53 protein-coding genes and 1 pseudogene (1 of these 54 running past the window's edge) are annotated in these 55115 nt (G+C 68.6%); 28 read left to right on the top strand and 26 right to left on the bottom strand.

The features are described from left to right. Positions 1-154 precede the first annotated feature (154 nt). Positions 155-912, top strand: a protein-coding gene (locus tag ACIQCS_RS09635; RefSeq protein ID WP_345849810.1) for an IS5 family transposase whose coding sequence is annotated in 2 segments (ribosomal slippage) — positions 155-488 and positions 488-912 — 759 coding nt in all. Because the reading frame shifts where the segments join, the coding sequence is not laid out codon by codon here. Between the two features lie 92 nt (positions 913-1004). Further along, positions 1005-1762 (top strand): annotated as a pseudogene (locus tag ACIQCS_RS09640) (IS5 family transposase). A 31-nt stretch (positions 1763-1793) separates the two neighbouring features. Here the strand turns inward: ACIQCS_RS09640 and ACIQCS_RS09645 are convergent. The 5 genes from ACIQCS_RS09645 to recF all read right to left on the bottom strand — a co-directional run bounded on the left by ACIQCS_RS09645 (position 1794) and on the right by recF (position 6696). Beyond that, positions 1794-2000, bottom strand: coding sequence for a hypothetical protein (locus ACIQCS_RS09645; protein ID WP_345849811.1), 207 nt, complete (start codon positions 1998-2000; stop codon positions 1794-1796). Between the two features lie 24 nt (positions 2001-2024). Further along, the gene (locus ACIQCS_RS09650) at positions 2025-2186 is read right to left on the bottom strand and encodes a MerR family transcriptional regulator (RefSeq protein ID WP_401530863.1); all 162 of its coding nucleotides are present in this window, start codon (positions 2184-2186) and stop codon (positions 2025-2027) included. A 244-nt stretch (positions 2187-2430) separates the two neighbouring features. Then, positions 2431-4962: a DNA topoisomerase (ATP-hydrolyzing) subunit B gene (gene gyrB / locus ACIQCS_RS09655; protein WP_401530696.1), complete on the bottom strand. Its 2532-nt coding sequence runs from the start codon at positions 4960-4962 to the stop codon at positions 2431-2433. 70 nt (positions 4963-5032) lie between these two features. Beyond that, complete coding sequence (locus ACIQCS_RS09660) at positions 5033-5554, bottom strand: energy transducer TonB (protein ID WP_345849813.1); 522 nt, start codon at positions 5552-5554, stop codon at positions 5033-5035. A gap of 62 nt (positions 5555-5616) precedes the next feature. After that, positions 5617-6696, bottom strand: coding sequence for a DNA replication/repair protein RecF (recF, locus tag ACIQCS_RS09665; RefSeq protein WP_345849814.1), 1080 nt, complete (start codon positions 6694-6696; stop codon positions 5617-5619). Positions 6697-6817: 121 nt separating this feature from the next. On the opposite strand from recF, the gene ACIQCS_RS09670 reads away from it, so the two are divergent. Continuing rightward, the gene (locus ACIQCS_RS09670) at positions 6818-7576 is read left to right on the top strand and encodes a hypothetical protein (RefSeq protein WP_345849815.1); all 759 of its coding nucleotides are present in this window, start codon (positions 6818-6820) and stop codon (positions 7574-7576) included. Positions 7577-7591: 15 nt separating this feature from the next. On the opposite strand, the gene ACIQCS_RS09675 is transcribed toward ACIQCS_RS09670, so the two are convergent. Next, positions 7592-8356: a Coq4 family protein gene (locus ACIQCS_RS09675; protein ID WP_345849816.1), complete on the bottom strand. Its 765-nt coding sequence runs from the start codon at positions 8354-8356 to the stop codon at positions 7592-7594. Positions 8357-8547: 191 nt separating this feature from the next. Between ACIQCS_RS09675 and ACIQCS_RS09680 the strand changes: the two genes are divergently transcribed. After that, positions 8548-8766, top strand: coding sequence for a helix-turn-helix transcriptional regulator (locus ACIQCS_RS09680; RefSeq protein ID WP_345849817.1), 219 nt, complete (start codon positions 8548-8550; stop codon positions 8764-8766). Next, on the top strand, positions 8729-9409 hold the full coding sequence (locus ACIQCS_RS09685) for a hypothetical protein (protein ID WP_345849818.1): 681 nt from the start codon (positions 8729-8731) through the stop codon (positions 9407-9409). Before ACIQCS_RS09680 ends, ACIQCS_RS09685 begins: the two co-directional genes overlap by 38 nt. A gap of 228 nt (positions 9410-9637) precedes the next feature. Here ACIQCS_RS09685 and dnaN read toward each other — a convergent pair whose 3' ends face one another. Continuing rightward, positions 9638-10750 carry a DNA polymerase III subunit beta gene (gene dnaN / locus ACIQCS_RS09690; protein WP_345849819.1) on the bottom strand — a complete coding sequence of 371 codons (1113 nt, stop codon included), beginning with the start codon at positions 10748-10750 and terminating at the stop codon, positions 9638-9640. A 137-nt stretch (positions 10751-10887) separates the two neighbouring features. After that, positions 10888-11496: a porin family protein gene (locus ACIQCS_RS09695; protein ID WP_345849820.1), complete on the bottom strand. Its 609-nt coding sequence runs from the start codon at positions 11494-11496 to the stop codon at positions 10888-10890. A gap of 310 nt (positions 11497-11806) precedes the next feature. On the opposite strand from ACIQCS_RS09695, the gene ACIQCS_RS09700 reads away from it, so the two are divergent. Both ACIQCS_RS09700 and ACIQCS_RS09705 read left to right on the top strand, forming a co-directional pair. Then, positions 11807-12454 carry a histidine phosphatase family protein gene (locus ACIQCS_RS09700; protein ID WP_345849821.1) on the top strand — a complete coding sequence of 216 codons (648 nt, stop codon included), beginning with the start codon at positions 11807-11809 and terminating at the stop codon, positions 12452-12454. Beyond that, positions 12451-12912 carry a hypothetical protein gene (locus ACIQCS_RS09705; RefSeq protein WP_345849822.1) on the top strand — a complete coding sequence of 154 codons (462 nt, stop codon included), beginning with the start codon at positions 12451-12453 and terminating at the stop codon, positions 12910-12912. Before ACIQCS_RS09700 ends, ACIQCS_RS09705 begins: the two co-directional genes overlap by 4 nt. Positions 12913-13052: 140 nt before the next feature. Here ACIQCS_RS09705 and ACIQCS_RS09710 read toward each other — a convergent pair whose 3' ends face one another. Then, positions 13053-13451: a DUF4168 domain-containing protein gene (locus ACIQCS_RS09710; protein WP_345849823.1), complete on the bottom strand. Its 399-nt coding sequence runs from the start codon at positions 13449-13451 to the stop codon at positions 13053-13055. A gap of 105 nt (positions 13452-13556) precedes the next feature. Continuing rightward, entirely contained in the window at positions 13557-14435 is an 879-nt protein-coding gene (locus ACIQCS_RS09715; protein WP_345849824.1) for a LysR family transcriptional regulator, read from the bottom strand. Between the two features lie 93 nt (positions 14436-14528). Here ACIQCS_RS09715 and ACIQCS_RS09720 point away from each other — a divergent pair, with 93 nt between their 5' ends. From ACIQCS_RS09720 to rlmN, 3 genes are all read left to right on the top strand, one after another. Next, a complete protein-coding gene (locus ACIQCS_RS09720) occupies positions 14529-15461 on the top strand; it encodes an NAD(P)H-binding protein (protein ID WP_345849825.1) in 933 nt (310 codons plus the stop codon). Positions 15462-15482: 21 nt separating this feature from the next. Beyond that, on the top strand, positions 15483-15770 hold the full coding sequence (locus ACIQCS_RS09725; protein ID WP_345849826.1) for a hypothetical protein: 288 nt from the start codon (positions 15483-15485) through the stop codon (positions 15768-15770). A gap of 106 nt (positions 15771-15876) precedes the next feature. Further along, on the top strand, positions 15877-17061 hold the full coding sequence (rlmN, locus tag ACIQCS_RS09730; RefSeq protein ID WP_345849827.1) for a 23S rRNA (adenine(2503)-C(2))-methyltransferase RlmN: 1185 nt from the start codon (positions 15877-15879) through the stop codon (positions 17059-17061). A gap of 4 nt (positions 17062-17065) precedes the next feature. On the opposite strand, the gene ACIQCS_RS09735 is transcribed toward rlmN, so the two are convergent. Further along, positions 17066-17671, bottom strand: coding sequence for a hypothetical protein (locus tag ACIQCS_RS09735; protein ID WP_345849828.1), 606 nt, complete (start codon positions 17669-17671; stop codon positions 17066-17068). 93 nt (positions 17672-17764) lie between these two features. Here ACIQCS_RS09735 and ACIQCS_RS09740 point away from each other — a divergent pair, with 93 nt between their 5' ends. From ACIQCS_RS09740 to ACIQCS_RS09755, 4 genes are all read left to right on the top strand, one after another. Then, positions 17765-18559, top strand: coding sequence for a sulfite exporter TauE/SafE family protein (locus tag ACIQCS_RS09740; protein ID WP_401530704.1), 795 nt, complete (start codon positions 17765-17767; stop codon positions 18557-18559). Positions 18560-18576: 17 nt separating this feature from the next. After that, on the top strand, positions 18577-19266 hold the full coding sequence (locus ACIQCS_RS09745; protein ID WP_345849830.1) for a cytochrome b/b6 domain-containing protein: 690 nt from the start codon (positions 18577-18579) through the stop codon (positions 19264-19266). Then, positions 19263-20000, top strand: a complete 738-nt coding sequence (locus ACIQCS_RS09750; protein WP_345849831.1) for a molybdopterin-dependent oxidoreductase — start codon at positions 19263-19265, stop codon at positions 19998-20000. The genes ACIQCS_RS09745 and ACIQCS_RS09750 overlap by 4 nt, the downstream gene beginning before the upstream one ends. Positions 20001-20088: 88 nt before the next feature. Further along, positions 20089-21351 (top strand): cyclopropane-fatty-acyl-phospholipid synthase family protein, encoded by a 1263-nt coding sequence (locus ACIQCS_RS09755; RefSeq protein ID WP_345849832.1) that lies wholly within the window; start codon positions 20089-20091, stop codon positions 21349-21351. Here the strand turns inward: ACIQCS_RS09755 and ACIQCS_RS09760 are convergent. Beyond that, positions 21339-21758, bottom strand: a complete 420-nt coding sequence (locus ACIQCS_RS09760) for a DUF1801 domain-containing protein (RefSeq protein WP_345849833.1) — start codon at positions 21756-21758, stop codon at positions 21339-21341. The two genes, ACIQCS_RS09755 and ACIQCS_RS09760, sit on opposite strands and share 13 nt — an antisense overlap. Positions 21759-21870: 112 nt before the next feature. On the opposite strand from ACIQCS_RS09760, the gene ACIQCS_RS09765 reads away from it, so the two are divergent. Beyond that, positions 21871-23088 carry an argininosuccinate synthase gene (locus tag ACIQCS_RS09765; protein WP_280277928.1) on the top strand — a complete coding sequence of 406 codons (1218 nt, stop codon included), beginning with the start codon at positions 21871-21873 and terminating at the stop codon, positions 23086-23088. Positions 23089-23293: 205 nt separating this feature from the next. On the opposite strand, the gene ACIQCS_RS09770 is transcribed toward ACIQCS_RS09765, so the two are convergent. Next, the gene (locus ACIQCS_RS09770; RefSeq protein ID WP_401530709.1) at positions 23294-24022 is read right to left on the bottom strand and encodes a helix-turn-helix transcriptional regulator; all 729 of its coding nucleotides are present in this window, start codon (positions 24020-24022) and stop codon (positions 23294-23296) included. A gap of 169 nt (positions 24023-24191) precedes the next feature. On the opposite strand from ACIQCS_RS09770, the gene ACIQCS_RS09775 reads away from it, so the two are divergent. The 3 genes from ACIQCS_RS09775 to ACIQCS_RS09785 are packed head-to-tail and all read left to right on the top strand — an operon-like array spanning position 24192 to position 29227. Beyond that, positions 24192-25883, top strand: a complete 1692-nt coding sequence (locus ACIQCS_RS09775; protein WP_345849835.1) for a hypothetical protein — start codon at positions 24192-24194, stop codon at positions 25881-25883. Next, entirely contained in the window at positions 25883-27436 is a 1554-nt protein-coding gene (locus ACIQCS_RS09780) for a hypothetical protein (protein ID WP_345849836.1), read from the top strand. Before ACIQCS_RS09775 ends, ACIQCS_RS09780 begins: the two co-directional genes overlap by 1 nt. 9 nt (positions 27437-27445) lie before the next feature. Beyond that, the gene (locus tag ACIQCS_RS09785) at positions 27446-29227 is read left to right on the top strand and encodes a hypothetical protein (RefSeq protein ID WP_345849837.1); all 1782 of its coding nucleotides are present in this window, start codon (positions 27446-27448) and stop codon (positions 29225-29227) included. Positions 29228-29470: 243 nt separating this feature from the next. Here the strand turns inward: ACIQCS_RS09785 and ACIQCS_RS09790 are convergent, their stop codons facing one another. The 4 genes from ACIQCS_RS09790 to ACIQCS_RS09805 form a co-directional block, all read right to left on the bottom strand. Further along, entirely contained in the window at positions 29471-30610 is a 1140-nt protein-coding gene (locus ACIQCS_RS09790) for a GNAT family N-acetyltransferase (RefSeq protein WP_345849838.1), read from the bottom strand. Between the two features lie 191 nt (positions 30611-30801). Then, entirely contained in the window at positions 30802-32073 is a 1272-nt protein-coding gene (locus ACIQCS_RS09795; protein WP_345849839.1) for a mechanosensitive ion channel domain-containing protein, read from the bottom strand. Continuing rightward, the gene (gene metC, locus ACIQCS_RS09800) at positions 32070-33254 is read right to left on the bottom strand and encodes a cystathionine beta-lyase (RefSeq protein ID WP_345849840.1); all 1185 of its coding nucleotides are present in this window, start codon (positions 33252-33254) and stop codon (positions 32070-32072) included. Before metC ends, ACIQCS_RS09795 begins: the two co-directional genes overlap by 4 nt. Beyond that, positions 33251-34075: a sulfurtransferase gene (locus ACIQCS_RS09805; protein ID WP_345849841.1), complete on the bottom strand. Its 825-nt coding sequence runs from the start codon at positions 34073-34075 to the stop codon at positions 33251-33253. The genes metC and ACIQCS_RS09805 overlap by 4 nt, the downstream gene beginning before the upstream one ends. A gap of 53 nt (positions 34076-34128) precedes the next feature. On the opposite strand from ACIQCS_RS09805, the gene queF reads away from it, so the two are divergent. The 3 genes from queF to ACIQCS_RS09820 all read left to right on the top strand — a co-directional run bounded on the left by queF (position 34129) and on the right by ACIQCS_RS09820 (position 38311). Further along, complete coding sequence (queF, locus tag ACIQCS_RS09810; RefSeq protein ID WP_345849842.1) at positions 34129-34575, top strand: preQ(1) synthase; 447 nt, start codon at positions 34129-34131, stop codon at positions 34573-34575. Between the two features lie 144 nt (positions 34576-34719). After that, on the top strand, positions 34720-36981 hold the full coding sequence (locus tag ACIQCS_RS09815) for a glycosyltransferase (RefSeq protein ID WP_345849843.1): 2262 nt from the start codon (positions 34720-34722) through the stop codon (positions 36979-36981). Between the two features lie 43 nt (positions 36982-37024). Further along, positions 37025-38311, top strand: coding sequence for a glycoside hydrolase family 130 protein (locus ACIQCS_RS09820; RefSeq protein WP_345849844.1), 1287 nt, complete (start codon positions 37025-37027; stop codon positions 38309-38311). 34 nt (positions 38312-38345) lie between these two features. On the opposite strand, the gene ACIQCS_RS09825 is transcribed toward ACIQCS_RS09820, so the two are convergent. Next, positions 38346-40370, bottom strand: coding sequence for an OPT family oligopeptide transporter (locus tag ACIQCS_RS09825; protein ID WP_401530715.1), 2025 nt, complete (start codon positions 40368-40370; stop codon positions 38346-38348). Positions 40371-40573: 203 nt separating this feature from the next. On the opposite strand from ACIQCS_RS09825, the gene ACIQCS_RS09830 reads away from it, so the two are divergent. The 3 genes from ACIQCS_RS09830 to ACIQCS_RS09840 all read left to right on the top strand — a co-directional run bounded on the left by ACIQCS_RS09830 (position 40574) and on the right by ACIQCS_RS09840 (position 42532). Continuing rightward, the gene (locus tag ACIQCS_RS09830; protein ID WP_345849846.1) at positions 40574-40897 is read left to right on the top strand and encodes a metalloregulator ArsR/SmtB family transcription factor; all 324 of its coding nucleotides are present in this window, start codon (positions 40574-40576) and stop codon (positions 40895-40897) included. Next, positions 40894-41322, top strand: coding sequence for an SRPBCC domain-containing protein (locus ACIQCS_RS09835; protein ID WP_345849847.1), 429 nt, complete (start codon positions 40894-40896; stop codon positions 41320-41322). The genes ACIQCS_RS09830 and ACIQCS_RS09835 overlap by 4 nt, the downstream gene beginning before the upstream one ends. A gap of 151 nt (positions 41323-41473) precedes the next feature. Beyond that, on the top strand, positions 41474-42532 hold the full coding sequence (locus tag ACIQCS_RS09840; protein WP_345849848.1) for an AI-2E family transporter: 1059 nt from the start codon (positions 41474-41476) through the stop codon (positions 42530-42532). A 36-nt stretch (positions 42533-42568) separates the two neighbouring features. Here ACIQCS_RS09840 and ACIQCS_RS09845 read toward each other — a convergent pair whose 3' ends face one another. The 4 genes from ACIQCS_RS09845 to ACIQCS_RS09860 all read right to left on the bottom strand — a co-directional run bounded on the left by ACIQCS_RS09845 (position 42569) and on the right by ACIQCS_RS09860 (position 47856). Further along, entirely contained in the window at positions 42569-44236 is a 1668-nt protein-coding gene (locus tag ACIQCS_RS09845; RefSeq protein ID WP_345849849.1) for a helicase HerA-like domain-containing protein, read from the bottom strand. A 71-nt stretch (positions 44237-44307) separates the two neighbouring features. Then, a complete protein-coding gene (locus ACIQCS_RS09850; RefSeq protein ID WP_345849850.1) occupies positions 44308-45804 on the bottom strand; it encodes a DegQ family serine endoprotease in 1497 nt (498 codons plus the stop codon). Positions 45805-45898: 94 nt separating this feature from the next. After that, positions 45899-46750 carry a protease modulator HflC gene (locus ACIQCS_RS09855; protein WP_345849851.1) on the bottom strand — a complete coding sequence of 284 codons (852 nt, stop codon included), beginning with the start codon at positions 46748-46750 and terminating at the stop codon, positions 45899-45901. Further along, complete coding sequence (locus ACIQCS_RS09860; protein WP_345849852.1) at positions 46747-47856, bottom strand: protease modulator HflK; 1110 nt, start codon at positions 47854-47856, stop codon at positions 46747-46749. Before ACIQCS_RS09860 ends, ACIQCS_RS09855 begins: the two co-directional genes overlap by 4 nt. A gap of 70 nt (positions 47857-47926) precedes the next feature. Between ACIQCS_RS09860 and ACIQCS_RS09865 the strand changes: the two genes are divergently transcribed. Both ACIQCS_RS09865 and ACIQCS_RS09870 read left to right on the top strand, forming a co-directional pair. Beyond that, positions 47927-48883 carry a P-loop NTPase gene (locus ACIQCS_RS09865; protein WP_345849853.1) on the top strand — a complete coding sequence of 319 codons (957 nt, stop codon included), beginning with the start codon at positions 47927-47929 and terminating at the stop codon, positions 48881-48883. 4 nt (positions 48884-48887) lie between these two features. Further along, complete coding sequence (locus tag ACIQCS_RS09870; protein WP_280277957.1) at positions 48888-49316, top strand: CoA-binding protein; 429 nt, start codon at positions 48888-48890, stop codon at positions 49314-49316. Here the strand turns inward: ACIQCS_RS09870 and ACIQCS_RS09875 are convergent. Next, positions 49301-50887 (bottom strand): winged helix-turn-helix domain-containing protein, encoded by a 1587-nt coding sequence (locus ACIQCS_RS09875; protein ID WP_345849854.1) that lies wholly within the window; start codon positions 50885-50887, stop codon positions 49301-49303. The two genes, ACIQCS_RS09870 and ACIQCS_RS09875, sit on opposite strands and share 16 nt — an antisense overlap. A 164-nt stretch (positions 50888-51051) precedes the next feature. Here ACIQCS_RS09875 and ACIQCS_RS09880 point away from each other — a divergent pair, with 164 nt between their 5' ends. Then, a complete protein-coding gene (locus tag ACIQCS_RS09880; protein WP_345849855.1) occupies positions 51052-51351 on the top strand; it encodes a UrcA family protein in 300 nt (99 codons plus the stop codon). 50 nt (positions 51352-51401) lie between these two features. On the opposite strand, the gene ACIQCS_RS09885 is transcribed toward ACIQCS_RS09880, so the two are convergent. Both ACIQCS_RS09885 and ACIQCS_RS09890 read right to left on the bottom strand, forming a co-directional pair. After that, positions 51402-52514, bottom strand: a complete 1113-nt coding sequence (locus ACIQCS_RS09885; protein WP_345849856.1) for a class V aminotransferase — start codon at positions 52512-52514, stop codon at positions 51402-51404. Next, complete coding sequence (locus tag ACIQCS_RS09890) at positions 52511-53275, bottom strand: tryptophan 2,3-dioxygenase (RefSeq protein WP_345849857.1); 765 nt, start codon at positions 53273-53275, stop codon at positions 52511-52513. The genes ACIQCS_RS09885 and ACIQCS_RS09890 overlap by 4 nt, the downstream gene beginning before the upstream one ends. 122 nt (positions 53276-53397) lie before the next feature. On the opposite strand from ACIQCS_RS09890, the gene ACIQCS_RS09895 reads away from it, so the two are divergent. Beyond that, a complete protein-coding gene (locus ACIQCS_RS09895; protein WP_345849858.1) occupies positions 53398-54360 on the top strand; it encodes a hypothetical protein in 963 nt (320 codons plus the stop codon). Between the two features lie 3 nt (positions 54361-54363). On the opposite strand, the gene dapD is transcribed toward ACIQCS_RS09895, so the two are convergent. Further along, on the bottom strand, positions 54364-55115 hold the 3' portion of the coding sequence (gene dapD, locus ACIQCS_RS09900; RefSeq protein WP_345849859.1) for a 2,3,4,5-tetrahydropyridine-2,6-dicarboxylate N-succinyltransferase. 67 nt of this gene lie beyond the right edge of the window; the window shows 752 of its 819 coding nt (coding positions 68-819); its start codon lies off the right edge, out of view; it ends in the stop codon at positions 54364-54366.

Genomic DNA, 55115 nt, shown 5'->3' on the forward strand with positions numbered 1-55115 from the left:
AAACAGATGACGTGACATCCATCCCCTCCGCCAAACTCATCTACCACACATATTACGACAATAACTCAAACAGATATATAGGTTCTCAACCTAGGGTCAGGACCCATTGAAGTGAGAGGCGCGATCTGATTCAGGCTCTGCAAGGAGACTGAATGTGAGTGACCTGTATTGGCTGACGGACGAGCAGATGGCGCGGCTCGAGCCGTATTTTCCGAAGAGCCATGGCAGGCCGAGGGTTGACGATCGGCGCGTGCTGAGCGGGATCATCTTCGTCAACCGCAACGGGCTGCGCTGGCGGGACGCGCCGAAAGACTATGGTCCGCACAAAACGCTGTACAATCGCTGGAAGCGGTGGGGCGCAATGGGCGTCTTTGCCCGGATGATGGAAGGGCTGGCCTCGGCCGGAGCCGAGCGAAAGACCGTCATGATCGACGCGACCTATCTGAAAGCGCACTGCACGGCCTCGAGCCTGGCGGTAAAAAGGGGGATCTCGGACGCCTGATCGGCCGCACCAAAGGTGGCATGAACGCCAAGCTCCACGCCGTTACCGATGCCAATGGTCGCCCCTTGAGCTTCTTCATGACCGCTGGCCAGATCAGCGATTATATCGGTGCAGCGGCGCTGCTCGACGAATTGCCCAAGGCGCAATGGCTACTCGCCGACCGTGGTTACGACGCCGACTGGTTCAGGGACGCGCTGGAGGAAAAGGGGATCAAGCCCTGCATCCCGGGCCGCAAATCGCGCAACACGCCGATCAAATACGACAAACGCCGTTACAAGCGCCGCAATCGCATCGAGATCATGTTCGGCCGCCTGAAGGACTGGCGGCGGGTTGCCACACGCTACGATCGATGCCCCAAAGCCTTCTTCTCCGCCATCGCCCTCGCAGCTACTGTCATCTTCTGGCTGTGATCAACGAGTCCTGATCCTAGGCCGTATCGACATTCAGGATTCCCAAGGGGGAGATGTCTGATTCATGAGGTTCCGCATGTGGCGGAGGCATCATGGGCATCAAGCGGTGTGAGTTGAGTGAGGCGCAGTGGGTTCGGATCGAGCCGTTGCTGCCGGGCAAGCTGTGCGATCCGGGGCGGTCGGGATCGGATAACCGATTGTTCGTGAACGGCGTTTTGTGGGTGCTGCGGTCCGGGGCGCGTTGGTCGGATCTTCCGGAGCGCTATGGCAAGTACAAAACGGTGCACAAGCGCTTCACCCGCTGGGCGCGTACCGGGGTGTGGGAACGCGTTTTCACCCTGCTCGCGCGCGATCGGGACAACGACTATCTGATGATCGACAGCTTGATCGTGCGCGCCCATGCCCAGGCAGCAACGGGGCAAAAGGGGGCTGTCGCGACCAGGCTCTGGGGCGCTCCCGAGGTGGACTGACATCCAAATGGCACATCGCCGTCGATACGTTCGGCCGACCGGTGCGCTTCATCCTGACCGGCGGCAACGCCAGCGATGACAAGTCCGCCATCCCGCAACTCACCGGCCTGATCGCTCGCCATGTCCTTGCCGACAAGGCCTATGACAGCCATGCTATTCTCGACCATGTCGAGGCCAGCGGCGCTCGACCCATCATCCCGCAGCGCACCTGCATGCCCCGAAACCGCGACTTCGATCCCGCCATATACCGGCTCCGAAACCGCGTCGAATGCACCATCGGCAAACTCAAGCAGCTACGACGCGTTGCCATCCGATACGACCGGCTCGCCGGCAACTACCTCGCCACCCTACAACTCGCCGCTCTCGCCTTCTGGTGCTGAATGTCGATTCAACCTAGCGTTCAACTGAGAACTAACCTTCATCGTTTTCCGATGTTCCGCGAGCGAATGCGGCCTCGATACTGTCGATAGATGTGGTGCCTCGAAGCGCGCTGGCGATCTGATTTTCCAGTTTTTCCAGATCGGATTTTCGCGTTTCTATAGCCAAGAAAATTTGGGCGAGAATCTGTGATTTATCCTCCCCCGCGTGCGCATCAGACAGTGAAAACAGAGCCTTCACCTCTTCCAGCGCAAACCCCAGATTTCAAAGACGTTTGATAAAGTCCAATCTTTGTCGCTGGGTCTCGGTGAAAATGCGGAATCTTCCGTCGGTTCGATCAGCAGGTGCAATCAACCCCTCCCGTTCATAGACGCGTATTGTGGGTATACTGACGCCGGTTACCCTAGACAGCTCGCCTATCTGCATCCTGAAATCCGCGTGCCACGCGAAATCTGGCTCGCCTGATTGGAGCCAAACGGCGCTACTGACCAAACCGATATTTTGACCGGCAGCAGTTCTCTCCCTCGTATGATTGCGAGCCGGGCTCTTGGAAAAATTGCCGATCGGCACATCCAGTCGCTGCGACCCAGTCTAAATAGACGCACAATCACTTTTCTTAGACATGCAATTCCTTACTCTAGACACGCAATCGGCTCATTGCAGACTTAACCTATACGTCGAGATTGGCGACGCTCAGCGCATTCTCCTGGATGAACTCACGGCGCGGCTCCACCACGTCGCCCATCAGGCGGGTGAAGATCTCGTCCGCCACATCGGCCTGGTCGACCTGGACGACGAGCATCGAGCGATTGGCCGGATCGAGCGTGGTCTCCCAGAGCTGCTCCGCGTTCATCTCGCCAAGGCCCTTGTAGCGCTGGATCGACAGGCCCTTGCGGCCCGAGGCCAGGATCGCGTCGAGCAGCTCGCTCGGCCGTGCCACCAGCGTCTCGCCCTTGGCGGCGGCGACCAGCTCCTCGCCCTCTTCCGCGACCGGCGCCGCTTCCTCGGTCGCGGCGGTCTTGGCCGGGACCAGCTTGGCGAGCAGCGCATAGCTCTGCGCCTGCTCGGCGGCGAGCGCGTGGAGCTTGCGGCCCTCGGCCGAAGTGAGGAATGCCGCCTCGATGACGTGGTGATCGGTCACGCCGCGCCACAGCCGCTCGAAATGGAAGCCGCCATCCTCGGTGACGCGGGCCGACCAGCGCGCATCCTCGTCGGTCTGGTCGAGCCGGCGAGTGACCGCGCCCAGCCGCTCGGCGCGCTGCTCGCGGCTCGCCTCGGGATCGAAGGCGCCGGCCAGCGCCAGCGCCTCGACGATGTCGGGCGCGTAGCGGCGCGGCACGTAGCGCATCAGGGTGCGCATGCGCCGGGCATGGTCGACCAGCCGGATCAGCTCGTCGCCGAAGATCGGGCCTTCATTGGTCTCCAGCCGCGTCGCGCCCACACCTGCCTCGACCAGATACTGGTCGAGCGCGGCATCGTCCTTGAGGTACACTTCGCTGCGGCCCTTGGTCGCCTTGTAGAGCGGCGGCTGGGCGATGTAGAGATGCCCGGCCTGGATGATCTCGGGCATCTGCCGGTAGAAGAAGGTGAGCAGCAGCGTGCGGATGTGCGCGCCGTCCACGTCCGCGTCCGTCATGATGACGATCTTGTGGTAGCGCAGCTTCTCCAGGTTGAAGTCGTCGCGGCCGATGCCGGTGCCCATCGCCTGGATCAGCGTGCCGATCTCGCGGCTCGACAGCATCCGGTCGAAGCGCGCGCGCTCGACGTTCAGGATCTTGCCACGCAGCGGCAGGATCGCCTGGAAATGCCGGTCGCGGCCCTGCTTGGCCGAGCCGCCGGCCGAGTCACCCTCGACCAGGAACAGCTCGGACTTGGCCGGATCGCGCTCCTGGCAGTCGGCGAGCTTGCCGGGCAGCGACGCGATGTCCATCACGCCCTTGCGCCGAGTGAGCTCGCGCGCCTTCTTCGCCGCCTCGCGCGCCGCCGCCGCGTCGATCACCTTCTGGATGATCATGCGGGCGTTCGCCGGGTTCTCCTCCAGATATTCGGCCAGCTTGTCGGCCATCAGGCTCTCGAGCGGCTGGCGCACCTCGGACGAGACCAGCTTGTCCTTGGTCTGCGAGCTGAACTTCGGATCGGGCAGCTTGACCGAGACGATCGCGGTGAGACCCTCGCGCATGTCGTCGCCGGTGAGCGTCACCTTCTCCTTCTTCAGCATGCCGCTCTTGTCGGCATAGTTGTTGATGGTGCGGGTCAGCGCCGCGCGGAACGCCGCCAGATGGGTGCCGCCGTCCCGCTGCGGGATGTTGTTGGTGAAGCAGAGGACATTCTCGTAATAGCTGTCGTTCCACTCCAGCGCGACATCGATGGTCACGTCGTCGCGGGTGCCGGCGATCGCGACGGGGTCGGGCATCAGCGGCTGCTTGTTGCGGTCCAGCCACTTCACGAACGCGGCGATGCCACCCTCGTAATAGAGTTCGACCTCCTTGACCTCCTCGTGCCGCGCGTCGCGCAGGAACAGGCGCACGCCGGAGTTCAGGAACGCCAGCTCGCGATAGCGATGCTCGAGCTTCTCGAAGTCATATTCGATCTGGTTCTTGAAGGTGCCGCCGTCGCCGGGAGTCTTCTCGGTCGAGGCGAGGAAGGTCACGCGGGTGCCCTTCCTGCCCTCCGGCGCGGTGCCGATCACCTTCAGCGGTGCCGTCGCGTCGCCATAGGCGAAGCGCATGTAATGCTCCTCGCCGTCGCGCCAGATGTTGAGGTCGAGCCACTCGGACAGCGCGTTCACCACCGAGACGCCCACGCCGTGCAGGCCGCCCGACACCTTATAGGCATTGTCGTCGCTGGTGTTCTCGAACTTGCCGCCGGCATGGAGCTGGGTCATGATGACCTCGGCCGCCGAGACGCCTTCCTCGGCATGGATGCCGGTGGGAATGCCGCGGCCATTGTCCTCGACCGAGACCGAGCCGTCGGCGTTCAGCTGGATGATGATCTTGTCGCAGTGCCCGGCCAGCGCCTCGTCGATCGCATTGTCCGAGACCTCGAACACCATGTGGTGGAGGCCCGAGCCGTCGTCGGTGTCGCCGATATACATGCCGGGGCGCTTGCGCACCGCGTCCAGGCCCTTCAGGACCTTGATCGAGTCTGCGCCGTAGCTGTTCTGGTTCGGAATATTCTCGGGAGTGGTGTCGTCGATTGCCATGCCCAGCATATAGGAATTGGCGTCACGAAACGGAAGCAAAATAGGGGGCGCCGCAGCCCCCTAGGCGTGCTTACTCGCTGTCATATGCGAAGGTGGCGATCGCGGCTGCGTGCACCGGCTTGCCCTGGTAGCTGGCCGGGGTGAAGCGCGCGCGCTTCAGCATCGCGGCACAGGCGGCGACATCGAGCTTGGCGATGCCGCTGCTGTGCTGGACCATGCAGTCCATCGCCACGCCGCGCTCGTCGATTTCGTAGACGATGGTCACGCTGCCCGAACTGTGCCCCGGAATCGACGTGGCGGGATAGTCGGCGGACGGAAACCATTCCTCGGCCGACCCCTTGGCCAGCGCCGGGGTGGTCGCCGTCGGCACGCCGCGGGCAGCGAGGGCGGCGCAGGCCGCCTTCGCCTTGGCCGCATCGGTGGCGGGATCGAGCGGCACGCAGGAAATGATCCGGTCCTTCCGGTCGGTCGCCACGGCATAGGCGGCGCCTTCGTGGCGCATCGCCGGCCAGGCGCGCAGCTTTTCGACGGATGCGCCCGGCGCGGGCGCGAGCACCGCTGCGACGGCGCCGAGCATGAACAATGCGGGCATGATCCCCGTCCCCTCCCCGTTGAAGGGGGAAGAGTGCGGAAGAAGCGCGCCGGCGTCCAGCCCTATTCCGCGAGCAGCGTGCCGTCGGCGACGCGGTAGCGCGTCGCGCCGCCGGGCACGGCGGCGAACAGCGCCGGCTCGGTGCCCGTCATCCAAACCTGCCCGCGGCCTTCCAGCCGGGCGAACAGCGCGGCGCGGCGGCCGGGGTCGAGATGGGCGGCGACTTCGTCGAGCAGCAGGATCGGTGCCCGCCCGGCGCGTTCGGCGACCAGTTCGGCATGGGCGAGCACCAGGCCGAGCAGAAGCGCCTTCTGCTCGCCGGTCGAGCAGAGATGCGCCGCCTGGTTCTTGCCGAGATGGGTGACGAGCAGGTCGGCGCGGTGCGGGCCGGTCAGCGTGCGCCCCGCCGCGGCGTCCCGCCGGCGGCCGGCGGCGAGCGCGCGGGCCAGCGCGTCCGCATCGCCCCGCCAGCCTTCCAGCGCCAGGCCGGCGCGCGCGAACCCTCCTTCGGGCTGCGTCGCGAGCCGTTCCGCAAGCGCGGACACCGCCGCATGCCGGGCGGCGTCGAGGGCGGCGCCATGCTCCGCCATGCGCGCCTCGAGCGCGGCGAGCCAGTCTGGGTCCGGCGCGGCATCGTCGGCGAGCAGCCGGTTGCGTTCGCGCATCGCCGCTTCGTAGCGAGTCGAATGATGGGCATGGCTCGGGGCGAGGGCAAGGGTGAGTCGGTCGAGGAACCGCCGCCGCTCGCCCGCGGCATCGACGAACAGCCGGTCCATCGCCGGGGTCAGCCACAGCACGCTCACCCATTCGGCGAGCGAGGTGGCGGCGGTGGTGGCGCCATTGATCCGCACCAGGCGGCGTTCGGGCGCGCCGGCCTGGGTGCCGGTGCCGATGTCGATGCCGTCGGACTCCGGGCCCAGCCGCGCGGCGACGCCGAACCCGCCGCCGCCGCCCTGGCGCGCCATCTCGGCGAGCGGCGCGCGGCGCAGTCCCCGGCCCGGCGCCAGCAGCGACAGCGCTTCGAGCACGTTGGTCTTGCCCGCGCCATTCTCGCCGCTCAGCACCACGAAGCCGGGGCCGGGCGCGAGCAGGGCGTCTTCATGGTTGCGGAAATCGGTGAGGACGAGGCGGGATACGGCCATTATCCGCCGATAGCCGATCGCGCGGCGGGGATCACCTGTCCGTATGCGCCGTCATGCCGTGCTTGCCGCCGGGCGGCGCTTGCCCGATGATCGGGCGTCCGCATCCTCGGGGAAACAACAGATGATGCTTGGTGCCAGGCTGTTCCTTGCCGCGCTGCTCGCGCTCGCGCCCTTGCCCGCGCTGGCCGACGTGACCGCGCGCTATGGCCTGGACGGCGACAAGGAGTTGGTCGTGGAAGCGGCCGAAGGCGGGAATTCCCGCGTCGAGCTGCCCGGCAAGCTCGCGATCATCCGCCGCGACGGTGCCGACTATGTCGTGCTGTACGGGAAGACCGGGCCCAAGGTCTTCGAGCTCCAGGCGATGGTCGGGCTGATGAAGGCCATGCTGCCCAAGGCCGCGGCGGCGGCGGAAGCGGGGAAGGTCCGGTTCGTGGCGGAGCCGGGCCCCGCCTCCGCCACGGTGGCCGGGCGTACCGGCTCGGCCTGGCTGTTGCGGATGCTCGAGGGGCCGGGGCAGGAGCACAAGGGCGATGTCGAGATCGTGACGAGCAGCGATCCGCAACTGGCGCCGATCGGGCGGATCGTTGCCCGCGCCGCCGAAGTCGCGCTCGATTTCATGGCCGGCTTCATTCCCGAATCGACTCAGTTCGGCGCCGCGGCGCGGGACATTCTCGCCAGGGGTACGCCGCTCCGCATCCAGCCGGTCGATGCCGGGAAGCCGGGCAAGACCGTGCTCGTGCTCCGTTCGGTGGACACCGCCGCGATCGACCCGAAACATTTCGAGCTGCCCGCGCCGGTCATCCCGGCCGAGGGAGTCTTCGGGGCGATGGACGGGCTGGCGCAGCCTGGCGCCGGCGGCAAGATCGAGAACCTGCCCTGAGCGGGCAGCCCGGGATCAGATACCCTTCAGGCCGGCCGCCGCCAGGCTGGCCTGGGCGGTCCGGTACCGCACCGGATCGCCGATGCCGAGGCGGCGGCGCACCTGGTCGAGCGGCTCGGCGAGCAGTGTCTCGTAATCCTCGCCGTGCAGCCATTGGGCCCGCTTGCCGTGGCGATAGCCCTCGATCACCGCGCGGAAGAAGTCGAGCCTGCGGGTGATGCGGATGCTCTTCAGCGCCGCGCCCATCCCGATGAAACCCCAGCCGAGCCCGCCGGTCTGCGCATAGGAGAAGGCGACCAGGCAGGCCTCGCCCAGATGCTCGTCGGCCTGATAGCCCGTGATCACGTGCCACAGGTCGTGGATGTCGCGCTCGCGCCGGCCCATCCAGGCATAGGGATGCTGGATATCGGCATTCTGGAACGCGCCCTCGGCCATGCTGACGGCCACCAGCCCGTCCGCCGAGAAGCCGGTGCGGTCGAGGAAGTTGCGATAGGCGGCGCCGACGGTGCCTTCGGCGAAGCCGTCGATCCAGGCGCGGTCGGACAGCTTCTCGGCCATCTCGACATGCTGGAAGGCGATGCGCCCGCCATTGGGCATGGTCAGCAGCTTGCGATAGCTCTTCTGCGTCGCATCGCCGTTCAGCGCGCGCATGATGCGGAAGACCTGCTCGGTATCGTCGCCATTGGCGAGCAGCCGCCCGAGCGCGCGGAACGCGGTGCCCCATTCCCGCTTCATCGGGATGCCGGGGTTGAAGATCTGCGGCGCGGGTTGCGTGGCCATGGAAGCGAATCCCTTACTGACAATAGTGTCAATATAGGAGTCGCGGCGGGAAATCAACCTCGCCCGGCGGTTCTCGCGTGCCGGTTCCGCCAGAGCGCCACCAGGATCGTCAAACTGACAAGAGCTCTGGACAATCCCTGCCGAAATGACAAGAGATCTTGGCATATGGTACAGAGTTCTGGACAGCACGAATGAAGAACCGGCTGCGCGTGCTGCGGGCCGAGGCCGGGCTGAGCCAGGGCGAGCTGGCCGGGCTGCTCGGCGTGTCGCGCCAGACGATCAACGCAGTCGAGACCGACAAATATGACCCCAGCCTGCCGCTGGCGATGCGGCTGTCGAAGATTTTCGGAGTGCCTATCGATGCCATCTTCCTTGACGACTGGACCCCGCCGGAACGCGTTCCCGGCTGATCCCCGCACCCGCCGGATACTGATACGGCTCGCCATCGGCCTGACCGGCGGCCTCATCGTCGGCTATCCCACCGGCTATCTCGCCGGGAAGCTGCGCCTGGGCGACTGGCTGGCCGGCATGCCGGGTGAGGACCTGGCATCGCTTGCGGTCGCCGCGGCGCTGTTGTGCCTCGGCCTGTTCGCCATCGTCGCCGCATCGAGCGCCGCGATCTATCGGCGCCTGGCAGCCAATTACGAGGCGGGCGATCCGCTCGATCGCGGGACGTTGCGCTATCTCCGGCTCAGCGGGGTGATCATGGTCCTCGCCGGCCTGCTGCTGCTCGCGCCGCCCCTGGCCGCGCGCTTCGACCTGGCCGGCAATGCGGCGATGGCGGCAGCGGTGGGGATCGGCCTGCTGCTCGCCGTGCAGAACTGGCTCAACATCAAGGTGGTGCGCGACAGCGACGAGCTCAGTCGTGCCTCGGTGGTCGAGGCTTCGGCCGTGAGCTTCTGGCTGCTCCAGGGCGGGCTGTTCGGCTGGGCCGCGCTGGTCAAGCTCGGGCTCGTCCAGGCTGTCAGCATGTGGACGATGGTGATCATCGTCATGGCCGTGTATCTGGCGGTGTCGATCGTGTCGGGCGTGCGCCGCGGGCTGTTCGCCTGAAGTCACGATCCAATCAGCAAACCCTAGTCATCCCCGCGAAGGCGGGAATCCAGAGTAGCGCAGGGCAACGAAGCCGCCAGGCAAGCACTCCCCGGAGCGCGCGGAACTCCACTGCGCGCAATCCGGCCCTGGCCCTGGATCCCCGCCTTCGCAGGGACTACGATCGGCTCGAGGCGCGAGATCCCGGCTTTCGCCGGGATGACGGTCAGGAGATGCGCGGGCCGGGCCTTACACCCGCATCGGCATCAGCACGTAGAGCGCCGGCGACTTGTCGTTCTCGCGGATCAGCGTCGGGGCTGCGGCGTCGGCCAGATGGACTTCCACCGAATCGCCTTCGATCTGGTTGAGGATGTCCATCAGGTAGCGGCTGTTGAAGCCGATCTCGAAGCCCTGGGCGGCATAGTCGCCCGGCACTTCCTCGGCCGCCGCGCCATTCTCCGGGCTGGTGACCGACAGGATGATCTTGTCGCGCTCCAGCGCCATCTTCACCGCGCGGGTCTTCTCGGTCGCGATGGTCGAGACGCGGTCGACGCCTTCCATGAAGCTCCTGGGATCGAGCTTGAGCAGCTTGTCGTTCGCGGTCGGGATGACGCGGGTATAATCGGGGAAGGTGCCGTCGATCAGCTTCGAAGTGAGGATCGCCTGGCCCAGGTCGAAGCGAATCTTCGAGCCCGAGAGCGACACGCCGATCGAGCCATCCACTTCCTCGAGCAGCTTGCGCAGCTCGCCCACGCACTTGCGCGGGATGATCACGCCCGGCATCGAATCGGCGCCGTCCGGCCGCGCCACGGTGACGCGGGCGAGGCGGTGGCCGTCGGTGGCGGCGGCGCGCAGCACCGGGGTCGCCTCGTCCACGACGTGCAGATAGATGCCGTTGAGATAGTAGCGCGTCTCTTCGGTCGAGATGGCGAAGCGCGTCTTGTCGATGATCTGCTTCAGCGTCTCGGCCGGCAGCTCGAACACCGTCGGCAGCTCGCCCTCGGCGATCATCGGGAAATCGTCGCGCGGCAGCGTCGACAGGGTGAAGCGCGCGCGGCCGGCATTGACGGTGATCCGCCCCTCGGCCGCCGACAGCTCCACCTGCGCGCCCTCGGGCAGCTTGCGGACGATGTCGAACAAGGTGTGTGCCGGCACGGTGATCGCGCCGGGCTGGTCGACTGCTGCTGCGATCGTCTCATCGATCTGCAGGTCGAGGTCGGTCGCCATCAGGCGCAGCGCGCCGCCGCCCTGTGCCTCGATCAGCACGTTGGACAGGATGGGGATCGTGTTGCGCCGCTCGACCACGGATTGGACGTGGCTCAAGCCCCTCAACAGAGTTGCGCGTTCGATCGTCGCCTTCATCAAGAACCCCCGGGGCATGTGTCGCCCGAATCTAACCCGGTACCGGGACTTTTCCGACCTTTACCCTTAACGGCAAAAAGGGCCGGAGCAAGCGCCCCGGCCCTATAGTTCACACCTTAAATACGCAGTTAAGGCTGTCAGAAGCGCACGCCGACGCCGGCGAGCACCTGGTGACGCTTGGCGTCGATGCCGGCATCGTCGTTATTGTACTTCGAGTAGCGATACTCGCCCTTCAGATAGACCTTGTCGTTCAGCTTCATCTCGGCGCCCGCGCCCAGGCGCCAGCCATCGGCATTGTCCGAGGTGCGGATGTTGGTCGTGCCCGAGACGTAGCGGCTGTCGAACTTGGCGTTGGTGTAGCCGCCCTTGGCATAGATCAGCGTGTTGCCGCCGACCGTGAAGCCGACGCGCGCGCCGACATAGAGGTCGCGGCCGGTGCTGATGCGGGCACGGTCCCCGGCGACGAGCACGCTGGTGTCGGTACGCTTGGCGGTGGAGCCGGTGGCTTCGCCCTCGACGCCGAACACGGCGTTGCCGGCCTGGAAGTCATAGCCGATCTGGCCGCCATAGAGCACGCCGTCGGCGCCCTTGACGCCGCTGCCCGACGGCTTGACGTGATCCCAGCCGACCACGGCCTCGGCGCGCGGGCCGGTGAAGCCCGAATCGGTGCTCTGCGCGAAGGCGGGAGCGGCGAAGGCCGAGCCGGCGAGAAGCGCTGCGGCGGCGGCGATGAACTTGGTACGCATAACTGAACTCCTTGGGTACGCACCCGCGCTGCAAAGCACGGGCGGGGAGATCAACCCGGCGCGAGGGACGCCGTTTCATGAACCCCCGATAAACAGAAAAAAGCGTGGCTTATCCGCAACAGTTGCGATGGCTGGCCACGCCTGGCCCTTAACGGCGACAATGTCCCCGCAATGGTCACTCCCTCTTATCGTTCTGCCCGCGAACGGGCTGGTGTCCTATTGGGATAGCGCACCTGATCCCCCGCTGAACGAAAGGGGGCGCAAATTGGGCACTTGCCTTTCTCTTGCCGCCAAGGCTTGTGCGGAGCCGATGACGAGCAAGCGCAAAGGCCGCGATTTCATCGCCCGCCACGGCGAGACCGTGTTCAACCTTGCCCGGCGCATGCAGGGCGATCATCCGCACACGCCGCTGACGCGGGCCGGCTTTGCCCAGGCCGATGCGATGGGCGCGGCGCTGCGCGAGATACTGGGCCCCCGGCCCAGGCTCACCCTCTGGTCGTCGAGCGCGGGGCGCGCGCTGCAGACGCTGGCGATCATCGCCGAGCATCTCGAGCTCGACTGGCACCAGGCGCATCGCGACGACCGGCTGGTCGAGATCGGCATGGGCGAATGGAGCGGGCGCTACTATGCCGATCTGATGGCCGAGGTGCCGGGCTTCCTCGATCTGGAGCACGGGCTCTACACGCGTCCGCCGCCCGGCGGCGAATGGTATGACGGCATCGCGGCGCGCGTCTCGTCCTGGCTCGCCGACACCGATGACGATCCGGGCGACCGGCTGGTGATCATGCACGGCATGTCGAGCCGCGTCCTGCGCGGAGTGATGACCGGGCTGCCGGTGCAGCCGCGCTTCGCCGCGCCGGTGGCGCCGGACCTGCCCCAGGGCTCGATCGTGCGGATCGAGCATGGCGTGGAGACCGTGGTGCACACCGGCGCCGGGCGCGGCGCGGCGCCGGCATGAGCGGGCTGGTGTTCCTGCTGCTGCTCGCCCAGGCGCGTGTGCCGCTCGGCACCTTCGAGGGCTGGGGCGCGTTCCGCGATCCCTCTCCGCTACGCTGCTTCGCCATTGCCCGGCCGGTGGAGAAGCATGCGAACGCGCAGCCCTTCGCCAGCGTGGCGACCTGGCCGCGCGACGCGGTGCGCAACCAGCTGCACATAAGATTGAGCCGCGCGCGCGCGCCCGACGCGCGCGTGACGCTGTCGATAGGGGAGCGCCGCTTCGAGCTGCAGGCGGGGGATGCCGATGCCTGGGCGCCCGATGCGCGCACCGACGCCGCGATCGTCGCGGCGATGCGGGCGGGGCGGAGCATGAGCGTGGAGACGATGGGCGCGAACGGCGCGCCCTTTGCCGACAGCTATGCCCTTCGGGGCGCGGCGACCGCGATCGACGCCGCCGCGCTCGGTTGCGCGGGGCGATAGAGCGCGCTCCTGGTCTCGGACGCCATTTCCGTCATCCCTCGTTCTCGCCGGCATCCCCGCGCAGGCGGGAATGCCGGTGAAGAATGAAACGGCCGGGGCGTTGAACCCCGGCCTCATGTCCTTGTCCTGACGGCCAGTGCCTAGGGCTGCTTCGCCGCCGGTGCGCCGCCCGATGCGGCCAGCTTCGCGCTGGCTGCCGCCTGGATGCGCTTGTTGAGCGCGGTGTCGGTCTGCATGGCCTGGCCGATCGCGTTGAAGCGCTCGGGGGTCAGGCCCGCGGCGGTGGCGGCGGCAGCCATCTTGGTGCCCTTGTCGGCCTCGGGGGTGGCGGTGTCCTTGCGGATCTTGTCGATCTCGAGCGCCGCGGTGGCGAACTGGCCGACTTCGGCCTCGCTCACCGGCCCGGCTGCCTGTGGCGCGGCGGGTGCCGGAGCCGTCTGAGCCGGATCGGCAGGAGGGGTCTGCGGCGCGGTCTGGGCCAGCGCGGCCGGGGCGATGGCCAGCGTCGCGCCGGCGAGGATTGTACCAAAGAGATTCATACTGCACTCCAAAAAACGCAACCAACTCACCCCTTTGAACGCAAGGCTGCGGTGCACGGATGCAACAGGACAAGCCGAACGCGGTGCGTCGTGGCTCCGCCGGGGTTAACCGAGATAGACCTTCAGGCCGGCGACGAGCGCGTCGAACACGGTGCGCACGCGTGCCAGGCCGCGCAGGTCCTCGTGGCAGACCACCCAGGTCTCGAGGTCGAACCGGAAGTCGGGCAGCAGGCGGACCAGCCCGTCGCGCCGGCCGATCGGCACCTGGCAGATGCCGATGCCCAGCCCCGCGCGGATGGCGGCGAGCTGGGCATGGTCGCTGTCGCTGCGAAAGCCCAGCTCACCGAGCTTCACGGGGAAACCCGCCGCCTGCACCGCGCGCAGCGTCGGCGAATCGCTCTGGGGGCCGATCAGCCGGTGGCCGGCGAGATCGGCGAAGCGGACGGGATGCGGCCGGCCGGCAAGATAGTCCGGATGCGCGTGCACGCCGAGCGGCACCGCGCCGATGCGCCGGGCGACCAGCGCTTCCTGCCGCGGCGGCACCATCCGGACGGCCACATCGGCCTCGCGGCGCAGCACGTCCTCGTTGCGGTTGCTCGGGCTCAGCTCGATCACCAGGCGCGGATATCGGCGGGCCAGGGTGGCGAGGACCGGCGGCAGCGCCTCCACCGCGATCACTTCGCTGGCGGTGACGCGCACCGTGCCGGCAATCTCGTCGGGCGCCGCCGAGGCGGTGCGGACGAATGCGTCGGAAGCGAGCGCCATGGCGTGGGCATGCTCGTGCAGCGCCTGTCCCCGCTCCGTGGGCGTGAGCCCGCCGGGGGAGCGCGTGAACAGCGGCGTGCCCAGCGCCGCCTCGAGCGCCTCGATCCGCGTCCGAACCGTCGGCTGCGCAAGATTCAGCCGACGCGCCGCGCCGGACAGGCTGCCGGTCTCCAGCACCGCCAGAAAGGCGCGCTGCTGCTCCCAGTCGATCGGGCTCATCAAATTCCTGTATACGGACTGCAAAGGTTAGGCAATTTTCTGCCAGTCCGACTCTCTCCATAGCTGGCGACGCAAGTGGTGATGGAGATGAGAATGTCTGGAATTGCATTGGTGCTGGGCGCGACCGGCGGTGTGGGCGGCGAGACGGCGCGGGCGCTGCTCGCCCGGGGGTGGCAGGTGCGCGGGCTGGTCCGCCAGATCCGCCCCGAGCTCGATCCCCGGATCGACTGGCGCGAGGGCGATGCGATGGTCCGCGGCGACGTGCTGGCCGCGGCGGAGGGCGCGGCGGTGCTGGTCCATGCGGTGAACCCGCCCGGCTATCGCGAATGGGACAAGCGCGTGCTGCCGATGCTGGAGAACAGCATCGAGGCGGCCTGGGCCAATGACGCCCGCCTCGCGCTGCCGGGCACGATCTACAATTACGACCCCGCCGAAACCCCGGTCGCGCGGCCCGATTCGCCGCAGGAGCCGGGCACCCGGAAAGGCGCGATCCGCAAGGCGATGGAGGCGCGGATCGCCGAATCCGGGGTGCGCGCGCTGATCCTGCGCGCCGGCGACTATTATGGGCCGCGGCCGGGCAACAGCTGGCTCTCGCAGGGAATGATCACCCCGGGCAAGCCGGTGACGCGCGTGACCAATCCGGGGCGGCGCGGCGTGGGGCATGCCTGGGCCTATCTGCCCGATGTCGGCGAGACTTTTGCCCGGCTGCTCGATCGCGAGGCGGAAATGCCGCGCTTCGCCCGCTTCCATTTCGCCGGCCATTGGGATCCGGACGGCAGCGGCTTCCCGGCGGCGATCGCGGCGGCGGCGGGCGGCAAGGCGAAGCATGCCCGCCTGCCCTGGGCCCTGCTGCCGCTCGCCGCGCCGTTCAATCCCACCCTGCGCGAGCTGATCGAGATGCGCCCCTTCTGGAACCACCCCGTGCGCCTCGACAATCGCGAGCTGGTGGCCTTTCTGGGCGAGGAGCCGCGCACCGGGCTGGTCGAATCGCTGCGGACCAGCCTGGAGGCGCTGGGCTGCGCCTGATGCCCGTGATGGGCTGCCGGCATGAACGATGTCAGCAGCCTGATCGCGCTCATCCTTTTCGCGCTCTTCGTCTCGGGATTGCTTGGGAAGGTGGCGGCGCTGGGCAATTGGGCGCTCTGGCTGATGCGCGGCCTGTCCGCGATCTCGGTCGCGCTGATCCTGGCGGACCTTATCCTGGGATACAGGATCGTCCTTCCCGGCTCGGAGATGCTGATTCGCCCGGCCCTGTTCGTCTGTCTGGTCGTGTTGCTCCATGGCCTCTGGCAGAACATCGGCACCCGTGGCGCGGGTGCTGACGAGCCGGGCTGACACCCGCAATTTCGCGAAGGTGGAATTCCGCGCGAAAATCCACTACATGGCGCGCATGCAGACAGCTTCGGCCGCGCCCCCGCCCGTTCACGGGCCCATCGAGCCTATGCCCATTCCCGGGCACATCGACCCCGTGCCCGTGCCCCGTCCCGCGGTGGCGCGCGCGGACGGCCGCATCGACCTGATCGGTCTCGCGCGCGAGCAGCTTCGCGCGGTGCTCGCCGATGCCGGGCTGGAGCCGAAACAGGCCAAGCTGCGCGCCAAGCAGATCTGGCACTGGATCTACAATCGCGGCGCGACCGACTTCGCGGCGATGACCGACATCGCCAAGGCGCAGCACCCCTGGCTCGCGGAGCGCTTCGTGATCGGCCGCCCCGAAGTGGTGGAGGCGCAGGTCTCCACCGACGGCACGCGCAAATGGCTGCTCCGCTCGGCGGACGGCCAGGACTACGAGATGGTCTTCATCCCCGATGCGGACCGCGGCACGCTCTGCGTCTCCAGCCAGGTGGGCTGCACGCTCAACTGCCGCTTCTGCCACACCGGCACGATGCGGCTGGTGCGCAACCTCACCGCGGGCGAGATCGTCAGCCAGGTGATGCTGGCGCGCGATGCGCTGGGCGAGTGGCCGAGCCAGCCCGAGGGCCGCATGCTCACCAACATCGTGATGATGGGCATGGGCGAGCCGCTCTACAATTTCGACAATGTCCGCGACGGGCTGGCGATCGTGATGGACGGCGACGGGCTCGCGCTCTCCAAGCGCCGCATCACCCTGTCGACCAGCGGCGTGGTGCCGATGATGGCGCGCGCCGGCGAGGAGATCGGCGTGAACCTGGCGGTGTCGCTCCACGCGATCACCAAGGAAGTGCGCGACGAGATCGTGCCGCTCAACCGGAAATACGGGATCGAGGAGCTGCTCCAGGCCTGCGCCGATTATCCGGGCGCCAACAATGCCCGGCGCATCACCTTCGAATATGTGATGCTGAAGGACAAGAACGACAGCGACGCCGATGCCCGCGAGCTGGTCCGCCTGCTCAAGAAGTACAAGCTGCCGGCCAAGGTGAACCTGATCCCCTTCAACCCCTGGCCGGGCGCACCGTACGAATGCTCGGCGCCGGAGCGGATCCGGGCGTTCAGCAACATCGTGTTCGAGGCGGGCATCTCCGCGCCCGTCCGCACGCCGCGCGGGCGCGACATCGACGCCGCCTGCGGCCAGCTCAAGACCGCGGCCGAGAAGAAGAGCCGCGCCCAGATGGACCGCGAGGCCGAGGAGAAGATGGCGGCGCTCGGGTGATCGCTCAATAGCCGGGCGGGATCGTCACGCCCGGCGGAATGCGCGCCACCGTGGTGAACAGCCGAAGCTTTCCGGGATTTCCGGTCACCGTCATCAGATTGAGCAGATAGGGGGCGCCGGCCTTGTCGCGCCGGATGAAGGCGCGTCGTTCGATCGCACCGCGCGTGCCGGTCATCCCGGGTATCGCGCGCCATGCGCCGCCGGCGGTGAGTCCGGACGCCACGGCGTCGGTGAGGCCGGGACGCGGATCGGCGAGCAGGACGATCCTGCATCCCGCGGCACCGGCATCGGCGAACAGGATCTGCCCGTCCGGCAGCGTCTTCGAGCCGAGAGTCGCGCGTGCCATCAGCGCCGTGACGGCCGGGCCGTGCGACGTGGCATCCCTGGGCGCACCGAATTCGAGGCCGAGCGACTGGACCGTCTTGATCACCCTGTCGGCGGCCTCCGGGCCGGCGGGCATCGTCACCGCGCCGCTCGCCAGCGCATAACAGGCAGTGTCGCTGAACCTCGCCACCTGGGCTGCGGCACTCTGCTGCGCCTGCGCCCTGCCCGGCAGGGCCGCGCAGAGGAGCATGGCAAAGCCTGTGATCACCCATTCGCCGTGCGACATTGCTCTCCCCCTCCGGTCGCCGCGATCCTGGACCATGGGTGTTAACGGTGCATGACGCGGCTTTCCTTTGCCGCCCGGCGCGCTAGGGAGGCGGTGGCCCGCCGGTTCCTCGAGGATTTCTCCACCATGGCGCTCGATCCCGCCGCCCTGATCCTCCCCGCTGCCGCCGGCATGCTCGGGGGCGTGATGAACGCGCTGGCGGGCGGCGGCACCTTCGCGACGCTGCCGGCGCTGATCGCGCTCGGCCTGCCCTCGAACATCGCCAATGCCACCTCCAACGTCGCCCTGCTGCCGGGCGCGGGCGCGAGCGCCTGGGAATATCGCGACGAGCTGGCGCCGGTGGGCGGCCTGTCGGTGCGGGCGCTCGCCGGGATCACCTTTGCCGGCGGGCTGGTCGGCAGCATGCTGCTCGTGCTCACGCCGACCCGGGCGTTCGACATGATCATTCCCTGGCTGCTGCTCTTCGCCTTCGTCGTGATGGCGTTCGGCCGCCGCGCCTCGGACTGGCTGCACGCCCGGGTGACCATCGGGACGCGCACGCTCGTCACCGCGCAGAGCCTGCTCGGCATCTATGGCGGCTATTTCGGCGGCGGCGTGGGGCTGATCACCACCGCGGTCTATGGCCTGCTCGCTGGCGCCGACCCGCGCTCGCTCTTCTCGATCCGCACGCTGATGCTCGCGGTGGCCAATTTCGCGGCGGCGCTCGTCTTCATCGCGATCGGCATGGTGCGCTGGTGGGCCTGCCTGCCGATGCTCGCCGGCGGGATCCTGGGCGGCTGGCTGGGCGCGCGGATCGGCAAGCGGCTCTCGCACCGGCTGGTGCGGGCCTGGACGCTGCTCGTCACTGGCGGCACCACCATCGTGTTCTTCGTGCGTGCCTATGGATGATCGGCTAGGATAGGGCCATGCAGGTCTATCGCCACCGGCTGGTCACGCGCATCTGGCACTGGATCAACGCGCTCGCCGTGCTGGTGATGATCCCCAGCGGGCTGATGATCTTCAATGCGCATCCGCGCCTCTACTGGGGCAATTACGGCGCGAATTTCGACCATGCCTGGCTCAGCCTGCCGCGCTGGCCCGGCTGGCTGACCCTGCCATCGACCTACGACCTGGCCGGCGCCCGGCACTGGCATCTGTTCTTCGCGCTGGTGCTGGCCTTCTCGCTGCTGGTCTATCTGCCCTGGAGCCTGGCCAACCGGCACTTCCAGCGCGACCTGCGCTTCCGCCGCGACGAACTCACCACCGCGCACGTCGCCGAGGATCTTCGGGCGCATTGGGAGATGCGCTTCCACGATCCGGAGGACCCGCGCGCCTATAATCTCTTCCAGAAGGCTAGCTACGCCTTCGTGCTGTTCGTGCTGCTGCCGCTGCTCATCTGCACCGGCCTGGCGCTGGCGCCGGGCATGTGGCCCTGGCTGGCCGACCTGTTCGGCGGGCGGCAATCGGCGCGCTCGCTCCATTTCATCGCGATGGCGCTGCTGACCGGTTTCCTGGTGGCGCACCTCACCCTGGTGATCCTGGCCGGCCCGGTGAACGAGGTCCGCTCGATGATCACCGGCTGGTGGAAATCGCCCGAAACGGAGCCGGAGGCATGATCACTCGGCGCGGCCTGATCGTCACCGGTGGCGCGACGCTGCTCGCGGGCTGCGACGCGTGGAGCGGGAGCCCGGTGCTGCTGAGCGCCGAGGAAGCGCATCGCTATCTCCAGCGTTCGATCACCGGCCGCGCCGCGCTCGCCCGCGAGTTCCGCCCGGAGCAGCGCAGCCCGCGCTTTCGGACGAACGGCACCGCCAATCCCGATACGCCCGAATATGCCGCGCTCGCCGCCGGCCGCTTCGCCGACTGGCGGCTGCAGGTTAGCGGGCTGGTGCGCCAGCCGCTCTCGCTCAGCCTTGCCCAGCTGCGGGCGCTGCCCCAGCGCGCGCAGATCACCCGGCACGATTGCGTCGAGGGCTGGAGCGCGATCGGCAAATGGCAGGGGCCGCGGCTGGAGACCGTCCTTCAGCTCGCCGGGTTGCGCGACGGCGCGCGCTACATCGTCTTCCACTGCGCCGACGTGTTCGGCCGGCGCCGGATCCCCTATTACGAGTCGATCGACCTGGTGGACGCCTTCCACCCCCAGACGATCCTCGCCTGGGCGATGAACGACGCGCCGCTCGGCATCGGGCACGGCGCGCCGCTGCGCCTCCGGGTCGAGCGCCAGCTCGGCTACAAGCACGCGAAATATGTGATGCGGATCGAGGCGGTGGCGAGCCTGGCCGGGATCGGCCGGGGCAAGGGCGGTTTCTGGGAGGATATCGCCGGCTATGAATGGTATGGCGGCATCTGATTTCGCAGCTGCGGAAATATTGCGGAAATCGCGTGCTTCCCTAAAGTGGCTATGGGGGGCTGTTACATCGGGTGGTGGTGACGGCTTAATGGCGTTGATCGATCGTTTTTTCGCACGCGCAGTCAGGCGCGGACAACTTACCGTCATCCACGCGGATGGCACCCGGCGCAGCTTCGGCGAAGCCGATCCGGCGCTCAAGCCGGTAACGATCCGTTTCGGAGCAGGCGCGGCGCGGCGCATCCTGCGCGATCCGTCGCTGGGCGCGGCCGAGGCGTTCATGGACGGCGGCATCGAGATCGAGCAGGGCGATATCCTCGACCTGCTGATCCTGTTCGCGTCGAACAACCGCTGGGAAGACAATGATTCGGTGCTCTTCCCCAGCGCGTTCAAAAAGGCGGTCGACGCCGTGATGTTCCGGCTCGGCCGGATCAACATGGAGCGCCGTTCGAAGCGGAACGTCGCGCATCACTACGACCTGTCGGGCAAGCTCTACGATCTCTTCCTCGATACCGACCGGCAATATAGCTGCGCCTATTTCAGCGAGGCCGGCATCAGCCTCGAACAGGCCCAGCTCGACAAGAAGGCGCATATCGTCGCCAAGCTGGCGCTGAAGCCGGGCATGAAGGTGCTCGACATCGGCTGCGGCTGGGGCGGCATGGCGCTCTACATCCACCAGAAGACGGGCGCCGAGGTGCTGGGCGTCACCCTGTCGGAGGAGCAGCTCAAGGTCGCCCGCCAGCGCGCGCGCGATGCCGGCGTGGCGGACAAGGTGAAGTTCGAGCTGATCGACTATCGCCATGTCATCGGCCAGTTCGACCGGATCGTCTCGGTCGGCATGTTCGAGCATGTCGGCACGCCGCATTACCGCACCTTCTTCCGCAAGGTGCGCGAGCTGCTGACGCCCGAGGGGGTGATGCTGCTCCACACCATCGGCAGGGCGGGCGGCCCCGGCGTCACCGATGCCTTCACCCTGAAATACATCTTCCCCGGCGGCTATATCCCGGCGCTCTCCGAGATCGCCCAGGGCTATGAGGGGCTGCGCTATTTCATGACCGATGTGGAGGTGCTGCGCCTCCATTATGCCGAGACGCTCAAGCACTGGTATGAACGCACCGTCGCGGCGCGCGACGCGATCGTCGGCCTGTATGACGAGCGCTTCTATCGCATGTGGTGCTTCTACCTGGCGGGGTGCCATGTGAGCTTCCAATATGGCGGGCTGGTCAACTACCAGCTCCAGTTCTCGCGCTCGCGCGACGCGCTGCCGCTGACCCGCGACTATATGGTCGAGGCGGAACGGGCCCTGCGCGAGCCGCACAAGGTGACGCTGCGCCAGGCCGGTCAGGCCGGGTAGGCGGCGTCCATCCGCGCGATCTTGGCGCGGACGATCTCCTCGAGCACGTCCGCGTCGACATCGGCCAGCCGCTTGACGTAGAGGCAGCCCTTGCCGGTCTTGTGCCTGCCGAGCCGGTTCAGGACTTCGCTCTGATCGGCATTGCCGTCGAGCACATAGAGGACCAGCTCGGCCTTGCGGGGCGAGAAGCCGATCCGGCACATCTCGCCGGTGCGGCCGCTGTCATAGGTGTAGCGATAGCTGCCGAAGCCGATGATCGAAGGCCCCCACATCTTCGGCGGCTCGCCGGTCAATCGCGCCATCATCGCGCAGACCGCCTCGGCATCGGCGCGGCGCGCCTCGTCCGGTACGGCGGCGATGAAATCGGCGACGCTGACCTCGGTCGCCTTGGTCTTGAGCTCGGCCATCTGCCTCTCCCGAGTCGGTGCGGGGGAGCATGCCCCAGCCACGGAACTTGCGGAAGCGGCCCCGCGCCCCTAAGGCGCACGCCGTTTCCCCGCACATCCTTTGGAGTCGCCCATGTCGGACAAGATCAACCGCGTCGTGCTCGCCTATTCGGGCGGCCTGGACACGAGCGTGATCCTGAAATGGCTCCAGCAGGAATATCAGTGCGAGGTGGTGACCTTCACCGCCGATCTCGGCCAGGGCGAGGAGCTGGAGCCAGCGCGCAAGAAGGCCGAGATGGCCGGCGTCAAGCCCGAGCACATCTTCATCGACGATCTGCGCGAGGAGTTCGTCAAGGACTTCGTCTTCCCGATGATGCGGGCGAATGCGCTCTATGAGGGCCTGTATCTGCTCGGCACCTCGATCGCGCGGCCGCTGATCGCCAAGCGCCAGATCGAGATCGCCAAGCTGGTGAATGCCGATGCGGTGAGCCACGGCGCCACCGGCAAGGGCAATGACCAGGTCCGCTTCGAGCTCGGCTATTACGCGCTCAACCCGGACATCAAGGTGATCGCGCCGTGGCGCGAATGGGACCTGACCAGCCGCACCCGGCTGATCGAGTTCGCCGAGCAGCACCAGATCCCGGTGAGCAAGGACAAGCGCGGCGAATCGCCCTTCTCGACCGACGCGAACCTTCTCCACACCTCGAGCGAGGGCAAGGTGCTCGAGGATCCGTGGGAGGAAGTGCCCGACTATGTCTATTCGCGCACGGTGAACCCGGAAGACGCGCCGAACGAGCCCGAGACGATCACGATCGATTTCGAGCGCGGCGACGGCGTGGCGCTGAACGGCCAGGCGATGTCGCCGGCGACGCTGCTCACCGCGCTCAACGAGCTTGGCCGCAAGCACGGCATTGGCCGGCTCGACCTGGTCGAGAATCGCTTCGTCGGCATGAAGAGCCGCGGCATGTACGAGACGCCGGGCGGCACCATCTATCACCTCGCCCATCGCGGCATCGAGCAGATCACGCTCGATCGCGGTGCCGCGCACCTCAAGGACGAGCTGGCGCCGCGCTATGCCGAGCTGATCTACAACGGTTTCTGGTTCGCGCCCGAGCGCGAGATGCTGCAGGCCGCGATCGACCATAGCCAGGAGAAGGTGACGGGCACGGTGCGCCTGAAGCTCTACAAGGGCAGCGTGATCGTCACCGGCCGCAAGTCGCCGTACAGCCTCTATTCGGAAAAGGTCGTGACCTTCGAGGACGATCAGGGCGCATACGACCAGCGCGACGCGGCAGGCTTCATCAAGCTCAATGCGCTGCGGCTCCGTCTATTGGGCCGCCGCGACCGCTGACGCGCGACGACCGGGCCGGCGACTGTCCGGCCCGGTGCCCTGCTTATTTGCCGCAGCGGCAATCGGGGCCGCACTTGCAGTCGGTGCAGGTGCAGCTGGGCTTGCAGCGCCGGTCGGCTTCTTCGCGGGTCGTCATGTCGATATCTCCTCGTTGGTGAGGCGGGCCGGATAGGCGCAGCCGCTGCGCCACGCTTGAACGCAGGGGCTAAAGTCGCGTCAGCGTCGTCGCCGGCAGCCCGAAGGTGCGCTTGAACACCCGGCTGAAATGCGCCGAATCGGCAAAGCCCGCCGCATGCGCCGCCTCGGTGAGCGACAATCCCTCCGAATAGCCCTGCACGGCGCGGAACAGGCGCAGCCACAGCACATAGGTCTTGAAGGCCAGGCCGGTCTGCTCGACGAACAAATGGCGCAGGCGGCTCGGTGAAAGCGGGATATCGGCCGAGGCGCTGGCGAGCGTGAGGGGTTCGTCCAGATGCCCGGCCGCATGCGCGATCATGCGGAGGATGCGCGGATCGGGCAGGGGGGCCTCCGCGCGGGGGACGATCGCCTCCACGATCCCATATCCCGCCTCCAGCAGCACCGCCCGTTCCAGCGCCGCCGCGAATGTTTCCCGCAGCGCCATGGCGGCCGCGCCCACCTTCGCCGGATCGAGCACGACCAGCGGCGCTTCCTGGAACAGCGCGTGCCGCAGCGCCCGTCCCGTCCGGCTTTCGGGCTCGACGAAGACGAAGGCGAGCAGGCCGCGTGCCTCGAACCGGTGGCACGCATCGGCGTTCACCGCCAGCGCCGGGCCGCGCCGCCGGATGCCGGCGCAGTCGAGCATCAGGTCGCCGGACAAGGCGATGGTGATCTGGATCGCATGGTGCGCGTGGAAGCCGGCATCGCCGAATCCCTCCGGCGCGTCGAGCACCCAGACGCTCAGGCCCTGTGCCATGGCCAGCTTCGCATGCCCCCGCGCCATGCCAAGGGTGTATGCGGGGCCCGTCCGAATGTCAGCCCCGTGTTCGCGCCATGGGAGCGGGCGGTCTCGACGGCGCTCGCTCCCTAACGGGCTCTTAACCATGTTGGGCTAGACCCGGGTCATGCCCGCGAGCTCCCTTCCGATGCGTTGGCGCGAGTCCGTGCTCGCGGTGCTGCTCGCGACAGTGCTCACTCTGGCCTGGACGCTGCGCGACTGGCACGATCTCGCCGCGCTCCGCCTGCCCGACACCGACGACATGGTGCGCCTCCAGCAGATTCGCGACTGGCTGGCGGGGCAGCGCTTCGCCGACCTTGCCCAGCACCGCCTCGGGCCGGCGCCGGGGCTGGAGATGCACTGGTCGCGGCTCGCCGATCTGGTTCCCGCCGGACTGATCGCCGCGCTGACGCCGCTGCTTGGCGGGCATGGCGCGGCACTGGTCGCGGTGATCCTGTGGCCGGCCTCGCTGTTCTGCGCGGCGCTGGCGTTGACCGGCGCGGTGGCGGGTCGCCTGGGCGCGCCGGCGGCGACGGCGATCCTGCTCGCCGCGCTCGCCTATCCGGCAACCAGCCTGTTCCTGCCCGGGCGGATCGACCATCACGGATTGCAGCTCGTCCTGATCCTGTACCTGGTGCGTGCGCTGCTCGGCACGGGCAGTTTCCGGGCCGGCGCGGGCGCGGCGCTCGCCGTGACGGCGTCGCTCGTCATCGGGCTCGAGACCCTGCCGCTGCTCGGCGTCGCCGGCGCTGCGCTGGTGCTGCTCTGGGTCATGGACCGGCCGGGCGGCCGCGACCGGCTGCTCGGCTTCGGCATCGCCCTGCCGCTCGCGCTTGCCGGGGCGGCCATCCTCTTCCGCACGAGCGGCTGGAGCGTGCCGGCCTGTGACGGCTTCACCGGAATATTGTGGCGCGCGGCGCAATGTGCCGCGCTCGCGCCGATGGGGCTCGCCCTGTTCGCCGTCGCGGCGCCGCATGGGCTGCGCGCACGCGCCGCCGCCGCCGGGATCGCAGGGGCGGTGGCGGCGGTGGCGGTGCTGCTGCTCGCGCCGCAATGCCTCGATCCCTATGGCGAGGTCGATCCGCTCCTCGCTCGCCTGTGGCTTGCCGAGGTCGGCGAGGCGCAGCCCCTGTTCGGCGCGCCGCCCGCCAATGCCATCGCCTATGCCGGGCTCGCGCTGGCCGGGCTGGCCGCGTCGCTCGTGATTGCCCGGCGACGGCGCGAGGCCGGCTGGTGGGTGCTGGCCGCGCTCCAGTTCGCCGCGCTGGCGATCACGCTGTTCCAGTTGCGCGGCGCCTATGCCGGGGCAATGCTCGCCGCCCCGGCCCTGGCAGTGACGATCGGCGCGGCGCGGGCCCGTGGTCCGCTCGTGCTGCTCGCCGCCTGGATTGCCGCGACCGGCATCCTCTATCCGATCGCCGCCACGGCACTCTTCCCGCCGCGTGCCGCCCCCGGGCCGAGCTGCACCACGCCGGAGAGCCTCGCCCGGCTCGCGGCGCTCCCGCCCGGGCATCTGCTCGCGCCGCTCGACCTGGGCGCCTATGCGCTCGCCGCCACGCCACACGCGGTGCTCGCCGCGCCCTATCACCGCAACAATCGGGGAAACCGTGCCATGTACGACTTCTTCCTGGGCCAGCCCGTGCAATCGGAAGCGATCGCGCGGGCCTGGGGCATCGATTACGTCGCCTTCTGCCCCGACGATCTCGACCGCTTCGCCAGGGAGGCGCGGGAGCCGCGCAGCCTCGCCGCCAGCCTGCGCGCCGGATCGGTGCCCGACTGGCTGGTGCCGATCGGCGACGGAGACGCGCCGCGTGCCTACAGGCTGGCGTCGCGCCACTGATGGAGCAGGCGGCCGCTCGCTGGTGGGAGACGCGCTGGTTTGCGCTCGCCGCGATCCTGGCGTCGTGCGTGCCGCTGCTCGCGCCGGGCGTGCCGCCGCTCACCGATCTGCCGGGGCATATCGGCCGGTTCCGGGTGATGCTCGGCACCGATGCGGACATGCTCGGCCAATGGTATCATTTCCAATGGCGGCTGATCGGCAATCTCGGCGCTGATCTGCTGGTCGCGGGCCTTGCACCGCTGGCGGGGCTGGAGCCGGCAGTGAAGCTGGTCGCGATCGCGACGGTCGCGCTTTCCGCCGCCGGCATCCTGTGGATCGCGCGGGAGGTCCATGGCCGGGTCACGCCCTTCGCGCTGTTCGCGCTGCCGCTGGTCTACAACTACGCCTTTCATTTCGGCTTCCTCAACTTCGCGCTGGCGGCGGCGCTCGCGCTCAACGGCTTCGCCCTGTGGCTGCGGCTCGGGCGGCAGGGCCGGACGAGGCTGCGCGCGGCGCTGTTCCTGCCGCTAGCGTGCGTCGTCTGGGTGGCGCATGTCATGGGCTGGGGGATGCTGGGGCTGATGGTCTTCGGCGCCGAGCTGGCGCTGCGGCGCCGGCAGGGCCGCGGATGGATCGATGCGGCGATGCGCGCCGCCATCGCCTGCCTGCCGCTCGCGTCGCCGCTGCTGCCGCTGCTGCTGCTCTGGCGGCCAGGTGGCGGCGGCGGGATCACCGAGCGCTTCTTCAGCCTGCGCAAGGTCTCGTGGCTGGCGATCTTCCTGCGCGACCGCTGGTGGCCGTTCGACTTCTGCTCGGTGCTGCTGCTCTGGGGACTGGTCTATCGGAGCGCGCGCAACCCGCGCTTCGGCCATGCGGCGGCATTGACGGGCGCGTGCCTGATGCTGGCCGGCGCTTTCCTGCTCATCCCCTACAAGCTGTTCGGTTCCGCCTATGCCGATATGCGGCTGGCACCGTTCATCGTCCTGCTGGCGTTGCTCGCGATCCGCGTCGACAAGGGCATCGGCGCGCGCGAGCTGCGCTGGCTGGCGATCGCCGGCCTGGCGTTCTTCCTGGCGCGGACGGCGGGCACCACGATCAGCTTCTGGCAATATGGCCGCGAATATGATCGCCAGCTCGCCGCGCTCGACCATGTTCCGCGCGGCGCGCGGATCGTCGCGTTCGTCGGCGACAATTGCATCGATCCCTGGGCGCTGAGCCGGCTCGATCACCTCTCCGGCCTGGCGATGGCACGCCGCGCGGCCTTTTCCAACGACCAGTGGGAGCTCGCCGGCTCGGCGCTGCTCACCATCGACGCGCCCGCGATGGGGGCGTTCGCGATCGATCCGTCCGAAGTGGTCCTCGCCGCCCCCTGCAAGGACAAGCAGGACCGGATGACCATCGACCAGGCGCTGCGCGGCTTCCCGCGCGACGCGTTCGACTATGTCTGGCTGATCGCGCCGCCGCCCTTCGACGCGCGGCTGCTCGCCGGCACGACGCCCGTCTGGCGGGACGGCGCCAGCGGGCTGTACAAGATCGACAGGAACCGCTTGTCGGGCGGCGTCCCTGCGCACTAGAAGGCGCGGATGGACAGGGGCGACGCGTTGCAATGGTGGCAGACACGATGGTTCGTGGCGCTCTGCACCTTCATAGCCATCATTCCGCTGCTCTGGCCCCAGATCCCGCCGCTGGTCGATCTGCCCGGCCATATGGGGCGCTACCGCGTCCAGTTCACTTATGACCAATATCCCTTCCTCCAGGAATGGTACGACTTCCGCTGGAGCCTGATGGGCAATCTGGGCGTCGACCTGCTGGTCATCCCGCTGCACCATGTCTTCGGGCTCGAGGTGGCGGTGAAGCTGATCGTCATCGCGATCCCGGCGATGACGGTGGCGGGCATGCTGTGGATCGCGCGCGAGGTACATGGCCGCATCCCGGCGACCGCGCTGTTCGCGCTGCCGCTCGCCTATGCCTTCCCCTTCCATTTCGGCTTCGTCAATTTCGCGCTGTCGATGGCGTTCGCGCTGCTGGCGTTCGGCTGGTGGCTGCGGCTGGCGCGGCTGGGCAAGTTCGTCTTCCGCTCGATGGTGTTCCTGCCGATCTCGGTGCTGATCTGGGTCTGCCACACCTATGGCTGGGGCCTGCTCGGCATCCTCGCCTTCTCGGCCGAGTTGATCCGCCAGCACGATCTGCGCCGCAATCCGCACGTGCCGTGGCACAAGGACCTAGTCGGCGGCTGGATCCTGCCCTGGTTCCATGCCGGCCTGCAGTGCGTGGTGCTCGCGCCGCCGGCATTGCTGATGGTGCTGTGGCGCTCCGGCGGGCACGTCACCGGCCAGACCTTCGACATGTTCAACTGGCGCGCGAAGATGCTGTGGATCACCCAGGTCTTCCGCGATCGCTGGCAGCTGTTCGACCTGGCCTCGGTGGGCGTGCTGTTCCTGCTGCTGTTCAAGGCGGTGCGCGATCCGAACATCCAATATTCGCGCAATCTGGCGCTGTCGGGCATCTTCCTCACCCTGGTCTACATCTTCCTGCCGCGCGTCGTGTTCGGATCGGCCTATGCCGACATGCGGCTGGTGCCCTTCCTGCTCGCCATCGGCATCCTCGCGATCCGGCCCAAGCCCGGCCTGTCGATCCGGGGCGCCGCCACCGTGGCGGCGCTCGGCATGGCCTTTTTCTGCGTCCGCATCGGCGCCACGACCTGGAGCTTCCTGCTCTACAGCGGCACCTATGACCGCGAGCTCAAGGCGCTCGAGCACCTGCCCCGGGGTGCCCGGCTGATCAGCTTCGTCGGCGAGACCTGCCGCTACGAGTGGAAGCAGACGCGCCTCCAGCACGTCCCCGCCCTCGCGCTCGAGCGCAAGCTCGCCTATACCAACGATCAATGGTCGATGGCCGGCGGGCAGCTGCTCACCGTGCGCTATGCCGCCGCCAGGCGCTTTGCCCATGACCCGTCGCAGATCGTCACCGACGTGCAGTGCCCGCGCGAATATTGGCGCCCGGTGGCCTGGGCGCTGGCACGCTTCCCGCGCGATGCGTTCGACTATGTCTGGATGATCGAGACGCCGGCCTATAATCCGCGCTTCGAGCAGGGGCTGATCCCGCTGTGGCGCGACGGATCGAGCGCGCTGTTCAAGATCGATCATTCGGTGCCCGCGCCGGTGATCGAGCCGGGCGAACTGCCGGTGCCGCGCTGGGAGCGCGACATCATCCTGCGCGAGGGGCATCAGGGCGGCAGCAGCCTGCCGGATCCGGAGGCGAGCCCGGTGCCGGAGGAATCGCCCGAGCCGGTCGCCTCCTCCAGCCCGTCGCCCACGCCCAGCCCGACGGCCCGGGCGAAGCACCGGGGCAGGGTCCGCCACTAGGCCGGATCCGCCCGCTTCCGCCTTTCCGGCGGAGCGGCCGGGGATTTCAATGTAGGATTTCGGCTGCTCCACCCTGGCGGATGCAGCCTGGCGCGTCTTTCCCCCTTGATCGAACCCGCCGCGCGAGCCCGTGCGGGAAGCGAAAACACGGGCCCCCTAGCGCAAGCTTCCGCGGTGCGCGCCGGTGGCGAAGCATGCCGGCGCCCGTGCCCTGCCAGGGCCGGGCGGCGCCGCGCGCCGCGCCTAGCAGCCGCGCCGGAAGGGCGTCAGCTCGCCCAGATATTCCTGCTCCTGCGCCACTGCCTCGCGCTCGCGCTCCAGATAGTCGGCGACGGCGCGGCGGAAGCCCGGATCGGGGAGATAATGCGCCGACCAGGTGGTCACCGGCGCATAGCCGCGCGCGAGCTTGTGCTCGCCCTGCGCGCCCGCCTCCACCCGGGCCAGGCCGCGCGCGATCGCGGCGTCGATCGCCTGGTAGTAGCAGAGCTCGAAATGCAGGAAGGGCACTTCCTCGATCGCACCCCAATAGCGGCCATAGAGCGCGTCCGCGCCGATCAGGTTGAGGGCGCCGGCGATCGGCCGCCCGTCGCGCTCGGCCAGGATCAGCAGCACCTTGTCCGCCATCTCGCCGCCGAGCAGCGAGAAGAAGTCGCGGGTCAGATAGGGGCGGCCCCATTTGCGGCTGCCCGTGTCTTGATAGAAGGCCCAGAAGGCATCCCAATGCGCCTCGGTGATCTCGGCGCCACACAGATGGCGGATGGTCAGGCCTGCCACTGCCGCCGCGCGCTCCTTGCGGATCGCCTTGCGCTTGCGGCTGGCAAGGTCGCCCAGGAACTCGTCGAAGCTGCGATAGCCTTGGTTCGCCCAATGAAACTGGGTGCCGGTGCGGATCAGCCAGCCGGCTTCCTCGAACAGGGGCAGCTGGTCCGGCTCGAGAAAGGTGACATGCGCCGAGGACAGCCGGTTCCGGTCGGTCACTGCCTCGATCCCTGCGATCAGGCCGGGCGCCAGCGCGCCGTCGCGCAGCAGCAGCCGAGGACCCGGCACGGGCGTGAAGGGCACGGCGATCTGGAGCTTGGGATAATATTGGCCGCCCGCCTGCTCCCAGGCCTCGGCCCAGGCATGGTCGAAGACATATTCGCCCTGGCTGTGGCTCTTGGCATAGGCCGGCGCGATCGCCGCGGGGATGCCCCGCGCGTCCTCGATCACGATCGGCAGCGCTTGCCAGCCGGCGCGGGGGCTCACCGATCCCGAGCGCTCGAGGACCGAGAGAAAGCCATGGCTGACGAACGGGTTGCGCGTTCCCGCGCACGCGTCCCAATCCCCCGGCGGGATCGAGCTTACGCCATCGGCGATACGGGCGGTCACGGGAGCGGCGGGCACGGCATCCAGATAGGGACGAGGCCCGGCAAAGGGCAATGGCCTGCGTACGGGACTCAATCAGCCAACTCCGTCATCCCCGCGGAGGCGGGGATAACGAAGAATATCGCGGGGATGGCGAAGGGTGTCGCGAGGATAACGGAGAGAATCGCGGGGATGGCGAAAGAAATCAAAGCCTTGATCGAGTATGGACCTTAGCCTCGCTTCGCCTCGTCCCCGAACAGCCGCACCTCGCGCTGCGGCAGGGCGAGCGCGATGCCGTGCTCGTGGAACATCACCCAGAGCCGGTTGAGCACGTCGCTCTTCACATTGCCGACGCCGCTTTCGGGATCGCTGATCCAGGTGAGGATCTCATGCTCCACGCCACTCTCGCCAAAGGCCGAGAGGCGCACATTGGTGGGCGGATCGTCGAGAGCGCGCGGGCTTTCCTTCGCGGCGCGCAGCATCAGTGCCTGGGCGAGCTTGAGGTCGGAATCATAGGCGACGGTCACCGGGATGCGGACGCGGACGTTGCGATCGGTGTACGACCAGTTCTCCACTTCCTGGGTCATCAATATCTCGTTCGGGATCAGATGCTCCTTGCCGTCGCGGGTGACGACGCTCACCGCGCGCACGCCGATCTTGTTCACCCAGCCGAAGCTGTCGCCCACCACGATCACGTCGCCCGGCTTGATCGAGCGATCCATCAGCAGGATGATTCCGGCGATCAGGTTGCCGATCGTCTTCTGCAGGCCGAAGCCGATGGCCAGGCCGAACGCGCCCGAGAAGACGGTGAAGGCAGTCAGGTCGATCTCGAGCAGGTCGATGCCGACAAAGAAGGCGACGACCACCGCGGCGATCGCGGCCAGCTTCTGGAAGAGCAGCTTCTGCGTGGGATCGAAGCCGCGCGCGCCGGCGATCCACCGGGTCAGCATCCGGTTGAACAGGCGCACCCCGGCGAAGAGCAGCAGCACGGTGACGGCGATGCTGAGCAGCGAGAGCAGGGTGAGCCGGCGCTGGCCGATCTGGACGCCGACCCGGTCGAGCGTGTCCTGCGTCGCCGCGAACCCGCCGATCGCATGGCTCAATATGGCGGCGAAGGCGATGGCGGCCACGCCCCAGGCGATCCCGCGCGGCAGGTTGAGCCCGCGCAGCACCGCAACGGTGAACAGGGCGGCGGCGGCCCCGGTGGCAAAGCCCAGCCCCAGCGCGGCGAGCGGGTGCCAGGGCCAGGCGGAGAGGAGGATGCCGAGCAGCAGCGTCGCCACGCCGTGACGGATCACGTCGCAGATGCGCCCGCTGAACAGGGGGCCGTGATCGGCGTCGCGCGACCAATATCCGGCGATGCGCCCGCCGATCCTGCGGCCGGCGAACCAGCCGAGCGCCAGGGCGACGATGGCGAGCGCGGCGGCGATGCCGGCTTCGGACAGCTCGGGCGGCGAGGGAAGATCGTGCCCCGCCAGCCAGTCGCCGAACCGTTGCATCATCCGCGCATCCCGGCGAAGCGGGCCAGCCCCTGTTCGAGGTCGGCGATCAGGTCGTCCGGATCCTCGAGCCCGATCTGCAGGCGGACGACGGGTCCTGCCGCCTTCCACTCGGTGGCGGTCCGGAAGCGTTGCGGGTCGACCGGCAGGGCGAGGCTCTCATAGCCGCCCCAGCTATAGCCGATGCCGAAATGCTCCAGGCCGTCGATCAGCGCGGCGCGTTCCTTTTCGCCGCCGCCGGCGAGGACGAAGGAGAACAGGCCGGCGGGGCCCTTGAAGTCGCGGTGGAAGATCTCGTGCCCCGGGCAATCGGGCAGCGCCGGGTGGAGCACGCGCGCCACTTCGGGGCGGGTGCGGAGCCATTCGGCGATTCGCAGCGCCGCCCGGCCATGCTGCTCGAGCCGGATCGCCATGGTGCGCAGGCCGCGCGCGCCCAGCCAGGCATCGTCGGGGCTGGCCGTCTGGCCGAGCTGGTAGGTGGTGTCGCGCAGCGCCTGGTACTTGCCCCGTGCGGCGGTGACCGAACCCAGCATTACGTCGGAATGGCCGACGACATATTTGGTCGCGGCAAGGATCGTGTAGTCGATTCCGTGCGCGATCGCCGGGAAGAGCAGGGGTGTCGCCCAGGTATTGTCGAGCACCGTGGCGATGCCGCGATCCCTGGCCACCGCGACGATCGCCGGCACGTCCTGCACTTCGAAGGTCAGGCTGCCGGGGCTTTCGAGGAAGATCACGCGGGTGTTCGCGCGGCACAGCGCCGCGATGCCTTCGCCGATCAGCGGGTCATAATAGCTGGTCTCGATCCCCATCCGCCGGAGCAGGCCGTTGGCGAAGTTGCGCGTCGGGTCGTAGCTGCTGTCGGGGAGCAGCAGGTGGTCGCCCGGCGAGAGCAGGGCGAGCAGGGTCGAGGCGATCGCGGCGACGCCGGACGGGTAGAGCAGCGTCGCCTCGGCGCCCGGCTCGAGCTCGGTCAGCGCATCGGCGAGCGACCATTGGGTCGGCGTGCCCCGCCGGCCGTAGAACAGCCGGTGATGGGTATCGCTGGCGCCGCTGGCGCGCAGATGCGCCACATCGTCATAGAGGATCGTCGAGGCGCGCCACACCGGCGGGTTGACGATGCCCTGGGTCCACTCCTTGCGCCGGCCGGCGGCGACGACCTTGGTCTTGTCCTGTTTCTCGCTCATGCCGGGCCCAATGCCTTGGCGGTCTCGGGACGGCTACCCCATTCGGTCCAGCTGCCGTCGTACAGCGCGGCTTCGTTGTCGAGCAGGTGCGCGCCGAATGCCAGGATCGCGGCGGTGATGCCCGAGCCGCAGGTGGTGACCAGCGGGCGGGCCAGGTCGATGCCATGATCCTCGAACACGGCGCGGATATGATCGCGCGCCTGCCAGGTGCCGTCGGAGTTGAAGAACTTCGGATAGGGGACGTTGCGCGATCCCGGGATATGGCCCGCCGCGACTTCGGGGCGCGGATCGGCTTCCTCGCCGGTGAAGCGCGCGGCCGAGCGCGCATCGGCGATCTGCCCGGTCTCGGCCTTCATCTCGTCGAGCGTGCGCGCCCGGGCCTTGGGCGGGCGGGGCTGGAAATTGCCCCGCTCGGCCCGGTGCGGGCCGCTTTCCACGGCACGGCCTTCCGCCTTCCACTTGGCCATGCCGCCGTCGAGCAGCGCCACGTCGACGCCGGCGAGCCGCAGCACCCACCAGGCGCGGCACGACGTGTGGTGCGGGCCATTGTCGTAGAGGATGATCGGCGTCTCGGTATCCGCGCCCAGCGCGCGCAGCCGCTCGGCGATCCTGGCGACGGTCGGCATGGTCGAGGGGAGCGGGCTGGTCTCGTCGATCAGCGTGTCGAGATCGAGGAAGCGCGCGCCGGCGATATGCTCGGCCTCGAATTCGGCGCGGGGATTGCGCGGCGGCGATCCGGGGATCGTCGAGCTATAGGTTGCATCGAGCACCAGCACCGCATCGGCGCCGGCCAGCCATTCGGTCGTAACGAGCCCGTCCATGGAAAGCGTCCTAGAAGGATGCAAAGCGCTCCGCAAACGCCTACATGGCCGGGATGGACGCCAAGCATCTCGGAAAAACCTCGACTCTTCCCGCCACGCCGGAGGAGGCCGAGCTCGATTATGTGCCCAATCCGCGCAAGGGCACGCGCTACCTCATCCGCTTCGCGGCACCCGAGTTCACGTCGCTCTGCCCGATCACCGGCCAGCCGGATTTCGCGCATCTGGTGCTCGACTATGTGCCGAACGACACGATCGTCGAGTCCAAGTCGCTCAAGCTGTTCCTGGGCAGCTTCCGCAACCATGGTGCCTTCCACGAGGATTGCACCGTCGGCATCGGCCAGCGCCTGTTCGACGAGATGCAGCCGGAATGGCTCAGGATCGGCGGCTATTGGTATCCGCGCGGCGGCATACCGATCGACGTCTTCTGGCAGTCCGGCGCGCCGCCGGAGGGTGTCTGGATACCGGATCAGGGGGTTCCGGGCTATCGCGGCCGCGGCTGAACGCCAGATTTACAAGGCGACCGGATGGTCGTATCATGCTGCATTGCAACATGATGAAACCTTATTGAAAATAGTTGGTTTGGAAGGGCGAGCGTGGGGCTTACGCGCAATTGAGTTTGCGATAGCGAAGGGAAAGATCGGCGCATGAAAGCCCCGAATATCCAGCACATCGCACTGATCGGTAACTTCCTGCCGCGCAAATGCGGACTCGCCACCTACACGACCGATACCTATGCCGCGCTCAAGCAGCGCTTCCCGGACCTGAAGGTCGACGTCTATGCGATGGACGATCATCCGGGACGGTATGACTATCCCGACGCAGTGACTGCCGCGATCCCGGAGCAGGATCGCGCCGCCTATCTGGGCGCTGCCCGGATGATCGAGGCCTCGGGCGCGCAGGCGCTGTGGGTGCAGCATGAATATGGCATCTATGGCGGCCCGGCCGGCGACTATCTGATCGCGCTGCTCGACCGGCTGTCGATCCCGGTGATCGCGACGCTGCACACCGTGCTGGAGAATCCCAATCCCGATCAGCGGCGCGTGATGGAAGCGCTGCTGCGCCGCGCCTCGCGCGTGATCGTGATGGCGGAGAAGGGGTGCGAGATCCTGAAGCGCGTGCACGGCGCCGACGACCGGAAGATCGTGATGATCCCGCACGGCGTGCCCGATCGCCCCTTCGCCGATCCGCGGGACTTCAAGCCGCGCTTCGGCTGGCAGGGGCGCGAAGTGATCCTCACCTTCGGCCTGCTCGCGCCGAGCAAGGGCATCGAGACGATGATCGAGGCGATGCCGGCGATCGCGCGGGCCCGCCCCGACGCGCTTTATGTGATCCTGGGCGCGACGCATCCGAACCTCGTCGCGCACGAGGGCGAAGCCTATCGCGAGCGGCTTAAGGCGCTGGCCGCCGATCGGGGCGTGGCCGGGCAGGTCGCGTTCATCGACGGGTTTGTCGAGCAGGGCGAACTGCTCGACTATCTCCAGGCGGCGGACGTCTATGCGACGCCCTATCCCGATCCCGCGCAGATCACTTCGGGCACGCTCTCCTATGCGGTGGCGGTGGGCAAGCCGGTGGTCTCGACTCCCTATGTCCATGCGACCGAGATACTCGCGGACGATCATGGCGTGCTCGTGCCTTTCCAGGACAGCGCCGCCTTTGCCCGCGAGATCGTCCGCCTGCTTGCCGACGCGCCGGTGCGGGCCGCGCTGGCCGGGCGCGCCTATGCCCGTGGCCGCACCATGTTGTGGCCGCGCCTTGTCGAGGCCGCGATGGACATGCTGGGGGGCATCGTCGCCGCCAGGCCGCGCCGGTTTCCTCCGCCGGCCAAGGCGCTCGTGCCGCTCGAGCCGGACATCGCCGCGGTCGAGCGGATGAGCGATGCGACCGGCATGCTCCAGCACTCGATCTATTCGGTGCCCGATCGCCGCCACGGCTATTGCATCGACGACAATGCCCGCGCGCTCATCCTGATGAGCAGGATCGAGACGATCGACGAAGCCGTGCGCGACAGATGGACGAGCGTCTATGCCGCCTTCGTCCAATATGCCTGGAACCCGGAGCTGCGCCGCTTCCGCAACTTCATGAACTTCGACCGGACCTGGTGCGAGGATGTCGGCTCCGAGGATTCGAACGGCCGGGCGCTCTGGGCGCTGGGCGTGACGGCGCGCGATGCCCGGGCGCAGAAGCATCGCGACTGGGCATCGGCCCTGTTCGACGCCACCGCCTCGATCGCGCTCGAGCTGGGCAGCCCGCGGGCGCGCGCCTTCGCGATGCTGGGCGCGGCGGCGATGCTGGGCGCGCATCCGGGCCATGCGCTCAGCCGTGAGATCCTCACCCGGTTCGGCGAGGAGCTGATCGCGCTGCTCGACGGCAATCGCCGCCCCGAATGGCAATGGTTCGAGATCGTGCTCGCCTATGACAATGCCCGCCTGCCCGAAGCGCTGCTGCGCGCCGGGATGGCGCTCGGCCGCGACGCGTTCGTCGGTGTCGGGCTCGAGACGCTCGAATGGATCGTCGCCCGGCAGACTTCGCCCGAGGGCCGCTTCCGCGCCGTCGGCACCGAAAGCTTCGGGCGCGCCTATGCCCCGCCGCTCCAGTTCGACCAGCAGCCGCTGGAGGCGCAGGCGACGGTGGAGGCCTGTGTCGCTGCCCATGAAGCGACGGGCGACAGGCGCTGGGTGGAGGAGGCGCTGCGTGCCTATCGCTGGTATCTCGGCGCCAACGATCTCGAGCTGCCGCTCGCCAGCGCCCAGGACGGGGGATGTTTCGACGGGCTGATGCCGCATGGGCTCAACCGCAACCAGGGGGCCGAATCCATTTTGGCGCTCCAGCTCGCCAACTGCGCGATTTCGGCTCTTTCAAAGGCAACCGGAAACGTGGCAACACCGGTGCGAGCCGCCGTCGCCTAGTTACAGCCTGGGCGTCGGTGCGGGGACAATGGCTGGGAGCCGAATGCTCGAACTTTTCAATCATGCGCTGCGTCTGCGTGCGGATCCTTCGCGCGTTGTGGTGCGGCCCTTCCACATTGCCTGGGCCTCGAACGGGTCGGCGCCCAGCCGTACCGAGCGGCTGGTGAGCGAAGTGCTGGCGATGTCGCCCGGCGAGGCGCGCGGCCAGCTGGAGATCGTGCTCAAGGACTTCGAGGCGCGCCACTGGCAGACGCGCCGCGTGTTCATGACGCGCTATGACGAGATCGAGGCGATGCTCGGGCTCGACGGCAGCCAGATCGGTGACGAGAAGCGCCAGCTGATCGGCGCCTATTTCTGCCACGAATACAGCTATGCCGCCGCCGCGCTGATGAACCCCAGCGCAGTGCCGCATTACGACCAGACCGGCATGCCGCCCGGCTCGCTGCGCATCCTGATGAGCCTGCGCGCCGTGGGCGAGGGGCACATCTCCTCGGTCGCCTTCCGCGAAGGCATCATCACCGACCGGAACGACCTGGCCCTCGCGCCGGAACCGCCCTTCGCCACTGCCGCCGATGCCCGCGAGGAGGACGAGGAGCATATCCCCGAAGGGCCGGTGACGGTCTATCGCCACCGCGACTCCACGCTCTCGGGCACGGTGATCTTCCCGATCACCAAGGCCCAGTCCAACGGCCTCGAGGATCTGCGCATCACCCATTTCCGGCACGAGGACGGGCAGGAGGAATGGATCGGGACCTACACTGCCTATAACGGATCGGTGATCCAGTCCGAGCTGCTGCGCACCCGCGACTGGCGCAGCTTCGACCTGGTGCCGATGTCGGGCAGCGCGAGCCGCAACAAGGGCATGGCGCTGTTCCCGCGCACCGTGAACGGGCGCTACATGATGCTCGGCCGGCAGGACGGCGAGAACATCTTCCTCCACGCTTCCGACGACATCACCCGCTGGGACGGCGGCGAGCTGCTGATCAAGCCGAAATTCCCCTGGGAGCTCGTCCAGATGGGGAATTGCGGCCCGCCGATCGAGCTCGACCAGGGCTGGCTGATCCTCACCCACGGCGTCGGCGCGATGCGTAAATATTCGATCGGCGCGGCGCTGCTCGACAAGAACGATCCCAGCAAGGTCCTCGCCCGTTCGAGCGAGCCGCTGCTCGCCGCGGCGGACCAGGACCGCGAGGGCTATGTGCCCAACGTCGTCTACACCTGCGGCGCCATCAAGCATGGCGACAAGCTGTTCATCCCCTACGGGGTGGCCGACAGCTCGGTCGCCTTCGCCTTCGTGCCGATCGGCTCGATCCTTGACCAGATGAAGTGAGCGGCGGCGGGGCGATCCCCGCCGCCTTCACCAATCAGCGATAATTCGCCTCGCCCTCGGCCGGGCTCTCCGGACCGGCGCCGGCGGGCGTGCCGCGCACCAGCTTGCGCGTCATCGCATAGGCGATGGCGATCAGCCCGAAGAACAGCAGCGGCGCGACCCACATCGCCACGCTCTCGAAGCTCTCGCCCATCACCGCCAGCGGCGCGTCGTTGGGCGGGATCGGCGCGTTGCGGTTGGCCCAGGCGAGGATGCCGGCAAAGGCGACGCCGAACAGGCTCTCGCCCACGATCAGGCCGGTCGCGGCGAGCACGCCCATCCGCTCGGCGAACTCCGGATTGGCCTGGCGCTTCGCCCAGCGATCGTAGAAATGGCCGATCACCGCGCCGACCGGGATCAGCAAGGTGAGGCCCATCGGCAGATAGATGCCCATGCCCACCGCGAGCGGCGGCAGGCGCATCCTGCCGGCCTTGCCCAGCACTTCGTCGAGCACGATCACGCCGACGCCGATCAGCGCGCCCAGCCCGATCAGGTTCCAGTCGATATCGCCGCCCAGCACGCCCTTGGCGATCGAGGAGATCAGCGCGGCCTGGGGCGCCGAAAGCGCGTTGGGGCCGGCGCCGGGCATGCCGACGAAACCGAGCGTATTCTTGAGCAGGTCGAGCACCAGCGGGATCGCCAGGCTGCCGAACACCACGCCCAGGATCAGCGCCAGCTGCTGCTTCCACGGCGTCGCGCCGACGAGCTGGCCGGTCTTGAGGTCCTGGAGATTGTCGTTCGAGATGGTCGCGATCGAGAAGATGATCGCGGTGGTGAACAGCGCATAGGCGATCAGCGCATTGGTGCGCGCCGGATCGGCCTCGTGCCCGAAGACCGCGACCAGCAGCAGCGAGGCGCCGAGCACCGCGAGGATGCCGACGCCCGAGACCGGCGAGTTCGACGCGCCGATCAGCCCGGCCATATAGCCGCAGATCGCCGCGATCAGCACGCCGACGATCAGGACATAGGCGAGCGAGCCGCCGATCACCGCCAGCGGATGGTCATGGACCGGGCCGCCGGCCGAGAAGGTCCAGAGCAGCCAGGCGATGGGGAGGAGGGTGGCGAGGGTGATCAGCGCCACCACGCCGATCGGCATGTCGCGCTCGGTGATGTCGAGCGCCTGGCCTTCCTGGCGCGCGCGCGAGGCGGCGAGGGCGGAGCGCAGGCCGGCGATGATCGGTCCGATGATCTTGAGCAGCGACCAGATCGCCGCGACGCCGATCGTGCCGGCGCCGATGAAGCGGACCTGGCCGCGGAAGGTGGAGCTCACCAGCGCATCGACCGCGCCCAGATCGCCGCCATGGGCGAAGTACGGCACCAGCACCGTCCAGGAGATCAGCATGCCGAAGAACATGGCGGCGCCGACCGAGATGCCGACGAGATGGCCGACGCCGATCAGCAGCATCGACCAGCTGGTCGACCAGCCGGTGGCGGTGCCGCCGATAGCGAAATTCTTGCCCGCTTCCTCGGCCACCAGCTTCATCTTGGCGAGCAGCGCGAACAGCCCCGAGAAGATCGTGCCGGCGATCAGCGTGCGCAGGCCCGCCGCATTCTCCCGGTCGCCGGCGCCCGAGGCCGAGCCGACCTTGAGCACTTCGGCGGCGGCGACGCCTTCGGGATAGGGCAGGTCGGTGCCGGTCACGAGCGCGCGGCGCAGCGGCACCGAGAACATCACGCCGAGCACGCCGCCGGTGATGCACACCGCCACCGTGGTCCAATAGGGGAAGCCCGACCACCAGCCGACCATGATCAGGCCGGGCAGCACGAACACGATGGCAGCCAGCGTGCCCGCGGCGGACGCGATCGTCTGGACGATGTTGTTCTCGAGGATCGTGCCGCTCTTGAATGCCTTGAGGATCGCCATCGAGACGACCGCGGCGGGGATCGAAGTGGCGAAGGTGAGGCCCACCTTGAGGCCGGCATAGACATTGGCGGCGGTGAACAGGATGGTGATCAGCGCGCCGAGGAGGATGCCGCGCAGCGTGAGCTCGGCCATCGGGCGAGGCGATTGGGTGGCCATCGGGTCAGATCTCCGCGCGGAAAGTCGCAAAGGTCGCGATATCATCGCACGCGGGGGTCTTTCCCCGCGGCAAGACGCACGGGGCGGCCGGATCGGTAAGGAATGCGTTGGTCATCGGCGGAGCGTGGCATCTGCGCGCCCGGTAGGACAGCATTTTTTGCGCGGCGGTTGATTCCGATAACCAATAGGTTATGGATCGGCGCATGGAGCCGACCGCTTTCGACACGCTGTTCCGCGCGCTGGGCGATCCCACGCGCCGCGCGCTGTTCGAGCGGCTGGCGCGCTCCGAGCTGACCGTGCGCGCGCTGACCGACGGGGCGGGAATCTCGCAGCCCGCGGTCTCCAAGCATCTCGCGATACTGAAGGGCGCGGGGCTGGTGCGCGACCGGCCGCAGGGCCGCGAGACGCATTACCGGGCCGATCCCAAGGGGCTGGCGCCGCTGCTCGACTGGATGCGGCTGCACGAGACGCTCTGGGCGGACAGCTTCGACCGGCTCGACGATCTGCTGAAGAGGATGGACCAATGACCGAGGCGCGCACGCTGGTGATGGAGCGCGAATTCCCGCACGCGCCGGAAAAATTGTGGCGGGCGATCACCCAGCCGCATCTGATCGCGGAATGGCTGCTGCCCAATGATTTCGCGCTGGCGGACGGCCATCGCTTCACGCTGCGGAGCCCCGGGGCGCCCGGCTGGAGCGGGCGGATCGATTGCGCGGTGCGCGAGATCGAGCCGGGCCGGCGGCTCAGCTATAGCTGGGACACCGGCGGCGAAGGCGAATCGATGCCGCGCTTCGAATCGGTGGTGACGCTGACGCTCGAGCCGGTGGCGGGCGGCACCCGGCTGCGCATGGAGCAGACCGGCTTCACCAATGCCGCCAATCATGGTGGCGCGCGCCATGGCTGGGGCATGTTCCTCGATCGGCTGGAAGGCGTGGCGGCGGGGCTGGATTGAGCTTCCCTTCCCTGGAAGGGAGGGGAGCGAGGCGTGGGTCGGGTCCTGGCGATATTGTGCGGTGGGCGCACGCGGCGACGTATCGCCGGGACGCCACCCACCCCCAGCCCCTCCCTTGAAGGGAGGGGAGCGAAGAAGCTACGCTCCGCCCATGAACACCCGAACCGAAACGGCGCAGCGCGCCGCACGGCTGGCGCTGGTGGGGGTATTGCTCCTCATCGGCCTGTGGATCGCGCATGGCTTTGTGCCGGCCCTGCTCTGGGCGGTGGTGCTCACCATCGCGGTCGATCCGCTGCACCTGAAGCTGCGTGCCTGGCTGAAGGGCAGCCATCGCATCGTCATCCCGCTGATCATCACTGCGCTGGCGGCGCTGATGGTGCTGGTGCCGCTCGCCTTCGGCGTCGCCCAGGCGCTGCGCGAGGCGCACGATATCTCGAGCTGGATCGCCCAGGCCCAGGCGCAGGGCGTGCCGGTGCCCGACTGGGTGGCGCGGCTGCCCTTTGGCGGCGAAGCGGTGCGCGACTGGTGGCAGACTCATCTCGCCCGGCCCGAGGATGCCACGCAGCAGCTGCGCGCGATCCGCGGCGGGGAATGGCTGATCCATTCGCGCATGATCGGCGCCAATGTCGCGCATCGCGCGGTGGTGTTCGGCTTCACGCTGCTGACTCTGTTCTTCGTGCTGCGCGACCGCGACGCGCTGCTGGCGCAGGGCCGGCGCGCGGTGCTCAAGCTGTTCGGCCCCACGGGCGAGCGCGTGGGAGCGCAGGCGATCCGCTCGGTGCGCGGCACGATCGACGGGCTGGTGCTGGTGGGGCTGGGCGTGGGCGCGCTGATGGCGATCGTCTATCTGGTCGCCGGCGTCCCGCACCCGCTGCTGCTCGGCGGCGTCACGGCGATCGCCGCGATGATCCCGTTCGGCGCGCCGGTGATGTTCGCGATCGCGGCGCTGCTCCTGCTGCTCCAGGGCTCGATGGGCGGCGCGATCGCGGTGGTGGCGATCGGCACCGCGATCATCTTCGTCGCCGATCATTTCATCCGCCCGGCGATGATCGGCGGAGCGACGCAGCTGCCCTTCCTCTGGGTGCTGATCGGCATATTGGGCGGCGTCGAGACGCTCGGCCTGCTCGGCCTGTTCATCGGCCCCGCCGTGATGGCGGTGCTGGTGATGCTGTGGCGCGAGTTCCTGGCCAATGGGGTGGCGGAAACCTGACGCATTCCTCTCCCCGCTTGCGGGGGAGGAACGCGATCACCGCCCCTTGAACAGCCCGCCGAGCACGCCGCGCACCAGCCCGCCGACGATCCCGCCGCCCGCGCCGCGCGAGCTTCCGAAGATCGCCTTGGAGACTTCGTTCGCCACTGCCCGGCCCGCCGCCGAGGACGCGGAGCGGGTGGCCGAGTTGATCGCCCGGTTCCAGGGATTGTTCGCGGCCTCGCGCTCGGCCTGGCGCTGGGCCTGGGCGTCGAGCCGGGCCTGGCGATCGGCGTCGCGCTGATCGGCGAGGCGCTGGCGCTCGGCCTCCTTGGCGACGCGCGCATCTTCCTTGGCCTGGGCGGCGGCGGCCTTTTCCGCCGCGTCCTGGGCCTGGGCCTCGGCGGCCGCCGCCGCGGCTTCGGCCGATTTGGCGGCGAGCAGCTCCTCGGCGGATTCGCGGTTGACCAGCGTGTCGTACTTGGTGCCGATCGCGTCGGTCTGGATCAGGATCTTGCGCTCGTCGGGCGTGACCGGGCCGACGCGCGAGGCCGGCGGGCGGATCAGCGTGCGCTCGACCGGGCTCGGCGCGCCATCCTCCTGCAGCAGCGAGACCAGCGCCTCGCCCACCTTGAGCTCGGTGATCGCAGTGGTCACGTCGACCCCGGGATTGGCGCGGAAGGTGGTGGCCGCCGCCTTCACCGCCTGCTGGTCGCGCGGGGTGAAGGCACGCAGCGCGTGCTGGACGCGGTTGCCCAGCTGGCCGGCGATCGTGTCGGGCACGTCGATCGGGTTCTGGGTGATGAAATAGACGCCGACGCCCTTGGAGCGGATCAGGCGGACGACCTGCTCGATCTTGTCGAGCAGCGCCTTGGGGGCATCGTCGAACAGCAGGTGCGCCTCGTCGAAGAAGAAGGCGAGCTTGGGCTTGTCGGGATCGCCCACTTCGGGAAGCGATTCGAACAGGGCGGAGAGCAGCCAGAGCAGGAACGTGGCGTAGAGCTTGGGGCTGGCCATCAGCTTGTCGGCGGCGAGGATGTTGACCAGGCCGCGGCCCTTGTCGTCGGTGCCCAGGAAATCCTGGATCGCCAGCGCCGGCTCGCCGAAGAAATTGGCGCCGCCCTGGCTGCGCAGCTGGAGCAGCGAGCGCTGGATCGCGCCGACCGACTGCTTCGAGACATTGCCATAAGTGGCGGTGAGCTCGTCCGCCCGCTCGGCGCAATGGGCGAGCATGGCCTGGAGGTCGTCCAGGTCGAGCAGCAGCAGCCCGTCCTTGTCGGCGACCGTGAAGGCGATGGTGAGCACGCCTTCCTGCACGTCGTTGAGGTCCATCAGCCGGGCGAGCAGCAGCGGGCCCATCTCCGAGATGGTGGTGCGGATCGGATGGCCCTGCTCGCCGTACAGGTCCCAGAACTGCGCCGGCGTATCGGCATAGGCCCAGTCGGCCAGGCCGATCTCGGCGGCGCGCGCCTTGAAGATCTCGTGCGTCTTGGCGGTGGGCGAGCCGGCCATGGCGAGGCCGGACAGGTCGCCCTTCACGTCCGCCACGAAACAGGGGACGCCGGCGTTCGACAGGCCTTCGATGATGCCCTGGATCGTCACCGTCTTGCCGGTGCCGGTCGCGCCGGCGATCAGCCCGTGCCGGTTGGCGCGCTTGAGGACCAGGGACTGCGGCTTCGCGCCGCCGGCGCCCGCCCCAATGAAGATGCCCGTCTCTCCCGCCATCCTTCGACTCCTAGCTTGGGAGTCTCGGGATAGAGGAGAAACGGGCATTCGTCAGCCCGAAGGGCCCGGTTTTAGTTGATGCCGACCGAGACGAAGCGGCCGACCGCGCGGCGCTGGACCCAGAGCAGGACATTGCCCTTGCCCGCGCTCTTCGCCGCCTGGACCTGCCTGGCGACATCGGCCGCACTGGCCACCGGCTGGCGGTTGACCGTGGTGATGACGTCGCCGCGCTGCAGGCCCTTGCCCGCCGCGTCGCTCGCCTGGCTCACCTGGAGCACGACCACGCCGGTGATGCTCGGGTTGACGCCGACGCTCTGGGCGATCTGCGGGGTGAGCGGGGCCACCTGCACGCCGAGCGAGGCCGCGGCCATCGTCTCGCTGTCGCCGCCGCCCGGGCCCGAATTCTCGTCGTTCGGATCGAACTGGGCGAGCTGCTCCTCGGGCGGGCGGGTGCCCACCGTGATGCTCAGCGTCTGGCGCTTGCCATCGCGGTAGAGCTCGAGCGGCACGCGCGTGCCCGGCTTCACGTTCGCGACGAGATAGGACAGCGTCTGGTCGGGCGTGACATCCTTGCCGTCGACCTTGACGATCACGTCGCCCTGCTTGAGCCCGGCCTTCTCCGCCGGCTGGCCCGGCTCGACGCGGGCGACGACGGTGCCCCGGCCCTTCGGCACGCCCAGGCCGTCGGCGATGTCGTCGGTCAGGTCCTGCATGCCGATGCCGAGATAGCCGCGGGCGATCTTGCCGCCCTTCATCAGCGTGTCGATCACCGGCTTGGCTTCTTCCGCGGGGATCGCGAAGCCGATGCCGACATTGCCGCCGGTGGGCGACAGGATCTGCGAGTTGATGCCGATGACGTTGCCGTTCAGGTCGAACATCGGGCCGCCCGAATTGCCGCGGTTGATCGAGGCGTCGGTCTGGATGAAGCGGTCATAGGCGCCGCCCTGGCCGGTGACGCGGTGCAGCGCCGAGACGATGCCGGCGGTGACCGAGCCGCCCAGCCCGAACGGATTGCCGATCGCGACGACCCAGTCGCCCACCCGGGCGCTCGTCGAATCGCCGAACTTCACGAAGGGCAGGTTGGTGCCCTCGATCTTGAGCACGGCAAGGTCCGACTGCGCGTCGTTGCCGATCAGCTTGGCCTTGAACTCGCGCTTGTCGGGCAGCGTGACCGTGATCGATTCGACGGTGGCGCCGCGCGCGCCCGCCGAGATGACGTGGTTGTTGGTCACGACATAGCCGTCGGCCGAGATCAGGAAGCCCGAGCCGAGCGATTCGGCCTGGCGGGTGACCGGCTGGTTGCCGCCGCCGAACGCCTCGAACGGCGTGCCCGCGAACGGGTTGGCGTTCATCGTCACGCGCTGGGTGGTCGAGATGTTGACGACCGCCGGCTGCAGCTTGGCGACCATGTCGGCGAAGCTCATCGGCGCGCCGGCCTTGGGCGCGGCCGCCTGGATGGCGCCGGGCTCGTTCTGCGCGGTCTGCGCTCCGGCCGGCTGGTTGAGCGTCATCGTCGCGGCGGCGCCGCTGAGCAGGATGGCGGTAGTGAGAGCGTAAGCGTAACGCACGTGAGTCGGTCCTCTCAGACGAAGGAAAAGCGTTCGAACGGAATATTTGCGCCGAAATGCTGAACGGCGATTGAATATGAACGGATCGAAAGGCTCATCGTTGCCCCATGAATTCCTTCAGATACGAATTGTTCGGCGACAGGATGATCGACGTATCGCCCTTGGCCGGATCGGTATTCAGGAACGTCGTCCGATACGAGCGCATCGCGCGCCAGAAATCGTAGAATTCCGGATCCTTGTTGAAAGCCTGGGCATAGATCTGCGCGGCCTGGGCATCGGCATTGGCGCGGATGATCTGCGCGTCCTTCATGCCCTGGGCCTCGATCGTCTTGGCTTCCTGGAAGCGCGCCGTCTTCATCCGCTCGAACGCGCTGTCGAGCGGTGAGCCCGAGGGCAGCTCGGTCTGCTTGATCCGCACGTCGACGATGGAGACGCCATATTGCGAGGCGAGCTGCTGGAGCGCGCCCTGGATGTTGTCCATCACCTGGCCGCGTTCCGGGCTGAGCAGCACCGCCGAGGGGCGCTTGCCGAGCTCGTTGCGCAGCGCCGAGCGGAACAGCGGCTGGAGCTGGTCGCGCGCGCGCTCCTCGGTGCCGATGGTGACGACCATCTTGAGCGGGTCGGTGACGCGGAAGCGGGCATAGGCATCGATCTGAAGCCGCAACTGATCGGTGGAGAGCACCGGCTCATTGGGCAGGTCGACCGAGAGCACGCGCTTGTCGACCCAGACGATCCGGTCGACGAACGGAATGCGGAAGATCGGCCCGGCATTGGTGCGGCCGAACGTCTCGCCCGAGCGCCAGGCATTGACCACGCGCTGGGGCTGCTCGAGCCGCAGGATCACTGCCTGCTTGGTCTCGGGCACGATCGCGACGGTGCTCATCACCACGATCACCGCGACGATGAGCGCGACGGCGATGCCGATGGGGCTGCGCAGCCAGGTCATTTCTGGTCTCCCTGCTGGGCCTTGCCGGCATCGGGGCGGATCCCCGGCAGCGGCAGATAGGGGGTGACGCCGGGCGTCTCGACGATGGTCTTGTTGGTGCGCGCCAGCACCTGTTCCATCGTCTCGTAATAGAGGCGGCGGCGCGTGACCTGGGGCGCGGTCTTGTACTGTTCGTAGATCTTGTCGAACTCGGCGGCCTCGCCCTGCGCGACGGCGATCACCTGCTGGGCATAGCCATTGGCGTTGTTGCGCGCGCCCTGGGCGCCTTGCTGCGCGGCCTGGACCGCCTTGAAGGCGTCGTCCACCTGCTCGGGCGCCGCCGCCTTGGTGAGCGCGACGCTCTGGATGCGGATGCCTGCATGATATTCGTCGAGAATCTTCTGCATCGCCGCCTGCACGTCGGACGAGATGCGTCCCTGGCCCTCGCCGATCGCCTCGGTGAGCGTGGTGGTGGCGATCACCGCGCGCATCGCGCTCTCGGCGGTGTCCTTCACCGTTTCCTTCGGATCCTTGATCTGGAAGGAATAGTCGGCGGCATCGGTGATGTACCAGTTCACCGAATAGGCGAGGTCGACGATGTTCTGATCGCCGGTGAGCATCAGGTTGGCGCCGCTCTCGGGGAATTTCTCGGTGCGCACGCTGCCGACATCGACGACATCGACCATCTGGATCGGAGCCGGCAGGGTGAACTTCACGCCGGAATCGAGCGTGCCGGTGTAGCGGCCGAGCGTGGTGACGACGCCGCGCTCGCGCGGGCCGATCGTGTGGAAGCTGGTGAAGATCACCCAGATCAGCAACAGGCCGACGATCACCAGCGTCCAGAGCCGGGCGCCGCCCGGCGCACCGGGAAAGCCGCCGCCGCCGCGCGCACGGCGGAACAGCTCCTCGAACAGGCCGCCGCCACCGCCGCCATTGCCGCCGCCGGAACGGGGGCGCCGCCCCTCGGGCGGGAAGGACCAGGGATTGCGCGGGCCGCCGCCCGAGCCGCCCTTGCCGTCGCCCGAGCCACCGCCATTTCCACTGCCGCCGCCGGAGCCCCAGGGGCTCTTGGGGGCTTCGTTCTGCAGAATGCCGGCCTTGCCCAGCCAGCTCATCAGGTTTGCCATTGCGCCTTTATAGGGGCGTGCGCGCGGATTTACAGTGGCGCGCGGCGATTGTGCGCCTATCTGGCACGCGATGACCGACAATGAAGCTCTTGCAGCCGCGCTCGAACCCGTCTCCGCCGGCCGCGCCACTGCCCGTCTCGAAGGGCCCCGCGCCAGCATCGTGCTCGACGTGACCGGCCTGGGCGAAGCCGCGCGCGCGGAGCTCGAGGCCGATGTCCGCGCCGCCGCCGCCGCCCTGCCGGGGATCGACGCGGTGCGCGTGCTGATGACCAGCGAGCGCCGCACCCGGCGGCTGATCGCGGTGGCGAGCGGCAAGGGCGGGGTGGGCAAGTCCACCATCGCCGCCAACCTCGCCATCGCGCTGCACGCGCGCGGGCGCCGCGTCGGGCTGGTCGACGCCGATATCTACGGCCCCTCGCAGCCGCGGCTGCTGGGGGTGGAGGGCGTGCGGCCCCAGGCGCGTGAGAAAGTGTTGCTGCCGGTCGAGACTCGTTTCGGCGTGCCGATGCTGTCGATGGGCGGGCTGGTGGCCGAGGGGCAGGCGATCGCCTGGCGCGGGCCGATGGCGGGCGGCGCGCTCGGCCAGCTGGTCGACGCCGATTGGGGCGATGCCGAGCTGCTGGTGCTGGATCTGCCGCCGGGCACCGGCGACGTGCAGCTCACCATGATCCAGAAGCACAAGCCGGCGGGCGCGGTGATCGTCTCCACGCCGCAGGACCTGGCGCTGATCGACGCGACTCGCGCGATCGATCTGTTCAACAAGGCGGGCGTGCCGGTGATCGGCCTGATCGAGAACATGTCGGGCTATGCCTGCCCGCATTGCGGCGAGCTTTCCGATCCGTTCGGCGCAGGCGGCGCCGAGGCGGCGGCGGCGAAGCTCGGCATTCCGTTCCTCGGCCGCGTGCCGCTCGAAATGGCGATCCGCGCCGCTTCCGATGCGGGCGAGCCGCCCGCGGCGGGGAACGGACCCGCGGCCCAGCTGTTTGCCGGATTGGCGCAGCGGGTGGACGACTGGCTGAAAGGATGAAGCGATGCCGCTGACGCGGGACGAGGACATCAGGGCGCTGCTGGAGGGCGTGCGCACCATTGCGATGATCGGCGCATCCGACCGGCCCGACCGGCCGAGCTATGGCGTGATGGCCTTCCTCCAGCGCCAGGGCTACCGGGTGATCCCGGTCAATCCGCAGATCACCGGCGAGCATGTGCATGGCGAGTTCGTCTTCCGCGCGCTCTCCCAGATCGGCGAGCCGATCGACCTGGTCGACATCTTCCGCCGGCCCCAGGCCGCGGGCGAGGCGGTGGACGAAGCGATCGCCGCCGGGGCCCGGGCGGTGTGGATGCAGCTCGGCGTGATCAACGCGGAAGCCGCCGCGCGCGCCGAGGCGGCGGGGCTGCAGGTAGTGATGGATCGCTGCCCGGCGATCGAGATTCCCCGGCTGGGGATTCAGCCCGTCGCCTGATAGTCGGGCCGGACGCCCGCCGCTTTCCAGTAGCGGACCAGCCCGATCTCCCCGGCTAGGCGCGGGAAACGCGGATCGGCGCGCATCGCGACGGTCGAGGGCAGGAACAGCATATGGGTGCGCCGGGCGGTGCGCCGCGTATAGGTGCCCTGCTCGGTGGAGAAGCGCAGCTCGCCCGGATCGAAGCCGCGGGCGAAATAATAGGCGTCGGCGACGGCAAAGGCATCGTCGAGCCGGCCGAGCGCGGACAGGAACTGCATGCCGTTCTCGGCGAAGCCCGCGCCCCGGCGCGCGCCTTCGAGCGTAATGGCGACGGCCGCGTCGACATCGCGCGGCGCCCGGCTGAGCATCGCGCGCGCCACGGTGAGCACCTGCTCGAAATTCCAGTCCGGGATGCCGGTGGGGCGCGTCTCGCGATTCTCGCCCAGCGCGATCGCCTCGCGCATGCGGCCGGTGTACATCAGCAGGTAGAAGCGCGTGAACCATACCGCGAAATGGGTGGGGAACAGCGCGACGGCATCGTCCATCGCCTTGTCGGCCTCGTCGAGCCGGCCCGTGGCCCACAGCGACTGGACACGCGTATAGGCAAGCCCCGGATTGGGCGGGATGCGCTTCCAGATCCCGTCGAGCATGCCGGCGGCTTCGGCACAGCGGCCCACGCCGAGCATCAGGCCGGCGAGCGCGCCGATCAGCATCTCGTTGCCGGGATGCGGGACAAGGCTGGCGCGCAGCCCGCGCTCGGCGGCGAGCCAGTTGCCGAGCACCGGCTTGCCCAGCCCTTCCGCGGCGCGGGCATAGGCATTGCCGGGATCGAGCGCCAGGGCGCGGCGGCGCGCTTCCTCGGCGCGGGTGCGCATGTCCGCCTCGAACCGTTGCGGGCGGCCGACCGCCGCCGCCGAATAGGACAAGGCGAGCAAGCCCCAGCCATCGGCATAGTCGGGCCGCAGCATCACCACGCGGCGCAGCAGCCCGATCGACTGGTTGCTGCCCTCGACCGTGCCCTGGGTCATCGCCATCTGCGCCTGGATCATCAGCGGGGCGATGTCGTCGGGCGGCTTGCGCTGCGCGGGCGCGGGCGGCGGCGCCCCGAAGCGGCGCCAGGCGAGGAACCCGCCGCTCGCGGCCAGCGCCAGGCCGGCGCCGGTGATCATCGCGCGCCGGTCGAGCCTCAGGCGGTGCAGCTCGGTGCGCATTCCCTCCAGCGCAGCGTCGCGCGACGCGGGAAGCGCGGCGCCGTCGTCGGCGCGCACCAGCCGATAGCCCACCTTGGTGACCGTCTCGATCCGGAAGCTGCGCTGGCCGATCCCCTCGGCCGCGCGGCGCAGGCGCGAGATCACGCGGTTGATCGCGTCCTCGCCGACGACGCGCCCCTCCCAGCAGGAGCGGGTCAGGTCGTCGCGGCTCAGGATCGCGCCGTCCGCCCTGGCGAGCGCGACGAGCACCTGCATCACCCGCGGCTCGAGCACTTCCTCGGCGCCGTCGTCGCGGACGAGCTGGCGCAGCGCCGGGCGCACGTCGAGCGCGCCCAGCCGGAACCCTGCCTCATGTGCCAGATCGATGCGGCCCTCCACGGCCCTTCCATCTCCATAATTCGCGTCGCGCGCCACCCTATCGGCGAATCATCGGCATTTCATCAGCTCTTCATCGGCTCGTCATCCTCTCCGCCGGGCGGTTTCCGGGCGATCAGGTCCAGGTCCCGGCAAGCGCCGGCAATTCCCCCGGAAAGGAGCCAGACATGCCCAAGTTCATCGCCGCCCTCGCCGCCGCCACGCTGATCGCCGCCCCGGCCCTGGCCGATGGCCGGCCGGACCGGAGCGTCACCATCCGCCATGCCGATCTCGACCTGGGCAGCGCCACCGGGCGCGCCGCGTTCAACCATCGCCTCGCCACGGCGACCGAGCAGGTCTGCGGTTCCTATGCAGGCGCCGATCAGGACGATGTGCGCCAGATCCAGCGTTGCCGCGCCACCGTCGAGCGCGATGTCGGCCGCCAGCTGGCCGCCCGCTGGGGCGCCGCGCGGGTCGCCCGCCGCTGAGTTCCCTCACGGCCGGGCAGGGCTGCGCATTGCCCGCCCGGCCGCTTTTTCTAGCGGAGCCCGGCAAGCGCCTCGATCAGTTGCGCCACGTCGCGCGCGTCCTGATAGAGGCCGAAGCCGATGCGCAGCACGTCGCCGCGCACGTCGGTGATCACGTCCTCGGCCTCCAGCGCGGCCTTCCAGCGCTGGGCATCCGGCGAGCGGAGCGCCAGGAAGCGCGCGGGGCTGCCCGGGTTGAGCAGTTCGGCTGCGATCGGCAGGCCGGCGAGCAACTGCGCGCGCAGGCTATCGACATGCGCCGCGATCGCCGCGGTGGTCAGCCCTTCCTGGCGCAGCATGTCGCGCACCGCGACGAAGCGGTAGATGCCCGAGGGGTCGAAGGTCGCGCCCAGGAAGCGGCGGCCGTCGGGCGCATAGCCGATGCTGCCCGGCGGCAGCGACAGGTCCTCGAACTCGGCATACCAGCCGGTGACTTCCGGCCGCGGGCCGAAGCCGGGCGGCGCATGGAGGAACGCGCAGCCTTCCCCGGCCATGGCGTATTTATAGCCGCCGGCGAGGTAGAAGACCCGGTCGGCCACCGCCGACAGATCGGTCTCCAGCGCCATGAAGCCGTGATAGCCGTCGATCACCACCCAGGGGCCGTCGGGCCGGGCAAGCGCGGCGAGCGCGGCGATGTCCTCCAGCACATGGCCGGTGCCGAACTGGACCTGGCTGACGAAGATCAGGTCGTGCCCGCCCGCCCCGGCGCGCTCGGCGATCCGGTCCAGCGGCGCGCGCTCGACGATCGCCGTGCCCGCTTCCTCCCAGCGCGCGGCCTGGCGGCGGAAGCTGTGGAACTCGCCGTCGCTGGCGAGGATGCGCAGCGGCCGGCGCGGCAGCGCCGAGGCGATGGCGAGCAGCAGCGTGTGGGTGTTGGGGGCGAACACCAGCGTGCCGGGATCGGGCAGGCCAAGCTCGGCGGCGACATGCGCCTGGGCCGCGGGCCAGATCTCGCCCATCACCCGCTCCCATTTGCGGTCGGCGAGGCGCACGCCGTCCTCCCAGGCGGCGAGCTGGCCGACATAGGAGGCATCGGGCCAGAGATGGTGCGAATGCGCCGCGAAGTGAAGCCGCTCGGGCGCCGCCGCCAGCGCGCGCTGGAACAGATGCTTGTAGCTGGTCACAACTGGGTCCGCAGCGTCCAGAGCTCGGGAAAGGCGCGCTTGGCCAGGGTCGATTCGAGATAGGGCACGCCGGGCGTGCCGCCGGTGCCGGGCTTCATGCCGATCACCCGGCTCACGGTGATGACGTGCTTGTGCCGCCAGGTGGCGAGCGCATCGTCGATGTCGACCAGCTTCTCGGCGAGCTGGTACAGCTCCCACCAGCGCGTGGTGTCGCGATAGACTTCGGCCCAGGCATCCTCGACTGCCTTGCTCGGCACATAGGGCGTGCGCCAGTCGCGCGCCAGCGCCTCGGCCGGCACGGCGAAGCCGGCGCGGGCCAGCGCGGCATTCGCTTCGTCCCACAGGCTGGGCAGCGCCGCGACCTGGGTGGTGAGCGGCCCCGGCACTCCGCCGCCGCGCAGGCCCAGCATCGTCTCGACCGCGCGGAACTGGTCCGACTGGAAACCCGAGCTGGTGCCCAGCACTTCGCGGAAGCGGGTATAGTCGCTGGGCGTCATCGTCGCGAGCACGTCCCAGCTGAGCGTCATCACCGCCTGGATCCGGCTGACCCGGGCGAGCGACTTGTACGCCTCCACCGGCTTGTCGGCGCGGACCAGGTCGAGCGCGGCGCGCAGCTCGGCGATCATCTGCTTGAGCCAGAGCTCCTTGGTCTGGTGGATGATGATGAAGAGCAGCTCGTCATGCCGGTCCGACAGCGGATGCTGGGCCGCGAGCAGCTGGTCGAGGGCGAGGTAGCGCCCATAGGTCATGCTTTCGGTCATGCCCCGGCATATCGCCTGGCGCAGGCCCCTGCATCCGTTTTCGTGGCTTTTGCGATTGAGCGGGGAAGGCGCGCTCCATAGCCTTTCCCGGCCGCCGATCCGGGGCGGGAAAAGGGGGGTTCATGATTCGCTTCGGTGCCGCGCTGGCCGGCGCATTGCTGCTTTCCGCCTGCTGGGCGGACGATCGCGATGGCACCGTGACGGTGCGCCCCTCGGCGGATGCGCCGGGCGGGTTCCGGCTCGCCTCCACCCTGGCCACCCCGACCTATCCCAAATTCGCCGACCTGACCGGGGATCGCAGCTTCGTCTCGAGCTGCGCGAAGCAGATCCTCAACACCATGCCGCCCACCTATGGTGCGGCGACGCTGCCCGACCAGGGCCTCGCCTTCGCCTATACCGACGCGACCCAGGTCTGGGCGGTGACCGGCGACGGGCTTGGCCTCTCCTTCGGTCCGGCGAACGTCGACACCAGCCTGCCGTCGGGCTTCCAGGCCTGGGCCAAGCCCGGCATCGGCAGCTTCACCGACCGGCTGCGCTATCAGACGGTCGGCATCGTCGGCATCGGGCCGTTCGAATATATGCGGACGGCGCAGGTGATCACCAATGCGAGCGGCGCGTCGACTGCCTATAACTGCATCATCGGCGTGCCGACCGAGGTGAGCGATGTGCCGGCGACTTCGCTCGTGACCTACCAGGCGGTCTATGGCGGCAGCGGCTACCGGACGATCACGGGCGGCGCGACCAGCCCCTTTCCGCTCGGCAGGAGCACCGTGGCGCTCCAGGCCGATCTGCTGACCGGCACGGTGACCACGACGATCCATTTCATCGGCACGCCCGCCTCGGGCCCCGATGTCGACCTCGGCACGGTGACCGGCACGGCCGCCATCGATCCGCTGACCGGCGCCTATTACGGCACCAGCTGGTCGAGCGCCGACATGACCGGCGTCACCGGCCAGCTCAGCGGGCGCTTCTACGGCCCCCAGGGCAAGGAGACGGCGTTCGTGCTCACGCTCGCCGCCAATTCGGCCGCCGCCAGCCCAGCCTATACGCTGCGCACGGCGGCAACCGTGATCGGCACCCAGTGAGGATCAGTCGCGCAGCAGCTCGTTGATCCCGGTCTTCGAGCGCGTCTGCGCGTCCACCGTCTTGACGATCACCGCGCAATAGAGGCCGGGCTTGCCCGCCTCGCCGGGGATCGTGCCCGGCACCACTACCGAATAGGGCGGAACCTGGCCGCGATGGACCTCCCCGGTGGCGCGGTCGATGATCTTGGTCGAGGCGCCGAGATAGACGCCCATCGAGAGCACCGCACCCTCGCCGACGCGCACGCCCTCGGCCACTTCAGCGCGCGCGCCGATAAAGGCGCCGTCGCCGATGATCACCGGATCGGCCTGGAGCGGCTCGAGCACGCCGCCGATGCCGACGCCGCCCGACAGGTGCACGTTCCGGCCGATCTGCGCGCAGCTGCCCACGGTCGCCCAGGTGTCGACCATGGTGCCCTCGCCGACATGGGCACCGATATTGACGAAGCTCGGCATCAGCACCGCGCCCCTGGCAATATGGGCGCCATGGCGGACGACCGAGCCGGGCACGGCGCGGAAACCGGCCTGGCGGAACGCGTCCTCGCCCCAGTTCGCGAACTTCGACGGCACCTTGTCGAACCAGTTGGCGCCGCCCGGTCCCTGGATCACCTGGTTGTCGTTGAGGCGGAAGCTGAGCAGCACCGCCTTCTTGAGCCACTGGTTGACCTGCCAGCCGCCCGCGATCGGCTCGGCGACGCGCGCCTCGCCGCGGTCGAGCAGGTTCAGCGCCTCGGCCACCGCCTCGCGCACCGCGCCCT

It is taken from the genome of Sphingomonas sp. NPDC092440 (assembly GCF_044754985.1).
Lineage (GTDB): Bacteria > Pseudomonadota > Alphaproteobacteria > Sphingomonadales > Sphingomonadaceae > Sphingomonas.

Bases quoted from the DNA above. Each gene is read 5' to 3' on its own strand.
- ACIQCS_RS09855 (WP_345849851.1), bottom strand. From the start codon at position 46,750: ATGACCTGGCTGCGCAGCCCCATCGGCATCGCCGTCGCGCTCATCGTC.
- ACIQCS_RS09830 (WP_345849846.1), top strand. From the start codon at position 40,574: ATGGAGCCGACCGCTTTCGACACGCTGTTCCGCGCGCTGGGCGATCCC.
- ACIQCS_RS09890 (WP_345849857.1), bottom strand. From the start codon at position 53,275: ATGACCGAAAGCATGACCTATGGGCGCTACCTCGCCCTCGACCAGCTG.
- ACIQCS_RS09795 (WP_345849839.1), bottom strand. From the start codon at position 32,073: ATGATGCAACGGTTCGGCGACTGGCTGGCGGGGCACGATCTTCCCTCG.
- ACIQCS_RS09820 (WP_345849844.1), top strand. From the start codon at position 37,025: ATGCTCGAACTTTTCAATCATGCGCTGCGTCTGCGTGCGGATCCTTCG.
- metC (WP_345849840.1), bottom strand. From the start codon at position 33,254: ATGAGCGAGAAACAGGACAAGACCAAGGTCGTCGCCGCCGGCCGGCGC.
- ACIQCS_RS09650 (WP_401530863.1), bottom strand. From the start codon at position 2,186: ATGCAGATAGGCGAGCTGTCTAGGGTAACCGGCGTCAGTATACCCACA.
- dnaN (WP_345849819.1), bottom strand. From the start codon at position 10,750: ATGAAGGCGACGATCGAACGCGCAACTCTGTTGAGGGGCTTGAGCCAC.
- ACIQCS_RS09780 (WP_345849836.1), top strand. From the start codon at position 25,883: ATGGAGCAGGCGGCCGCTCGCTGGTGGGAGACGCGCTGGTTTGCGCTC.
- ACIQCS_RS09840 (WP_345849848.1), top strand. From the start codon at position 41,474: ATGAACACCCGAACCGAAACGGCGCAGCGCGCCGCACGGCTGGCGCTG.
- ACIQCS_RS09755 (WP_345849832.1), top strand. From the start codon at position 20,089: ATGGCGTTGATCGATCGTTTTTTCGCACGCGCAGTCAGGCGCGGACAA.
- ACIQCS_RS09895 (WP_345849858.1), top strand. From the start codon at position 53,398: ATGATTCGCTTCGGTGCCGCGCTGGCCGGCGCATTGCTGCTTTCCGCC.
- ACIQCS_RS09710 (WP_345849823.1), bottom strand. From the start codon at position 13,451: ATGAATCTCTTTGGTACAATCCTCGCCGGCGCGACGCTGGCCATCGCC.
- ACIQCS_RS09670 (WP_345849815.1), top strand. From the start codon at position 6,818: ATGATGCTTGGTGCCAGGCTGTTCCTTGCCGCGCTGCTCGCGCTCGCG.
- ACIQCS_RS09775 (WP_345849835.1), top strand. From the start codon at position 24,192: ATGCGTTGGCGCGAGTCCGTGCTCGCGGTGCTGCTCGCGACAGTGCTC.
- ACIQCS_RS09770 (WP_401530709.1), bottom strand. From the start codon at position 24,022: ATGGCACAGGGCCTGAGCGTCTGGGTGCTCGACGCGCCGGAGGGATTC.
- ACIQCS_RS09720 (WP_345849825.1), top strand. From the start codon at position 14,529: ATGTCTGGAATTGCATTGGTGCTGGGCGCGACCGGCGGTGTGGGCGGC.
- ACIQCS_RS09835 (WP_345849847.1), top strand. From the start codon at position 40,894: ATGACCGAGGCGCGCACGCTGGTGATGGAGCGCGAATTCCCGCACGCG.
- recF (WP_345849814.1), bottom strand. From the start codon at position 6,696: ATGGCCGTATCCCGCCTCGTCCTCACCGATTTCCGCAACCATGAAGAC.
- rlmN (WP_345849827.1), top strand. From the start codon at position 15,877: ATGCCCATTCCCGGGCACATCGACCCCGTGCCCGTGCCCCGTCCCGCG.
- ACIQCS_RS09715 (WP_345849824.1), bottom strand. From the start codon at position 14,435: ATGAGCCCGATCGACTGGGAGCAGCAGCGCGCCTTTCTGGCGGTGCTG.
- ACIQCS_RS09745 (WP_345849830.1), top strand. From the start codon at position 18,577: ATGCAGGTCTATCGCCACCGGCTGGTCACGCGCATCTGGCACTGGATC.
- ACIQCS_RS09860 (WP_345849852.1), bottom strand. From the start codon at position 47,856: ATGGCAAACCTGATGAGCTGGCTGGGCAAGGCCGGCATTCTGCAGAAC.
- ACIQCS_RS09815 (WP_345849843.1), top strand. From the start codon at position 34,720: ATGAAAGCCCCGAATATCCAGCACATCGCACTGATCGGTAACTTCCTG.
- ACIQCS_RS09785 (WP_345849837.1), top strand. From the start codon at position 27,446: ATGGACAGGGGCGACGCGTTGCAATGGTGGCAGACACGATGGTTCGTG.
- ACIQCS_RS09845 (WP_345849849.1), bottom strand. From the start codon at position 44,236: ATGGCGGGAGAGACGGGCATCTTCATTGGGGCGGGCGCCGGCGGCGCG.
- queF (WP_345849842.1), top strand. From the start codon at position 34,129: ATGGACGCCAAGCATCTCGGAAAAACCTCGACTCTTCCCGCCACGCCG.
- ACIQCS_RS09700 (WP_345849821.1), top strand. From the start codon at position 11,807: ATGACGAGCAAGCGCAAAGGCCGCGATTTCATCGCCCGCCACGGCGAG.
- ACIQCS_RS09660 (WP_345849813.1), bottom strand. From the start codon at position 5,554: ATGCCCGCATTGTTCATGCTCGGCGCCGTCGCAGCGGTGCTCGCGCCC.
- ACIQCS_RS09675 (WP_345849816.1), bottom strand. From the start codon at position 8,356: ATGGCCACGCAACCCGCGCCGCAGATCTTCAACCCCGGCATCCCGATG.
- ACIQCS_RS09725 (WP_345849826.1), top strand. From the start codon at position 15,483: ATGAACGATGTCAGCAGCCTGATCGCGCTCATCCTTTTCGCGCTCTTC.
- ACIQCS_RS09805 (WP_345849841.1), bottom strand. From the start codon at position 34,075: ATGGACGGGCTCGTTACGACCGAATGGCTGGCCGGCGCCGATGCGGTG.
- ACIQCS_RS09765 (WP_280277928.1), top strand. From the start codon at position 21,871: ATGTCGGACAAGATCAACCGCGTCGTGCTCGCCTATTCGGGCGGCCTG.
- ACIQCS_RS09880 (WP_345849855.1), top strand. From the start codon at position 51,052: ATGCCCAAGTTCATCGCCGCCCTCGCCGCCGCCACGCTGATCGCCGCC.
- ACIQCS_RS09705 (WP_345849822.1), top strand. From the start codon at position 12,451: ATGAGCGGGCTGGTGTTCCTGCTGCTGCTCGCCCAGGCGCGTGTGCCG.
- gyrB (WP_401530696.1), bottom strand. From the start codon at position 4,962: ATGGCAATCGACGACACCACTCCCGAGAATATTCCGAACCAGAACAGC.
- ACIQCS_RS09735 (WP_345849828.1), bottom strand. From the start codon at position 17,671: ATGTCGCACGGCGAATGGGTGATCACAGGCTTTGCCATGCTCCTCTGC.
- ACIQCS_RS09695 (WP_345849820.1), bottom strand. From the start codon at position 11,496: ATGCGTACCAAGTTCATCGCCGCCGCCGCAGCGCTTCTCGCCGGCTCG.
- ACIQCS_RS09825 (WP_401530715.1), bottom strand. From the start codon at position 40,370: ATGGCCACCCAATCGCCTCGCCCGATGGCCGAGCTCACGCTGCGCGGC.
- ACIQCS_RS09865 (WP_345849853.1), top strand. From the start codon at position 47,927: ATGACCGACAATGAAGCTCTTGCAGCCGCGCTCGAACCCGTCTCCGCC.
- ACIQCS_RS09870 (WP_280277957.1), top strand. From the start codon at position 48,888: ATGCCGCTGACGCGGGACGAGGACATCAGGGCGCTGCTGGAGGGCGTG.
- ACIQCS_RS09680 (WP_345849817.1), top strand. From the start codon at position 8,548: ATGAAGAACCGGCTGCGCGTGCTGCGGGCCGAGGCCGGGCTGAGCCAG.
- ACIQCS_RS09760 (WP_345849833.1), bottom strand. From the start codon at position 21,758: ATGGCCGAGCTCAAGACCAAGGCGACCGAGGTCAGCGTCGCCGATTTC.
- ACIQCS_RS09750 (WP_345849831.1), top strand. From the start codon at position 19,263: ATGATCACTCGGCGCGGCCTGATCGTCACCGGTGGCGCGACGCTGCTC.